This window comes from Pseudomonas sp. FG86 (genome assembly GCF_057808775.1).
The window spans coordinates 1-56,093 of record NZ_JBMDIS010000028.1 but is presented as its reverse complement, the minus strand read 5'-3'; the positions used below and the strand labels follow the sequence as shown (position 1 = coordinate 56,093).

General features: G+C 61.2%; 58 protein-coding genes (1 of these 58 running past the window's edge). 50 read left to right on the top strand and 8 right to left on the bottom strand.

All coding sequences use genetic code 11. The annotated features are described in order from the left end of the window. The 5 genes from ACODSV_RS18935 to ACODSV_RS18915 form a co-directional block, all read left to right on the top strand. Positions 1 to 782, top strand: the 3' portion of a protein-coding gene (locus ACODSV_RS18935) for a dicarboxylate/amino acid:cation symporter (protein ID WP_024076974.1). The gene continues 550 nt to the left of window position 1, outside the view; only the last 782 of its 1,332 coding nucleotides appear in the window; the start codon falls outside the window, past its left edge; its stop codon occupies positions 780 to 782. Positions 783 to 1,078: 296 nt separating this feature from the next. Continuing rightward, complete coding sequence (locus ACODSV_RS18930) at positions 1,079 to 1,549, top strand: (2Fe-2S)-binding protein (RefSeq protein ID WP_024076973.1); 471 nt, start codon at positions 1,079 to 1,081, stop codon at positions 1,547 to 1,549. After that, positions 1,546 to 3,867: a xanthine dehydrogenase family protein molybdopterin-binding subunit gene (locus ACODSV_RS18925; protein WP_069076851.1), complete on the top strand. Its 2,322-nt coding sequence runs from the start codon at positions 1,546 to 1,548 to the stop codon at positions 3,865 to 3,867. The genes ACODSV_RS18930 and ACODSV_RS18925 overlap by 4 nt, the downstream gene beginning before the upstream one ends. After that, entirely contained in the window at positions 3,867 to 4,853 is a 987-nt protein-coding gene (locus tag ACODSV_RS18920; RefSeq protein ID WP_024076971.1) for an XdhC family protein, read from the top strand. Before ACODSV_RS18925 ends, ACODSV_RS18920 begins: the two co-directional genes overlap by 1 nt. After that, on the top strand, positions 4,853 to 5,434 hold the full coding sequence (locus ACODSV_RS18915; RefSeq protein WP_411741566.1) for a nucleotidyltransferase family protein: 582 nt from the start codon (positions 4,853 to 4,855) through the stop codon (positions 5,432 to 5,434). The genes ACODSV_RS18920 and ACODSV_RS18915 overlap by 1 nt, the downstream gene beginning before the upstream one ends. Before the next feature lie 93 nt (positions 5,435 to 5,527). On the opposite strand, the gene rne is transcribed toward ACODSV_RS18915, so the two are convergent. Continuing rightward, positions 5,528 to 8,758 (bottom strand): ribonuclease E, encoded by a 3,231-nt coding sequence (rne, locus tag ACODSV_RS18910; RefSeq protein ID WP_489046034.1) that lies wholly within the window; start codon positions 8,756 to 8,758, stop codon positions 5,528 to 5,530. Positions 8,759 to 9,526: 768 nt separating this feature from the next. On the opposite strand from rne, the gene rluC reads away from it, so the two are divergent. The 3 genes from rluC to ACODSV_RS18895 are packed head-to-tail and all read left to right on the top strand — an operon-like array spanning position 9,527 to position 12,146. Then, on the top strand, positions 9,527 to 10,486 hold the full coding sequence (gene rluC, locus ACODSV_RS18905) for a 23S rRNA pseudouridine(955/2504/2580) synthase RluC (protein ID WP_024076968.1): 960 nt from the start codon (positions 9,527 to 9,529) through the stop codon (positions 10,484 to 10,486). Next, positions 10,473 to 11,135 (top strand): HAD-IA family hydrolase, encoded by a 663-nt coding sequence (locus ACODSV_RS18900; RefSeq protein ID WP_024076967.1) that lies wholly within the window; start codon positions 10,473 to 10,475, stop codon positions 11,133 to 11,135. Before rluC ends, ACODSV_RS18900 begins: the two co-directional genes overlap by 14 nt. 21 nt (positions 11,136 to 11,156) lie before the next feature. Continuing rightward, positions 11,157 to 12,146, top strand: a complete 990-nt coding sequence (locus ACODSV_RS18895; protein WP_150053784.1) for a S49 family peptidase — start codon at positions 11,157 to 11,159, stop codon at positions 12,144 to 12,146. 134 nt (positions 12,147 to 12,280) lie between these two features. On the opposite strand, the gene ACODSV_RS18890 is transcribed toward ACODSV_RS18895, so the two are convergent. Next, positions 12,281 to 12,859 (bottom strand): Maf family protein, encoded by a 579-nt coding sequence (locus tag ACODSV_RS18890; protein ID WP_150055896.1) that lies wholly within the window; start codon positions 12,857 to 12,859, stop codon positions 12,281 to 12,283. Positions 12,860 to 12,964: 105 nt separating this feature from the next. On the opposite strand from ACODSV_RS18890, the gene ACODSV_RS18885 reads away from it, so the two are divergent. The 20 genes from ACODSV_RS18885 to ACODSV_RS18790 all read left to right on the top strand — a co-directional run bounded on the left by ACODSV_RS18885 (position 12,965) and on the right by ACODSV_RS18790 (position 30,635). Beyond that, on the top strand, positions 12,965 to 13,495 hold the full coding sequence (locus ACODSV_RS18885) for a YceD family protein (RefSeq protein WP_010566563.1): 531 nt from the start codon (positions 12,965 to 12,967) through the stop codon (positions 13,493 to 13,495). 13 nt (positions 13,496 to 13,508) lie between these two features. Continuing rightward, on the top strand, positions 13,509 to 13,691 hold the full coding sequence (rpmF, locus tag ACODSV_RS18880; RefSeq protein WP_003179396.1) for a 50S ribosomal protein L32: 183 nt from the start codon (positions 13,509 to 13,511) through the stop codon (positions 13,689 to 13,691). Positions 13,692 to 13,695: 4 nt separating this feature from the next. Further along, positions 13,696 to 14,706: a phosphate acyltransferase PlsX gene (gene plsX, locus ACODSV_RS18875; RefSeq protein WP_150055895.1), complete on the top strand. Its 1,011-nt coding sequence runs from the start codon at positions 13,696 to 13,698 to the stop codon at positions 14,704 to 14,706. A gap of 140 nt (positions 14,707 to 14,846) precedes the next feature. Further along, the gene (fabD, locus tag ACODSV_RS18870) at positions 14,847 to 15,785 is read left to right on the top strand and encodes an ACP S-malonyltransferase (RefSeq protein WP_150055894.1); all 939 of its coding nucleotides are present in this window, start codon (positions 14,847 to 14,849) and stop codon (positions 15,783 to 15,785) included. A 31-nt stretch (positions 15,786 to 15,816) separates the two neighbouring features. Next, positions 15,817 to 16,560 carry a 3-oxoacyl-ACP reductase FabG gene (fabG, locus tag ACODSV_RS18865; protein ID WP_015885432.1) on the top strand — a complete coding sequence of 248 codons (744 nt, stop codon included), beginning with the start codon at positions 15,817 to 15,819 and terminating at the stop codon, positions 16,558 to 16,560. 191 nt (positions 16,561 to 16,751) lie between these two features. After that, entirely contained in the window at positions 16,752 to 16,988 is a 237-nt protein-coding gene (gene acpP / locus ACODSV_RS18860) for an acyl carrier protein (protein ID WP_024076962.1), read from the top strand. Between the two features lie 127 nt (positions 16,989 to 17,115). After that, complete coding sequence (fabF, locus tag ACODSV_RS18855) at positions 17,116 to 18,360, top strand: beta-ketoacyl-ACP synthase II (RefSeq protein WP_024076961.1); 1,245 nt, start codon at positions 17,116 to 17,118, stop codon at positions 18,358 to 18,360. After that, positions 18,360 to 19,175, top strand: a complete 816-nt coding sequence (pabC, locus tag ACODSV_RS18850; RefSeq protein ID WP_102624085.1) for an aminodeoxychorismate lyase — start codon at positions 18,360 to 18,362, stop codon at positions 19,173 to 19,175. The genes fabF and pabC overlap by 1 nt, the downstream gene beginning before the upstream one ends. Before the next feature lies 1 nt (position 19,176). Beyond that, entirely contained in the window at positions 19,177 to 20,310 is a 1,134-nt protein-coding gene (gene mltG / locus ACODSV_RS18845) for an endolytic transglycosylase MltG (protein WP_024076959.1), read from the top strand. Positions 20,311 to 20,329: 19 nt separating this feature from the next. Then, on the top strand, positions 20,330 to 20,962 hold the full coding sequence (gene tmk / locus ACODSV_RS18840) for a dTMP kinase (RefSeq protein WP_024076958.1): 633 nt from the start codon (positions 20,330 to 20,332) through the stop codon (positions 20,960 to 20,962). Then, positions 20,955 to 21,944, top strand: coding sequence for a DNA polymerase III subunit delta' (locus ACODSV_RS18835; RefSeq protein WP_024076957.1), 990 nt, complete (start codon positions 20,955 to 20,957; stop codon positions 21,942 to 21,944). Before tmk ends, ACODSV_RS18835 begins: the two co-directional genes overlap by 8 nt. A gap of 63 nt (positions 21,945 to 22,007) precedes the next feature. After that, complete coding sequence (locus ACODSV_RS18830) at positions 22,008 to 22,793, top strand: TatD family hydrolase (RefSeq protein ID WP_069076845.1); 786 nt, start codon at positions 22,008 to 22,010, stop codon at positions 22,791 to 22,793. Between the two features lie 451 nt (positions 22,794 to 23,244). After that, on the top strand, positions 23,245 to 23,904 hold the full coding sequence (locus tag ACODSV_RS18825) for a TetR/AcrR family transcriptional regulator (RefSeq protein WP_024076955.1): 660 nt from the start codon (positions 23,245 to 23,247) through the stop codon (positions 23,902 to 23,904). Positions 23,905 to 24,019: 115 nt separating this feature from the next. After that, a complete protein-coding gene (locus ACODSV_RS18820) occupies positions 24,020 to 24,988 on the top strand; it encodes a GTP 3',8-cyclase MoaA (RefSeq protein ID WP_024076954.1) in 969 nt (322 codons plus the stop codon). 118 nt (positions 24,989 to 25,106) lie between these two features. Beyond that, positions 25,107 to 25,712, top strand: a complete 606-nt coding sequence (locus tag ACODSV_RS18815) for a DUF4823 domain-containing protein (RefSeq protein WP_024076953.1) — start codon at positions 25,107 to 25,109, stop codon at positions 25,710 to 25,712. A 28-nt stretch (positions 25,713 to 25,740) separates the two neighbouring features. Continuing rightward, a complete protein-coding gene (locus ACODSV_RS18810; protein ID WP_024076952.1) occupies positions 25,741 to 26,301 on the top strand; it encodes a DUF1285 domain-containing protein in 561 nt (186 codons plus the stop codon). Between the two features lie 70 nt (positions 26,302 to 26,371). Further along, on the top strand, positions 26,372 to 27,085 hold the full coding sequence (locus ACODSV_RS18805) for a GntR family transcriptional regulator (protein ID WP_024076951.1): 714 nt from the start codon (positions 26,372 to 26,374) through the stop codon (positions 27,083 to 27,085). Then, complete coding sequence (locus ACODSV_RS18800) at positions 27,082 to 28,083, top strand: ADP-ribosylglycohydrolase family protein (protein ID WP_150055891.1); 1,002 nt, start codon at positions 27,082 to 27,084, stop codon at positions 28,081 to 28,083. The genes ACODSV_RS18805 and ACODSV_RS18800 overlap by 4 nt, the downstream gene beginning before the upstream one ends. Before the next feature lie 175 nt (positions 28,084 to 28,258). Continuing rightward, a complete protein-coding gene (locus ACODSV_RS18795) occupies positions 28,259 to 29,725 on the top strand; it encodes a purine-cytosine permease family protein (RefSeq protein WP_024076949.1) in 1,467 nt (488 codons plus the stop codon). Then, complete coding sequence (locus ACODSV_RS18790; RefSeq protein ID WP_150095376.1) at positions 29,718 to 30,635, top strand: PfkB family carbohydrate kinase; 918 nt, start codon at positions 29,718 to 29,720, stop codon at positions 30,633 to 30,635. Before ACODSV_RS18795 ends, ACODSV_RS18790 begins: the two co-directional genes overlap by 8 nt. Positions 30,636 to 30,959: 324 nt before the next feature. Here the strand turns inward: ACODSV_RS18790 and ACODSV_RS18785 are convergent, their stop codons facing one another. The 4 genes from ACODSV_RS18785 to ACODSV_RS18770 all read right to left on the bottom strand — a co-directional run bounded on the left by ACODSV_RS18785 (position 30,960) and on the right by ACODSV_RS18770 (position 33,660). Next, the gene (locus ACODSV_RS18785) at positions 30,960 to 31,226 is read right to left on the bottom strand and encodes a hypothetical protein (RefSeq protein WP_024076947.1); all 267 of its coding nucleotides are present in this window, start codon (positions 31,224 to 31,226) and stop codon (positions 30,960 to 30,962) included. Positions 31,227 to 31,277: 51 nt separating this feature from the next. After that, positions 31,278 to 31,622: a hypothetical protein gene (locus tag ACODSV_RS18780; protein WP_024076946.1), complete on the bottom strand. Its 345-nt coding sequence runs from the start codon at positions 31,620 to 31,622 to the stop codon at positions 31,278 to 31,280. An 85-nt stretch (positions 31,623 to 31,707) separates the two neighbouring features. Beyond that, entirely contained in the window at positions 31,708 to 32,904 is a 1,197-nt protein-coding gene (locus ACODSV_RS18775; protein ID WP_150055791.1) for an MFS transporter, read from the bottom strand. A 111-nt stretch (positions 32,905 to 33,015) separates the two neighbouring features. Next, a complete protein-coding gene (locus ACODSV_RS18770) occupies positions 33,016 to 33,660 on the bottom strand; it encodes an HD domain-containing protein (protein ID WP_069076841.1) in 645 nt (214 codons plus the stop codon). Between the two features lie 112 nt (positions 33,661 to 33,772). Between ACODSV_RS18770 and ACODSV_RS18765 the strand changes: the two genes are divergently transcribed. From ACODSV_RS18765 to ACODSV_RS18740, 6 genes are all read left to right on the top strand, one after another. Continuing rightward, positions 33,773 to 34,252, top strand: coding sequence for a GNAT family N-acetyltransferase (locus tag ACODSV_RS18765; RefSeq protein ID WP_041161286.1), 480 nt, complete (start codon positions 33,773 to 33,775; stop codon positions 34,250 to 34,252). A 148-nt stretch (positions 34,253 to 34,400) separates the two neighbouring features. Further along, positions 34,401 to 35,222, top strand: coding sequence for an SDR family oxidoreductase (locus ACODSV_RS18760; RefSeq protein ID WP_069076840.1), 822 nt, complete (start codon positions 34,401 to 34,403; stop codon positions 35,220 to 35,222). Positions 35,223 to 35,258: 36 nt separating this feature from the next. Next, on the top strand, positions 35,259 to 36,245 hold the full coding sequence (locus ACODSV_RS18755; RefSeq protein WP_024076941.1) for a substrate-binding domain-containing protein: 987 nt from the start codon (positions 35,259 to 35,261) through the stop codon (positions 36,243 to 36,245). Next, on the top strand, positions 36,242 to 37,741 hold the full coding sequence (gene araG, locus ACODSV_RS18750) for an L-arabinose ABC transporter ATP-binding protein AraG (protein WP_024076940.1): 1,500 nt from the start codon (positions 36,242 to 36,244) through the stop codon (positions 37,739 to 37,741). Before ACODSV_RS18755 ends, araG begins: the two co-directional genes overlap by 4 nt. A gap of 19 nt (positions 37,742 to 37,760) precedes the next feature. Next, on the top strand, positions 37,761 to 38,726 hold the full coding sequence (gene araH / locus ACODSV_RS18745; RefSeq protein WP_024076939.1) for an L-arabinose ABC transporter permease AraH: 966 nt from the start codon (positions 37,761 to 37,763) through the stop codon (positions 38,724 to 38,726). 289 nt (positions 38,727 to 39,015) lie between these two features. Then, entirely contained in the window at positions 39,016 to 39,819 is an 804-nt protein-coding gene (locus tag ACODSV_RS18740; protein ID WP_069076752.1) for an IclR family transcriptional regulator, read from the top strand. On the opposite strand, the gene ACODSV_RS18735 is transcribed toward ACODSV_RS18740, so the two are convergent. Next, positions 39,820 to 40,872 carry an NAD(P)-dependent alcohol dehydrogenase gene (locus tag ACODSV_RS18735; RefSeq protein ID WP_024076937.1) on the bottom strand — a complete coding sequence of 351 codons (1,053 nt, stop codon included), beginning with the start codon at positions 40,870 to 40,872 and terminating at the stop codon, positions 39,820 to 39,822. 182 nt (positions 40,873 to 41,054) lie between these two features. Between ACODSV_RS18735 and ACODSV_RS18730 the strand changes: the two genes are divergently transcribed. After that, a complete protein-coding gene (locus tag ACODSV_RS18730; protein ID WP_102625743.1) occupies positions 41,055 to 41,948 on the top strand; it encodes an AraC family transcriptional regulator in 894 nt (297 codons plus the stop codon). A 108-nt stretch (positions 41,949 to 42,056) separates the two neighbouring features. Here the strand turns inward: ACODSV_RS18730 and ACODSV_RS18725 are convergent, their stop codons facing one another. Beyond that, complete coding sequence (locus ACODSV_RS18725; protein ID WP_024076935.1) at positions 42,057 to 43,721, bottom strand: electron transfer flavoprotein-ubiquinone oxidoreductase; 1,665 nt, start codon at positions 43,719 to 43,721, stop codon at positions 42,057 to 42,059. A 533-nt stretch (positions 43,722 to 44,254) separates the two neighbouring features. On the opposite strand from ACODSV_RS18725, the gene ACODSV_RS18720 reads away from it, so the two are divergent. The 15 genes from ACODSV_RS18720 to ACODSV_RS18650 all read left to right on the top strand — a co-directional run bounded on the left by ACODSV_RS18720 (position 44,255) and on the right by ACODSV_RS18650 (position 55,983). Beyond that, entirely contained in the window at positions 44,255 to 45,004 is a 750-nt protein-coding gene (locus ACODSV_RS18720) for an electron transfer flavoprotein subunit beta/FixA family protein (protein WP_024076934.1), read from the top strand. Between the two features lie 2 nt (positions 45,005 to 45,006). After that, positions 45,007 to 45,936 carry an electron transfer flavoprotein subunit alpha/FixB family protein gene (locus tag ACODSV_RS18715; protein ID WP_024076933.1) on the top strand — a complete coding sequence of 310 codons (930 nt, stop codon included), beginning with the start codon at positions 45,007 to 45,009 and terminating at the stop codon, positions 45,934 to 45,936. 191 nt (positions 45,937 to 46,127) lie between these two features. Continuing rightward, the gene (locus ACODSV_RS18710; RefSeq protein ID WP_150056339.1) at positions 46,128 to 46,943 is read left to right on the top strand and encodes a substrate-binding periplasmic protein; all 816 of its coding nucleotides are present in this window, start codon (positions 46,128 to 46,130) and stop codon (positions 46,941 to 46,943) included. 9 nt (positions 46,944 to 46,952) lie between these two features. Further along, complete coding sequence (locus tag ACODSV_RS18705; protein ID WP_150056338.1) at positions 46,953 to 47,315, top strand: DUF4398 domain-containing protein; 363 nt, start codon at positions 46,953 to 46,955, stop codon at positions 47,313 to 47,315. Next, positions 47,312 to 48,127 (top strand): OmpA family protein, encoded by an 816-nt coding sequence (locus tag ACODSV_RS18700; protein ID WP_150056337.1) that lies wholly within the window; start codon positions 47,312 to 47,314, stop codon positions 48,125 to 48,127. Before ACODSV_RS18705 ends, ACODSV_RS18700 begins: the two co-directional genes overlap by 4 nt. 252 nt (positions 48,128 to 48,379) lie before the next feature. Continuing rightward, complete coding sequence (locus ACODSV_RS18695; protein ID WP_024076929.1) at positions 48,380 to 49,819, top strand: aminotransferase-like domain-containing protein; 1,440 nt, start codon at positions 48,380 to 48,382, stop codon at positions 49,817 to 49,819. Positions 49,820 to 49,922: 103 nt separating this feature from the next. After that, on the top strand, positions 49,923 to 50,414 hold the full coding sequence (locus ACODSV_RS18690) for a translation initiation factor 2 (protein ID WP_150056490.1): 492 nt from the start codon (positions 49,923 to 49,925) through the stop codon (positions 50,412 to 50,414). A 161-nt stretch (positions 50,415 to 50,575) separates the two neighbouring features. Continuing rightward, positions 50,576 to 50,830, top strand: a complete 255-nt coding sequence (locus ACODSV_RS18685; protein WP_024076927.1) for a YkgJ family cysteine cluster protein — start codon at positions 50,576 to 50,578, stop codon at positions 50,828 to 50,830. 40 nt (positions 50,831 to 50,870) lie between these two features. Continuing rightward, entirely contained in the window at positions 50,871 to 51,476 is a 606-nt protein-coding gene (locus tag ACODSV_RS18680) for an START domain-containing protein (protein ID WP_024076926.1), read from the top strand. Between the two features lie 103 nt (positions 51,477 to 51,579). Further along, the gene (locus tag ACODSV_RS18675) at positions 51,580 to 51,816 is read left to right on the top strand and encodes a hypothetical protein (protein WP_041161285.1); all 237 of its coding nucleotides are present in this window, start codon (positions 51,580 to 51,582) and stop codon (positions 51,814 to 51,816) included. Positions 51,817 to 52,046: 230 nt separating this feature from the next. After that, a complete protein-coding gene (locus ACODSV_RS18670; protein ID WP_015885395.1) occupies positions 52,047 to 52,388 on the top strand; it encodes a ribonuclease E inhibitor RraB in 342 nt (113 codons plus the stop codon). Positions 52,389 to 52,412: 24 nt separating this feature from the next. Then, complete coding sequence (locus ACODSV_RS18665) at positions 52,413 to 52,748, top strand: hypothetical protein (RefSeq protein WP_150056489.1); 336 nt, start codon at positions 52,413 to 52,415, stop codon at positions 52,746 to 52,748. Positions 52,749 to 52,818: 70 nt separating this feature from the next. Further along, the gene (locus ACODSV_RS18660) at positions 52,819 to 54,228 is read left to right on the top strand and encodes a circularly permuted type 2 ATP-grasp protein (protein ID WP_024076924.1); all 1,410 of its coding nucleotides are present in this window, start codon (positions 52,819 to 52,821) and stop codon (positions 54,226 to 54,228) included. A gap of 4 nt (positions 54,229 to 54,232) precedes the next feature. After that, positions 54,233 to 55,183, top strand: a complete 951-nt coding sequence (locus ACODSV_RS18655; protein ID WP_010563770.1) for an alpha-E domain-containing protein — start codon at positions 54,233 to 54,235, stop codon at positions 55,181 to 55,183. Then, positions 55,180 to 55,983 (top strand): transglutaminase family protein, encoded by an 804-nt coding sequence (locus ACODSV_RS18650; RefSeq protein WP_024076923.1) that lies wholly within the window; start codon positions 55,180 to 55,182, stop codon positions 55,981 to 55,983. The genes ACODSV_RS18655 and ACODSV_RS18650 overlap by 4 nt, the downstream gene beginning before the upstream one ends. Positions 55,984 to 56,093 lie beyond the last annotated feature (110 nt).

The following is a 56,093-nucleotide window of genomic DNA, read 5'->3' as shown; positions in this document are numbered from 1 at the left end:
CCCACGTGATGTTCAACATCATCAACATGATCATGAAGCTCGCGCCAATCGGTGCCCTGGGCGCCATGGCGTTCACCATCGGTGCTTACGGTGTCGGTTCGCTGGTGCAACTGGGCCAGCTGATGATCTGCTTCTACATCACCTGCGTCCTGTTCGTGGTCGTGGTGCTTGGCGCCATCTGCCGCGCCCACGGTTTCAGCGTGCTGAAACTGATCCGCTACATCCGTGAAGAACTGCTGATTGTCCTGGGTACTTCGTCCTCCGAGTCCGCACTGCCACGCATGCTGATCAAGATGGAACGCCTGGGCGCGAAGAAATCCGTGGTTGGCCTGGTGATCCCGACCGGTTACTCGTTCAACCTCGACGGTACTTCGATCTACCTGACCATGGCTGCCGTGTTCATCGCCCAGGCGACTGACACCCACATGGACATCACCCACCAGATCACCCTGTTGCTGGTGCTGCTGCTGTCCTCCAAAGGCGCTGCGGGCGTGACCGGTAGCGGCTTCATCGTACTGGCAGCGACCCTGTCTGCCGTGGGCCACCTGCCGGTTGCCGGCCTGGCGCTGATCCTGGGTATCGACCGCTTCATGTCCGAAGCCCGTGCCCTGACCAACCTGGTCGGTAACGCCGTTGCCACCCTGGTCGTGGCCAAGTGGGTCAAGGAGTTGGACGAAGACAAGCTGCAAGTCGAACTGGCTTCCGGTGGTCGCGGTATCTCCGACACCCGTGAAGAAGACGACCTGGGCGTGGCTGAAGGCCCTGCTCCCGTTATCAAGTAAGCGGACACGCGGTATGAAAAACCCATCTTCGGATGGGTTTTTTTGTGCCTGGCGATCAGGCCCAAGGCGTGGTGCTCATCAATGCTCAGCCGGGCTTTTTTGTTAATGGTGAGTTAACTTAGCACCCTAAGGATGTTTTTTTATCCGTTCATAAACCTCGTTTATCAAAGGCCCGGTGAGGATTTATCTTCACAAGAGAGCCCGATTAGCCTGAGCCATCTGCGTCAACCGACTCCGCTTTCTTCAAGTGGGCAGATTGCTCGACCCCATAACCCAGTCACTATGCGGGCGTGCCCATGATTACCCTCAAACTCAACGGTCAAGACCATTCATTGGACGTCACCGAGGATATGCCGCTGTTGTGGGCTATCCGCGACGTTGCCGGCTATAACGGCACCAAGTTCGGCTGCGGCATGGGCCTGTGCGGCGCGTGCACCATTCATATCGACGGCGCGCCGGCCCGCAGTTGTATTACCCCGATCGGCGCGGTCAAGGGCCAGGCCATCAGCACCATCGACAACCTGCACACCGACCCCATCGGCCAGGTGGTCCAGCAAGCCTGGCTCGACACGGCCGTGGCCCAGTGCGGTTACTGCCAGGGCGGCCAGATCATGTCGGCCACTGCATTGCTGAAAACCAATCCCAACCCCAGCGATGCGCAAATTGAAGAAGCGATGGTCGGCAATATCTGCCGTTGCGGCACCTACAACCGTATCAAGACCGCGATCCGCCAGGCGGCCACCCACCTGCAGGAGGCCAAGGCATGAGCGCATTACCGGCTGATTTCGTTCTCAATAACCTCAGTCGTCGCGGCTTCCTCAAAGGGGTCGGCGCTACCGGTGCGCTGGTGGTGGCGGCCAGTTGGGGCCTGCCCGATGCCTTCGCCGCCGACGCGGTGAAGAAGTACGGCGGCGACGCCATGCCCCATGGGCTGATCGACGATCCCAAGGTCTACGTCAGTATCGCCACCGACGGCACGGTGACCGTGATCTGCAACCGTTCGGAAATGGGCCAGGGCGTGCGCACCAGCCTGAGCCTGGTGGTTGCCGATGAGCTGGACGCCGATTGGGCCCATGTGAAGGTCCAGCAGGCGCCTGGTGATGAGGTGCGTTACGGCAACCAAGACACCGATGGCTCGCGCAGCATGCGCCATTGGTATGAGCCGATGCGCCGTTGTGGCGCCAGTGTCCGGGCCATGCTGGAGCAGGCTGCTGCCGAGCAGTGGAACGTTCCGGTGGGCGAGTGCCGGGCACAACTGCACAAAGTCATTCACCAGCCGAGCGCTCGCGAATTGGGTTATGGCGAGCTGGCCACCGCTGCCGGTGCATTGGCGGTGCCGGCGCGAGACAGCCTGCGCCTCAAGCAACCGTCGGAATTTCGCTACATCGGCAAGGAGGGCGTCAAGGCCATCGATGGTGCCGATATCGTCAATGGCCGTGCGGTCTACGGCGCTGACGTGCATTTCGACGGCATGCTCTACGCCACCGTTGCACGGCCGAAGGTGTACGGCGGCAAGGTCAAGTCCTTCGATGCCAGTGCGGCGTTGAAGGTGCCGGGCGTGGTCAAGGTCCTGGAAATCGAAAGCCGGCCCCTGCCCTCGGAGTTCCAGCCCCTTGGTGGGATCGCCGTTATCGCCAGCAACACCTGGGCGGCGATCAAGGGTCGTGAAGCGTTGACCATTGTCTGGGACGATGGCGTCAACGCCGGCTACAACTCTGTCGACTACCGTAAGACGCTGGAGGCCGCCGCGCAGAAGCCGGGCAAAGTGGTGCGCAATACTGGCAATCTCGATCAGGCCCTTGGCGAGTCGGACAGTACCCTGGAGGCCGCTTATTACCTGCCCCATCTGGCCCAATCGCCGATGGAGCCGATGGTCGCCATCGCTCGTTTCGACAACGGCCAGTGCGAAGCCTGGGCGCCCAGCCAGGCGCCCCAGGTGACCCGTGAACGAATCGCCGAGCGCCTGGGGCTGCCATTCGATAACGTCACCGTCAATGTCACATTGCTTGGCGGTGGCTTTGGCCGCAAGTCCAAGCCGGACTTCGTCGTCGAGGCGGCCATCCTGGCCAAGGCATTCCCCGGCAAGGCCGTGCGTGTGCAATGGACCCGTGAAGATGACATCCATAACGCTTATTTCCACACCGTGTCCGTTGAATACCTCAAGGCTGGCCTGAACAAGGATGGCCTGCCGTCCGCTTGGCTGCATCGCACCGTGGCCCCGAGTATCACCGCGCTGTTTGCGCCGGGCATGAACCATGAGGCGGCGTTCGAGCTGGGCATGGGCTTTACCAACATGGCCTACGCGATCCCCAACGTACGCCTGGAAAACCCAGAGGCGGCGGCCCATACCCGGGTTGGCTGGTACCGTTCGGTGTCGAACATCCCCCATGGTTTTGCGATTCAATGCTTTGTCGATGAACTCGCGCACAAGGCCGGCCAGGACCCGTTGCAATACCAACTCAAGTTGCTCGGCCCGGACCGTCAGATCGATCCGAAGACCCTGAGTGACGAGTGGAACTACGGCGAATCCCCGGAGCGCTACCCGATTGACACTGCCCGCCTGCGTGGTGTGCTGGAAACCGCAGCCAAGGCGGCGGGCTGGGGGCGCACCTTGCCCAAGGGCCGAGGTCTGGGGCTGGCGGTGCACTACAGCTTCGTCACCTATGTGGCCGCGGTGATCGAGGTAGAGGTCCAGGGTGATGGCACCCTGATCGTGCACAAGGCCGATATTGCCGTGGACTGTGGCCCGCAGATCAACCCGGAGCGCATCCGCTCGCAGTTCGAAGGTGCCTGTGTGATGGGCCTGGGGAATGCCGTGCTGGGTGAAATCAGCTTCAAGGATGGTAAGGTCCAGCAGGACAATTTCCATATGTATGAAGTGGCGCGCATGTCCCTGGCGCCCAGGCAAGTTGCCGTGCACCTGGTCACGCCAAAGGGCGAGGTGCCATTAGGTGGGGTCGGTGAGCCCGGCGTGCCGCCGATTGCGCCGGCGCTGTGCAATGCGATCTTTGCCGCGACGGGTAAGCGTATCCGCGAACTGCCGGTGCGTTACCAACTGCAAGGCTGGCAGGAGGTGAAGGCCTGATGGACAGTGTGGATCTGAACGTCCTGCGGAGCGTGCTCGAATGGCGTCGCGCCGGGCAACGGGTGGTGTTGTATAGCGTGGTCCAGACCTGGGGCAGCGCGCCGCGCCCGCCGGGGGCCATGCTGGCTTTGCGCGGCGATGGCGTGGTGATTGGCTCGGTATCTGGCGGGTGCATCGAAGATGACCTGATTGCGCGCTTGCAGGATGGGCGGTTGGCCGAAGACGGGCCGCCGGTGCAACTGGTGACTTACGGTGTGACCCGGGATGAGGCAGCGCGCTTTGGCTTGCCATGTGGCGGCACCCTGCGCCTGACCGAGGAGCGGGTCATTGAGTGGGAGTGGGTTGCCCAATTGCTGGCGCGCTGCGAGGCCCATGAAATTGTCGCCCGCGAACTGGAGCTGGCCACGGGGGCTGTGAGCCTGAGTGCTGCGAACAAGACCGACGTGGTGAGCTTTGATGGCCAGCGTTTGCGCGCCATCTACGGCCCGCGCTGGCGCCTGCTGTTGATCGGTGCCGGGCAACTGTCGCGTTATGTGGCGGAAATGGCGCGGTTGCTGGATTTCGAAGTGCTGATCTGTGACCCGCGGGATGAATTTGTGTATGGCTGGGAAGAGCAGCACGGCCGCTTTGTGCCGGGTATGCCCGATGAAGCGGTGCTGAACATCCAGACCGACGAACGCACGGCCATCGTCTGCCTGACCCATGACCCGCGCCTGGATGACATGGCGCTGCTGACGGCGCTGAACTCCAGTGCGTTTTATATCGGCGCGCTGGGGTCGCGGGTCAATAGCCAGAAACGCCGTGAGAACCTGGCGGCACTTGGTTTGTCGGCCGATGCGATTGCGCGTCTGCACGGGCCGATCGGTTTGCATATCGGCAGCCACACGCCGGCGGAGATCGCGTTGTCATTGATGGCAGAGATTGTCGCGATCAAGAACGGTGTGGAGGCCGTGCAAAAAAAGCCGCTGTCGACGGTGGTTGAGTGATGGTGACTGCCGTTGTGCTGGCGGCGGGGCAGGGCAGTCGTTTTCGCGCTGCGGCCGGCGCTGATCAGGACAAGTTGCTGGCGCAGTGCGTTGGCCGGGACGGCGTGACGCGGCCGGTATTCGAGCAGGTGTTGGTGAATGTGCCTGATAGCGTTGCAAAACGCTGTGTGGTGACCTCGCCGGATCGGCTTGAAGTCATCCGTTTGGCACAGCGCTACGGCTGCGAAGTGGTGCTGCTGCGCTCGGCGGGCATGGGCGACAGCCTTGCGGCGGCGGTGGCGGCCAGCCGTTCAAGCGACGGTTGGTTGGTGGTGCTGGGGGATATGCCGTTTATCCTGCCGAGCAGTATTGAGCAGGTGGTGGCGCACACGGAGGGTATCAGTGTGCCGGTGCATGCTGGACAGTATGGGCATCCGGTCATGTTCGGGCGTTCGCTCGGGCCAGCGTTGATGGCGCTGACGGGGGACCGGGGGGCTCGACCGCTGTTTGCGCATGCCAGCGTGCGGGAAGTGCCCGTGGACGACCCCGGCGTGCTATGGGATGTAGATGTGCCACCGTCATTACGTTTCGTGCCTGCCTGACCTTCTGGCAGCCGGCTCGCTGGACACAACCCGATCGCATAAAAAAAAGCCCCGCCTGAGTGATCAGGCGGGGCTTTTTATTGGCTTATGGAATCAGACGAAGGGTTTAGGCTCGTGTTCTTCTTCCAAGGCCTTTGGGTGATGCTCTACCACTTCGTCAGCAGAACCTGGGTTCTCGTCGACGATAGGGGCAGTGTGCTCCACCACAGTTTCAGCGACCGGGGCTGGCGCCTCGACCACTTCGGCTACAGCCGGTACGGCAGCGGCTGCGGCAGCAGCGGCGGCTTCAGCTTCCTTGCGGCGACGACGCACTTCACGTGGGTCGTTCGGCGCACGGCCGTTTTCGGTCAGTGCGCTGACCACTGGGGCAGCTTCAACCACCGGCGCGGCGACTTCGGCAACCACTGGCGTCTCAACCACTGGCGCAGGCTCGGCAACCACAACCGGGGCGGCTTCAACCACTTCGGCGACCGGGGCCGGCGCTTCTTCTACCACAGGGGCAGGGGTTGGCACTTCAACTGGAGCGGCAGGCTCGGCAGTCCACTGGAACGCGGTCTGTTCTTCGCGAACTTCACGCACAGCCGGGGCCGTTGCTTCGACAACCGGGGCTTCAACCACTGGCTGAGGCTCAGCAACCGCTTCAGGCTCGGTAGTGGTAACTTCGGCTTCCGGCTGGGCTTCACGAACCGGTGCAACCTCCACTTCCGGAACCACGGGGGCTTCGATCGGGGTGGTGGCTTCGACAACCGGTGCTTCAACGACTGGGGTTTCAGCGACAGGCGCTTCTACCGCATGCGTTTCTTCGACGGCGGCAGTGGCGCGTTCAGCCTGTTCGTGAGCCTGGGCTTCAGCAGGTGCGCTGATGACCGAGCTGGCAACAGCAGCGGTTACGGCCAGGCCGGCAGCCAGTTCGGTGCCAGTGGGTTCGCTGGTGGCGGCTTCTGCGTTCTCGCCGGTCTCTTCCGAGCCTTCGATCACATTGCCGTTGGCATCACGTTGACGCTCGCGACGGTTGCTGCGACGACGCTGGCCACGGGAGCGGCGGCGTGGACGATCGCCTTCGGCGTTGTCCTGGCCGTCTTCCTGCAGTTGCTCTTCGCCGGTCAGGACTTCTTCTTCGCTGGCGGCAGGGGCTTGCTCGGCACGAGGTTGACGTTCTTCACGCGGAGCACGTGGCTGACGTTCTTCACGTGGCGCACGTTCTTCACGCGGTTGGCGAGCCGGGCGTTCTTCAGTCGAGGCAGCAACTGCAACAGCAGCACCGGCAACGGCTGGCGCAGCGTCCAGTGGCTCGCGTAGTTCGCGCACACGTTCTTCACGTTCGCCACGTGGCTTGCGATCTTCACGCGGAGCACGTGGGGTACGCGGTGCGCGCTCTTCGCGCGGTGCACGTTCTTCACGGGCTACGGCCGGAGTGTCTTCACGGGCTTCGCGAGGCGCACGCTCTTCACGTGGTGCGCGCTCTTCACGCGGAGCACGTTCTTCGCGCGGCTTGCGCTCTTCGTCACGACGACCATTGCGGTTGCGGCTTTGCTGGCGACCGTTGCGACGCTCTTCGTTGCGAGCCGGGCGTTCGGTGGCTGGTTTTTCAACCACTACCGGTGCAGCAGGCTCTTCCTTGGTGGCGAACAGGCTGACCAGCGACTTCACCAGGCCCTTGAACAGGCTTGGTTCAGGCAGGGCGGCTGGCGCGGCAACCGGTGCGGCGGCTTCAACCGGAACCGGTGCATTGGCACGGGCTGGCGCGGTCTTCACGGCGGCTTCCTGGCGAACCAGGGTGCGGGTCGCGGCGGCAGGCTGCACTTCTTCCACTTCGGCAGCGGCAGCCGCGATTTCGTAGCTGGACTGGCCGCTGTGGGCTTCCGGGCTGTCATCACGCAGGCGCTGCACTTCGAAGTGCGGCGTCTCGAGGTGATCGTTCGGCAGGATCACGATACGGGCACGGGTGCGCAGTTCGATCTTGGTGATCGAGTTGCGTTTTTCGTTGAGCAGGAACGCGGCCACCGGGATCGGCACTTGCGCGCGGACTTCGGCGGTGCGGTCTTTCAGCGCTTCTTCTTCGATCAGGCGCAGGATCGCCAGGGACAGCGATTCAACGTCACGGATGATGCCGGTGCCGTTGCAACGCGGGCAGACGATGCCGCTGCTCTCGCCCAGGGATGGACGCAGGCGCTGACGGGACATTTCCAGCAGGCCGAAGCGCGAGATGCGGCCGACTTGCACGCGGGCACGGTCAGCTTCCAGGCATTCGCGGACTTTCTCTTCCACGGCGCGCTGGTTCTTGGCTGGGGTCATGTCGATGAAGTCGATCACGATCAGGCCGCCGATATCACGCAGGCGCAGTTGGCGGGCGATTTCTTCAGCCGCTTCCAGGTTGGTCTGCAGGGCGGTTTCTTCGATGTCGCTACCTTTCGTGGCACGCGCCGAGTTGATGTCGATGGACACCAGGGCTTCGGTCGGGTCGATCACGATGGAGCCACCGGAAGGCAGTTCGACCACGCGCTGGAAGGCGGTCTCGATCTGGCTTTCGATCTGGAAACGGTTGAACAGCGGAACGCTGTCTTCGTACAGCTTGATCTTGCTGGCGTACTGCGGCATCACCTGGCGGATGAAAGTCAGGGCTTCATCCTGGGCTTCAACGCTGTCGATCAGCACTTCGCCGATGTCCTGGCGCAGGTAGTCGCGGATAGCGCGGATGATGACGTTGCTTTCCTGGTAGATCAGGAACGGCGCGGAACGATCCAGGGACGCTTCTTTGATAGCGGTCCACAGTTGCAGCAGGTAGTCGAGGTCCCACTGCATTTCCTCGCTGCTGCGGCCCAGGCCGGCAGTGCGAACGATCAGGCCCATGTCGGCCGGTGCAACCAGGCCGTTCAGCGCTTCGCGCAGTTCGTTGCGCTCTTCGCCTTCGATGCGACGGGAAATGCCGCCGGCACGTGGGTTGTTCGGCATCAGTACCAGGTAGCGGCCGGCCAGGCTGATGAAGGTGGTCAGGGCGGCGCCCTTGTTGCCACGTTCTTCTTTTTCGACCTGGACGATGACTTCCTGGCCTTCGCTCAGGACGTCCTTGATGTTCACGCGGCCTTCAGGGGATTTCTTGAAGTATTCGCGGGAAATTTCTTTGAGGGGCAGGAAGCCGTGGCGCTCGGAGCCGAAATCGACAAAGGCAGCCTCAAGGCTCGGTTCGATGCGAGTAATACGGCCTTTATAGATATTGGCCTTCTTTTGCTCGCGTGCACCGGATTCGATGTCCAGGTCGTAGAGGCGTTGGCCATCTACCAGTGCAACACGCAACTCTTCGGGTTGAGTTGCGTTAATCAGCATTCTTTTCATGTTGTACCGTCGGTTTCCGGGCTGCCGGAAACGGCGTTCGGCACACACGACTTCTCACGGTCGGTGTCAGGTGCGTCAAGAGTGGTTGGCCACTCCAGTGTCCAGCAATAACCGGCCAATTGGGCTGGTATCGCGACGGACGCGTCCTGCTTGTTAGCGGTGGTGACAAAGGCACCACTTCAACAAAAGCTAAGGTCAGGAGGAGGAATCAACCGGCGACTGTGGACGAGATGAAGCGTCTATATATAAGCCTAGTGCTACACGGTCCGACGGTTGTGCATCTCCACCCTACACGTATCCCTGATAATTCGGGTGCTGCCGCGCGCAGAATCCGCAGCGGGTTGGCATTTACCGTGTTCTCCAATGGGGAGTCCACGCTCATGGCTAAACAAGACTAGGTGTGGGCGACTGCGCTCTCACTCAGCTCTTAACAGGCGTTGTTTCCGAAGCATTCGCCATGGTGTGTCCCAAGACTGACTGCACTTTGTGAACTGGCCGTAAATATCGGCGCAGAAGACGAGTATTCACTCTGCTTTCTGCACTCGCTTCAGGCCTCATGTCACCTGCGCTTGTTACAATCTCGGGCCTTCCAAGGTGGTGAAAGCCCCGTAGGACGGCCTCGCGTCCTGATGAATTGCGATGGTCAGGGCCGGCAGTTTGCCGCTAGTCCTCTGTCCAGGCCGCTTTTGGCGGCGTTCGCGACTATAGCAGCAATGATTAAGTGCTTCAATTCCATAAAAAATTGTTATCATCGCCGCCATGACGACTACCGCCCCCCAGACCCCCAGCGTCCAGCTGCTCGAGGTCTCGCCGGAATATGCCGGCCAACGCATCGACAATTTTCTCCTGGCCAGGCTCAAAGGCGTGCCCAAGACCTTGATTTACCGCATCTTGCGTAAAGGCGAAGTGCGTGTGAACAAGGGCCGCATCAAGCCCGAGTACAAGCTGCAGGCGGGCGATATCGTTCGTGTGCCGCCGGTGCGCGTGCCTGAGCGCGACGAGCCCGTGCCATTGGCCCAGGGCCTGTTGCAGCGCCTCGAGGCCTCGATTGTCTTCGAAGACAGCAAGCTGATTGTGATCAACAAGCCGTGCGGCATTGCGGTTCACGGGGGCAGCGGCCTGAACTTCGGCGTGATCGAAGCCTTTCGTCAGCTGCGTCCGGATGCCAAGGAGCTGGAGCTGGTCCACCGCCTGGACCGTGACACCTCCGGCCTGCTCATGATCGCCAAGAAGCGCAGCATGTTGCGCCATCTGCACACAGCCCTGCGTGGCGATGGCGTGGACAAGCGCTACATGGCGCTGGTGCGTGGCAACTGGGCCAGTTCGATCAAGAGCGTCCGCGCGCCGTTGCAGAAGAGCAACCTGCGCTCCGGCGAGCGCATGGTTGAAGTGGACGAGGAGGGCAAAGAGGCCCTGACCCTGTTCAAGGTGCTGCGCCGCTTCGGTGACTTCGCCACTCTGGTCGAAGCCAAGCCCGTCACCGGTCGTACCCACCAGATTCGCGTGCACACCCTGCATGCGGGCCACTGCATTGCGGGCGATACCAAATATGGCGACGAGGATTTCTCCAAGGAAATCCGGGAGCTGGGCGGCAAGCGCCTGTTCCTGCACGCCTATATGCTCACCGTGCCGCTGCCCGATGGCGGTGAATTGAAACTGCAGGCGCCGGTCGATGACATGTGGGCCAAGACCGTGGAGCGTTTGAGTGTCGCACCTTGATTACAAGCTGCTGATTTTCGATTGGGACGGCACCCTGGCCAACTCCATTGGCCGGATCGTCGAATCCATTCACATTGCCTCCAACCGCTCGGGCTTCGAGCCGTGCACTGACCTCGCGGTCAAGGGCATTATCGGCCTCGGCCTGCCGGAGGCGATTCGTACCTTGTACCCGCACATCGCTGACGCTGAGTTGGTCGCTTTCCGTGGGCACTACGTCGATCACTACATGGCCCTGGAGGCCGAGCCGTCGCCGCTGTTTGATGGGGTGGTGCAGTCCCTGGACGCTTTTCGCGCCGAGGGCTATCACCTGGCCGTCGCCACCGGTAAGTCCCGTCGCGGGTTGGACCGGGTGCTCGAGGCGTATGGTTGGGAAGATTATTTCGACATCACCCGCGCCGCTGACGAAACCGCCAGCAAGCCCCATCCCCTGATGCTTGAGCAGATCCTGGCCCATTGCGGCGTGTCGCCGCGCCAGGCGCTGATGGTGGGCGACGCTTCCTTCGACCTGATGATGGCGCGCAACGCTGGCATGGACAGTGTGGCGGTCAGTTATGGCGCCCAGGCTGCCGAGGCGTTGCAGCCATATGAGCCCAGGCTGACGATCGATCATTTTTCTGAATTGCAGGCCTGGCTCGGCCGGGCCCAATAAGTCTTTGCTGGGGTAGTTGGCATGAGTGATGAGTGGAAAGCACCGGAAAAGGCCAGTGACGACAAGGCCGATGACAAAAGCTGGAAGCTGTTGGAGAAGACTCTCCTGGCCAGCGTGCAGGAGCAGCGTCGTTCGCGGCGTTGGGGGATTTTCTTCAAGCTGCTGACCTTTGTTTACCTGCTGGGCATGCTGGCGCTGTTCAGTCCGCTGATGGACATGGAAAAAAGCGCCACCCGTGGCAGCCACTACACGGCCCTGATCGAGGTGCGTGGGGTGATCGCCGACAAGGAGTCCGCCAGCGCCGACAATATTGTCAGCAGCCTGCGCGCGGCCTTTGAAGACCCCAAGGTCAAGGGCGTGATCCTGCGCATCAACAGCCCCGGTGGCAGCCCGGTACAGTCGGGCTATGTGTATGACGAGATTCGTCGCCTGCGCGGGCTGCATCCGGAGATCAAGCTGTATGCGGTCATTTCCGATCTCGGCGCTTCGGGTGCCTATTACATTGCAAGCGCCGCTGACCAGATTTATGCCGACAAGGCCAGCCTGGTCGGCTCCATTGGTGTGACGGCGGCCGGTTATGGCTTTGTCGGCACCATGGAGAAGCTGGGGGTGGAGCGTCGGACCTACACCTCGGGCGAGCATAAGGCGTTCCTTGACCCGTTCCAGCCGCAAAAGGCGGATGAAACCCAGTTCTGGCAAGGCGTGCTCGACACCACTCATCGCCAGTTCATCGCCAGCGTCAAGCAGGGGCGTGGGGATCGTCTGAAGGATAAAGAGCATCCGGAGTTGTTCTCCGGTCTGGTGTGGTCGGGCGAGCAAGCATTGCCACTGGGTCTGATCGATGGCTTGGGCAGTGCCAGTTCGGTGGCGCGGGATGTGATTGGCGAGAAGGACCTGGTGGATTTCACCGTTGAAGAATCGCCGTTTGATCGTTTCTCCAAGAAGCTCGGTGCCAGCGTGGCTGAGAAGCTGGCGCTGTACATGGGCTTCCAGGGCCCAACCCTGCGCTGAGATTTCGATAGAAGTGGGAGGGAGCTTGCCCCCGATAGCGGTGGGTCAGCTACAGATAAGCTGACTGAATTACCGCTGTCGGGAGCAAGTCGAATCGTCGCGTCGCCCATCCCGCATTGGGTCTTGCAGCGTTCTTAAGGGATTTGCACGCCTTCGCTGAGTAGCATATCCACCAGCCGAATCAGGGGTAAGCCGACAAGACTGGTCGCGTCCGGCCCTTCGGTGCTCTGGAACAGGCTCACGCCCAGCCCTTCAGCCTTGAAGCTGCCCGCGCAGTCATACGGCTGCTCGATCCGCAGGTAGCGCTCGATGCGCGCTGCATCCAGCTCGCGCATGTGCACGGTAAAGGGTATGCAGTCCACCTGGCAGTGCCCCGTCTCGCTGTTAAGCAGGGCCAGGCCGGTGAGGAAGCTGACACGTTTGCCACTGGCAGCCAATAATTGCTCGCGCGCGTTTTCGAACGTGTGAGGCTTGCCGATGATGCGGCCTTCCAGCGCGGCGACCTGGTCGGAGCCGATGATCAAATGTCCAGGATGGCTGGCGGCGAGGGCACGGGCTTTCTGTTCGGCCAGGCGTTTGACCAGATCCGTGGCCGGCTCATTTGCAGCGTGGCTTTCGTCGATATCCGGCGAGCTGCAGGTGAACGGCAGGTGCAGGCGGCTCAGCAATTCCCGGCGATAAACCGAGCTGGAAGCGAGTAATAAAGGCAGCATGGACGTCTCCTCAAGGCAGCCGCCGATTCTAGCGGGGCGACCGGCCGACGCACAGGGCTGAATTTCCTTTGACATGGCTGGGGGCATCCCTATAATGCTGCGCCTATGTTGAATGACCCGATTCCACCTCACGTTGACCCGCGCAAATTGGCTGATCGTGGCACTTCCCTTCAAGGTGAGTTGCTGCTGGCCGATTTGGAGAGACTCTGCGACCCGCTTTCCGACACTGTCGGTACGGTGCAGGCCAAATTCGTTTTTGAACGAGATGAACGTAAATCTGTGGTAATCCACAGCTTTATCGACACCGAGGTCAAAATGGTTTGCCAGCGTTGTCTTGAGCTGGTCACCCTGCCGATCCACAGCGAGTGCAGTTATGCTGTGGTGAAGGAGGGTGCGAATACCCAGTCGTTGCCGAAAGGTTATGACGTGCTGGAACTGGGCGAAGATCCTTTGGATCTGCATGCACTGATCGAGGAGGAGCTTCTGCTCGCCTTGCCCATTGTGCCTGCTCATCATCCGGAAGAATGCCAGCAGCCGGCGGGCCTCGATGACGAGCCCGAACCGAGCGAGGACGAGGTAACGCGGTCCAACCCGTTCAGTGTATTGGCGCAGTTAAAGCGTGACCCAAACGTTTAGGAGTTAATCAATTATGGCTGTTCAGCAGAACAAAAAATCCCGCTCTGCCCGTGACATGCGTCGTTCGCACGACGCTCTCGAGGCTAGCACCCTGTCCGTAGAAAAGACCACCGGTGAAGTTCACCTGCGTCACCACGTATCGCCAGAAGGCGTATACCGTGGCCGTAAAGTGATCGACAAGGGCGCTGACGAGTAATCACTTGTCTGCTCAAGTCATCGCGATTGACGCAATGGGCGGGGACTTCGGTCCCCGCAGCATTGTTCAGGCCTGCATTGCCAGCCTGGCTGCCACACCCTCGCTGCACCTGACCCTTGTCGGTCAACCCTCCCTCCTTGAAGAACTGATTGCCAGCCATCCGGCGGTGGATCGCGCGCGCCTGACGATTACGCCAGCCAGCGAAACCATCAGCATGGATGACAAGCCGGCGGCGGCCCTGCGTGGCAAGCCCGATTCTTCGATGCGGGTAGCCCTTGAGTTGTTGCACGACGGCAAGGTGCAAGCCTGCGTCAGCGCCGGCAATACCGGTGCATTGATGGCATTGTCGCGGCATGTGCTCAAGACCCTGCCGGGGATTGACCGGCCGGCGATGGTGGCGGCGATTCCGACGCAGAAAGGCTATTGCCAACTGCTGGACCTGGGCGCGAATGTCGATTGCAGTGCCGAGCACCTGTTTCAGTTCGCCGTGATGGGCTCGGTGGCCGCCGAAGCGCTGGGTGTGGTCCGGCCGCGAGTGGCCTTGCTGAACATCGGTACCGAGGACATCAAGGGCAACCTGCAGGTGAAGCTCGCCGCTACCCTGTTGCAGGGCGCGCGGGGCTTGAACTACATCGGCTTTGTCGAAGGCGACGGTTTGTACCGTGGCGAAGCGGATGTGGTGGTGTGCGACGGTTTTGTCGGCAATATCCTGCTCAAGTCCAGCGAAGGCCTGGCCACCATGATCGCGATGCGCATCGAAGCGTTGTTCAAGCAGAGCCTGGCGTCACGCATGGTGGGCGCCCTGGCGCTGCCGTTGATGCGCCGCCTGCAGGCAGACCTGGCGCCAGCGCGGCATAACGGCGCAAGTTTTCTTGGCTTGCAGGGCATTGTGGTCAAAAGCCACGGCTCGGCGGGCGTGCAGGGCTTCCAAAGCGCTATTGCGCGTGCGCTTATCGAGATCCAGGAAAACCTGCCTCAACGTTTGCACGGCCGTCTAGAGGATCTGTTGCCTTAGGCGAATCGGCTCGGGAATGCTTAAATGTGACCGACCAGTTCAATTGACCATCCAATCTGTCAGTTTCGTGCGCTCCCACCATTCATTTTAAGATCGGGAGCGACCATTTCCGACGACCTGATCATTTAGGGGCTTGTTACATGTCTACATCCCTCGCATTCGTCTTTCCAGGGCAGGGTTCGCAGTCCCTCGGCATGTTGGCCGAGCTGGGCGCGCAATATCCGCTGATCCTGGAAACCTTCAAGGAAGCTTCCGATGCCCTGGGTTACGACCTGTGGGCGTTGACCCAGCAGGGGCCGGAAGAACAACTCAATCAAACCGATAAAACCCAACCGGCGATCCTGACCGCTTCGATTGCTCTGTGGCGCCTGTGGCTGGCTGAAGGCGGCGCACGCCCGGCATTCGTGGCCGGTCACAGCCTGGGCGAATACAGCGCCCTGGTGGCGGCGGGCAGCCTGACCCTGGGCGAGGCGGTCAAGCTGGTCGAGCGTCGTGGCCAACTGATGCAGGAAGCCGTTCCGGCCGGGCAGGGCGGCATGGCCGCTATCCTCGGCCTGGACGATGCGGTCGTGATCGAGGCCTGCGCCGAAGCCGCTCAGGGCGAAGTGGTCAGCGCAGTGAACTTCAACTCCCCTGGCCAGGTGGTGATCGCCGGTGCCAAGGCGGCGGTCGAGCGTGCCATCGAAGGCTGCAAGGCCCGTGGCGCCAAGCGTGCGCTGCCGTTGCCGGTGAGCGTGCCGTCCCATTGCGAGTTGATGCGTCCGGCAGCCGAGCGGTTTGCCGAGTCCATCGCCGCCGTCAACTGGCAGGCGCCGCAGATTCCGCTGGTGCAGAACGTCAGCGCGGCGGTTGCGCCTGATCTCGAGACCCTCAAGCGCGACCTGTTGGAGCAGCTCTACAAGCCGGTACGCTGGGTTGAGTCGGTACAGACCCTGGCCGCCAATGGCGCCACCGAGCTGGTTGAATGCGGCCCGGGCAAGGTCCTGGCGGGCCTGAACAAGCGTTGCGCCGACGGTGTGTCGACCGCCAATCTCAATACCCCGGATGCCTTCGCTGCCGCTCTCGCGGCACTGGCCTGACCCCTGATCCCCGAACTTAGGAGAAGCCTGCATGAGTCTGCAAGGTAAAGTTGCACTGGTTACCGGCGCCAGCCGTGGCATTGGCCAGGCCATCGCCCTGGAACTGGGCCGTCAGGGCGCCGTTGTCATTGGCACCGCCACTTCCGCTTCGGGCGCCGAGCGTATCGCCGCGACCTTGAAGGAAAACGGTGTCCAAGGCACTGGCCTTGAGCTGAATGTGACCAGCGATGAGTCCGTGGCTGCGGTACTGGCCGAGATCACCGCACAGTTCGGTGCGCCGGCAATTCTGGTGAATAACGCCGGTATCACCCGCGATAACCTGATGATGCGCATGAAAGACGACGAGTGGTACGACGTGGTCGACACCAACTTGAACAGTCTGTTTCGCCTGTCCAAGGGCGTTTTGCGCGGCATGACCAAGGCGCGCTGGGGCCGAATTATCAATATTGGCTCTGTAGTGGGTGCCATGGGCAACGCAGGCCAAGTAAACTACGCAGCCGCCAAGGCCGGTCTGGAAGGTTTCAGCCGTGCATTGGCGCGTGAAGTCGGCTCGCGGTCGATTACGGTCAACTCGGTGGCCCCAGGGTTCATCGATACCGATATGACCCGCGAACTGCCGGAAGCACAGCGTGAAGCCTTGCTGACGCAGATTCCGCTGGGCCGTCTGGGCCAGGCTCAAGAGATCGCGAATGTGGTCACTTTCCTGGCATCCGACGGTGCGGCATACGTGACTGGGGCTACAATCCCGGTGAACGGCGGGATGTACATGAGTTAAATTGTGACGGATCGCTTCAAAAAAATGTCATACGAGCTGTCTAAAATCCGTTATAAAGCTGCAACTTAATTTATAGGCAGGTGGCCTACGGGGTACAGGGTGAAGCTTTCAGTTGAAAAGCTGAAATGGCTTTCTATACACTTACCCACTGGCCAGCTGCCTGAATTTGTCCATTAGGAGTTAAACAAGGTATGAGCACCATCGAAGAGCGCGTCAAGAAAATCGTTGCCGAGCAACTGGGCGTCAAAGAAGAAGAAGTGATCAACACTGCTTCCTTCGTAGAAGACCTGGGTGCCGATTCCCTTGACACCGTTGAGCTGGTGATGGCTCTGGAAGAGGAATTCGAGACCGAAATCCCGGACGAAGAAGCTGAAAAAATCACTACTGTTCAAGCTGCTATCGACTACGTTACTAGCCACCAGGCGTAATAGTTTGTAGTCGTCGCTTGCTGTCAGGGAAAAACCGCACTGCTGTAACGGCGTGCGGTTTTTTCTTTAGCTCTGATGAAAAGTGGCTCTGAAGCAAAGTGTCGTCATCAAGAAAAAGGAGAGTGCTGTGTCGCGTAGACGCGTCGTAGTCACCGGTATGGGTATGTTGTCGCCACTGGGTACGGATGTGCCGAGCAGTTGGCAGGGCATTCTGGCTGGCCGCAGTGGTATTGGTCTGATCGAACACACGGACCTTTCTGCCTATTCCACCCGTTTTGGCGGCTCGGTAAAGGGTTTCAATGTCGAGGAATATCTCTCGGTCAAAGAGTCCCGCAAACTCGACCTGTTCATTCAATACGGCCTGGCAGCCGGTTTTCAGGCAGTGCGTAACGCCGGCCTGGAAGTGACCGACGCCAACCGTGAGCGTATCGGCGTCGCCATGGGATCGGGTATTGGCGGTCTGACCAATATCGAAGAAACCAGTCGCACGCTGCATGATTCCGGCCCCCGTCGAATTTCACCGTTCTTCGTTCCGGGCTCGATCATCAATATGATTTCCGGTTTCCTGTCCATCCACTTGGGTGCCCAGGGACCTAACTACGCCATTGCCACGGCGTGCACCACGGGCACTCACTGCATCGGCATGGCGGCGCGCAATATCGCCTATGACGAGGCGGATGTGATGATCGCCGGTGGCGCCGAAATGGCCGCCTGTGGCCTGGGCATGGGCGGCTTCGGCGCATCCCGTGCGCTGTCGACGCGCAATGACGAACCGACCCGTGCCAGCCGTCCATGGGACAAGGGCCGTGACGGTTTCGTACTGTCCGACGGTGCCGGTGCCCTGGTGCTCGAAGAGCTGGAACACGCCAAGGCGCGGGGTGCCACCATCTACGCCGAGCTGATCGGTTTCGGCATGAGCGGCGACGCCTACCACATGACCTCGCCACCGGCCGATGGTGCTGGCGCTGCGCGTTGCATTACCAACGCCCTGCGCGATGCTAAGGTCAACCCGGACCAGGTGCAGTACATCAACGCCCACGGCACCTCGACCCCGACTGGCGACCTGGCGGAAGCCGAAGCCATCAGGTCGGTGTTCGGCGACCATGCCTACAAGCTGGCGGTCAGCTCTACCAAGTCCATGACCGGCCATCTGTTGGGTGCGGCGGGCGCGGTCGAGGCGATCTTCAGTGTGATGGCCATCAAGGATCAGGTCGCTCCGCCGACCATCAACCTCGATGAGCCGGACGAAGGTTGCGACCTGAACTTCGTGCCTCACGAAGCACAGCCGATGCCGATCGACGTGGTGATCTCCAACTCGTTCGGTTTCGGTGGCACCAACGGTTCCCTGGTGTTCCGCCGGTTCGCCGAGTGATGCACAGCTGGGTCGACGGTCAGCCAGCGGACAGCGTGCCCCTGAAGGATCGTGGCCTGGCTTATGGCGACGGCTTGTTTGAGACGATTGCCGTCAAGGCCGGGCAGCCCGTGCTGCTCGACCGCCACCTGCACCGCCTTGACGAGGGCTGCAGGCGGTTGGCACTGGTTGCGGATCCGGCGCTGATCCGCAGCGAAGTGCTGGCTTATGCCGCCGCCCTCGGCGACGGTGTTCTCAAGTTGATGCTCACCCGCGGCGACAGCCTGCGCGGTTATGGCATCAACCCCGGCGCTCCCGTGCGTCGGATCTTGCTGGGCAGTCCGCCCGCCACTTATCCCCCGGCCTATGGAACCGACGGTATCCGCCTGTTTCCGTGTGCCACCCGCTTGTCCGAACAACCGCTATTGGCGGGTCTCAAGCACCTCAACCGCCTGGAGCAAGTGCTTGCCCGCGCCGAATGGCAAGACGCCGAGCATGCCGAGGGCTTGATGCTGGATAGGTCCGGACGCGTCATCGAGGGCGTGTTCAGCAACTTGTTCCTGGTTTGCAACGGCTTGTTACTAACCGCCGATCTGGCGCGTTGCGGGGTTGCCGGTGTCATGCGCGCCGAGGTCCTGGCCCAGGCACAAGCGCTGGGCATCCCGGTGGCCGTGGCTGATATCAGCCTTGAGCAGTTGCAACAGGCTGATGAAGTCTTCGTGTGCAACAGCGTTTATGGCATTTGGCCGGTGCGCGACTGCGCTGCGATGAGCTGGTCGGTTGGCCCGCTCACCCGTAAACTGCAGGGCATTGTTCGCGCACTATTGGATATTTGAGTTGATACGAAAACTGGTTGTACTGCTGCTGATCGGTGTGTTCTCGGCGGCGTTGCTGTTGGGGTTTTCCGCCTGGAAACTCGATTCCTCCCTGAAGCAGCCGCTGAACCTGACGCAGGAGCAGTTGCTTGATGTGCCGGCAGGGGCCACCCCCACGGGTACCTTCAATCGCCTGGAGGCCGAGGGTGTGCTCGAAGGTGCCTTCTGGCTGCGCCTGTACTGGCGTTTCAACCTCGATGGACAGCCGCTGCACAGCGGCGAATACCGCATGACGCCTGGGATGACCGCCCAGGGCCTGATTGGCCTGTGGCAACGTGGCGAAGTGGTGCAATACAGCCTGACCCTGGTGGAGGGCTGGAATTTTCGCCAGGTTCGTTCGGCCCTGGCCAAGCATGAAAAAATCGTACAGACCCTCTCGGGCCTGAGTGACAGCGAGGTGATGGACAAGCTTGGCCATCCCGGCGTGTTCCCTGAAGGTCGGTTCTTTCCTGATACCTACCGTTTCGTACGCGGCATGACCGATGTTGAATTCCTGAAAAAAGCCTACAACCGCCTGGACGATGTACTCGCCCAGGAATGGAGCAAGCGCGCCGCTGATGTGCCATACACCGACCCTTACCAAGCGCTGATCATGGCCTCCCTGGTGGAGAAAGAGACCGGTGTGCCGGAAGAACGTGGGCAGATCGCCGGGGTGTTCGTGCGCCGCATGAAGATCGGCATGCTCCTGCAGACCGATCCGACGGTGATCTACGGCCTGGGGGAGCGCTACAACGGCAAGTTGACCCGCGCCCACCTCAAGGAAGCCAACCCCTACAACACCTACATGGTGGCCGGTCTGCCGCCGACGCCGATCGCCATGGTCGGCCGCGAGGCGATTCATGCTGCGCTGAACCCGGTGCCGGGCAGCAGCCTGTATTTCGTCGCCCGTGGCGATGGCAGCCATATTTTCTCCGATAACCTGGATGCGCATAATGCCGCCGTGCGTGAGTTCCAGCTCAAGCGTCGCGCCGATTATCGCTCCAGCCCGGCGCCGGTGGTAAAACCGCCGGAAGACCCGACGCCCCCCGCCGATACTCCAGCTCAAGCGCCGGCGGAGCCTGCACCGGACACCGTCGCGCCGCAAAGCCCGCAATGACTCTGACTAAGGACTGCCTGTGACTGGCTTGTTTATTACCCTGGAAGGCCCGGAAGGCGCCGGCAAAAGCACCAACCGCGATTACCTGGCCGAGTGCTTGCGCGCCGAGGGTATCGAAGTGGTGTTGACCCGTGAACCGGGCGGCACGCCGCTGGCCGAGCGTATCCGCGAGGTGCTGCTGACCCCAGGTGACGAACAGATGAACCCGGACACCGAGCTGTTGCTGGTGTTTGCCGCACGTGCCCAGCACCTGGCCGAGGTGATTCGCCCGGCCCTGGCCCGTGGTGCGGTGGTGATTTGTGATCGCTTCACCGATTCCACCTATGCCTACCAGGGCGGTGGCCGGGGCTTGTCGCTGGAGCGCATTGCCACCCTGGAAACCTTTGTGCAGGGCGATTTGCGCCCTGACCTGACCCTGGTGTTCGACCTCCCGGTAGAAGTCGGCCTGGCGCGTGCCAGTGCCCGTGGTCGCCTCGATCGCTTCGAGCTGGAAGGCCAGGCGTTTTTCGAGGCGGTGCGCAGCGCATTCCTTGCGCGCGCCAAGGCTGAACCGGCGCGTTATTACCTGCTGGACGCCGCGCAGCCGCTGGCCCGGGTGCAACAGGCCATTGACGCTTTGTTGCCGACACTGTTGGAGCGCGCCCGTGGCTGAAGCCTACCCCTGGCAGGATAGCCTCTGGCAGCAGTTGGCCGGCCGTGCCCAGCACGCCCACGCCTATTTGCTGCACGGGCCGGCGGGGATCGGCAAGCGCGCCCTCGCCGAACGCCTGATGGCCAGCCTGTTGTGCCAGCGTCCGGTCAACCTGGAAGCCTGCGGCGAGTGCAAATCCTGCCTGTTGCTCAAGGCCGGTAGCCACCCGGACAACTATCTGCTGGAGCCCGAGGAAGCCGACAAGGCGATCAAGGTCGACCAGGTCCGCGACCTTGTCGGTTTCGTGGTGCAAACCGCACAGATGGGCGGGCGCAAGGTGGTGTTGATCGAGCCGGTGGAAGCAATGAACATCAATGCCGCCAACGCTTTGCTCAAAAGCCTGGAAGAACCTTCCGGCGATACGGTGCTGTTGTTGGTCAGTCACCAGTCCAGCCGCTTGTTGCCGACCATTCGCAGCCGGTGCGTGCAGCAGGCGTGCCCGTTGCCGAGCGAGGCCATGAGCTTGCAGTGGCTGGCACAGGCGCTGCCGGAGTGCGCCGAAGACGAACGGGTCGAGTTACTGACCCTGGCCGCCGGTTCACCCCTGGCAGCGGTGAAGCTGCACGCCCAGGGCGTGCGCGAGCAACGGGCGCTGGTGGTGGATGGCGTGAAAAAACTGCTCAAGCAGGAGCTGTCCGCTACTCAGTTGGCCGAAGCCGCCTGGAAAGACATCCCCTTGCTGCTGCTGTTCGACTGGTTCTGCGACTGGTCGAGCCTGATCCTGCGCTACCAGTTGACCCAGGATGAACAGGGCCTGGGCCTGCCGGACATGCGCAAGGTGGTGCAGTACCTGGCGCAGAAAAGTGCCCAGGACAAGGTGCTCAATATCCAGGACTGGATCCTTGCCCAGCGCCAGAAGGTGCTCGGCAAGGCCAACCTCAACCGCGTGCTGTTGCTCGAAGCGCTGCTGGTGCAGTGGGTCGGCTTGCTCGGCCGCCGTTAATTTCCGTGGCCGACGGGTGTATCGTTGGCCAGGCCCTTTCCGTGACTTAAGTCGTAATTTCCTATGCTCGTAGATTCCCATTGCCACCTTGATCGCCTTGACCTTGCCCAGCATGGCGGTTCCCTTGATGCCGCCCTCGAAGCCGCCCGCCAGCGCGGGGTAGGGCACTTCCTGTGCATCGGCGTCAGTGCCGACAACGCCGCTGACGTCAAAGCCCTCGCCGATCGCTATGCCGATGTGGATTGCTCGGTGGGTGTCCACCCGTTGGACCTCAAGCCCGGTGAGGCCCCGGCCCTCGACTGGCTGTTGGGGGAGCTGAACCACCCGCGCGTGGTCGCCATTGGCGAGACCGGCCTGGATTACCACTACGAACCCGAAGCCGCCGAGTTGCAGCAGGCATCGTTTCGCCTGCACCTGCAAGCCGCCCGGCAGACCGGCAAACCAGTGATTGTCCACACCCGCGGTGCTCGCGCCGATACCCTGGCCCTGCTGCGCGAAGCCGCGCTCCCCCAGGCAGGCGTGCTGCATTGTTTCACCGAAGACTGGGACATGGCCAAGGCCGCCCTGGACCTGGGGTTCTATATCTCCCTGTCGGGCATCGTGACTTTCCGCAATGCCGATGCCTTGCGGGATGTGGCGCGCCAAGTACCGGTCGACCGTCTGCTGGTGGAAACCGACTCGCCGTACCTGGCGCCCATACCCCATCGCGGCAAGCCAAACCTGCCGGAGTATGTGCGGGATGTGGCGGATTACCTGGCGATGCTGCGCGGTGAGTCATATGAGCGCTTTGCCGAACAGACCACTGCGAACTTCAAGCGCCTGTTCCCGCAGGCCCATGTGGCCGGGTAACGGGGCCGGACAAATCGCAGGCAAAAAAAACCCGGGTTCTGGGGGGGCGAATCCGGGCTAAGACCATTAGGAGTAAAACAAGGGCACGCGGTCCGTTGGTACCCAGGTCGACGCTTCACTTGGGGGAGATGTCGCGCCGACAGTTGAAGTATTGATCAGTATCCGATTCAGTCCAGTCGCGGCTGGTCGTTTCTTAAACAGATTTGGAATACGTGCGCTTCGCTTGAGTTCTCATTGAGCCGGTGCCCAGCTGTAGTTGTTGCGTATTATTTCTGACTGATAAGCATGAAATCGTTGGCGGACTGAAAGTAAAGTGCGCAACGGGTTCACATAGACGTTGCCCAACGACCGTTCAGTCGGGATAATCCCTCGCATCGGGTAAATCGTATCGCCACGTATCCGTGGCCCTGCGCAACCCTCCCTAATACCGACCTCTGCAGACCTCTTCCTCATGCACAAAGAACCCCGTAAGGTCCGTGAGTTTCGCCGCCGTGAGCAGGAAATTCTCGACACTGCACTCAAGTTGTTCCTCGAACAAGGTGAAGACAGCGTCACCGTCGAGATGATTGCGGATGCCGTGGGTATCGGCAAAGGCACGATCTACAAGCATTTCAAATCCAAGGCCGAAATCTACCTGCGCCTGATGCTCGACTACGAGCGCGACTTGAACGAGTTGCTGCACTCGGCCGATGTCGACAAGGACAAGGAGGCCCTGTCCCGGGCCTATTTCGAATTCCGCATGCGTGACCCGCAGCGCTATCGCCTGTTCGACCGCCTGGAAGAAAAAGTGGTCAAGGGCCACCAGGTGCCGGAAATGGTCGAGGAACTGCACAAGATCCGCGCCTCGAACTTCGAACGCCTGACCCTGCTGATCAAGGGTCGCATCAGTGAAGGCAAGCTTGAAGATGTGCCGCCGTACTTCCACTACTGTGCCGCCTGGGCCTTGGTGCATGGCGCCGTGGCGCTGTACCACTCGCCGTTCTGGAGCAATGTGCTGGAAGATCAGGAAGGTTTCTTCCAGTTCCTGATGGACATCGGTGTGCGCATGGGCAACAAGCGCAAGCACAGCACCGAGCAGCCACACGCCCCCGCTGAAACGCCTGCCACGTAATGATTTGCTGCCAGGTGCAGTAACCCAGGAATATACTCAGGCAAGGATCTTGCTAAAAGCTGATTTATCAGTCAGTTTTTAGCGCGCCCCGAATCATCCTCTGCCGGAGTGATCCATGATCGTTGATCGTCAAGGCAGGCGTTTTCGCAATTTGCGGATTAGCCTGACCTCAGCCTGCAATTACGCGTGTACCTACTGCGTGCCAAACGGCAAGCGGCTGGTGGCTGCCCAGGACGAACTCTCGGCCGAGGCCATGGCCCGGGGCGTGGCCTATCTGATTGAAGCGGCGGGTATCGAGCGCCTGCGTATCACCGGCGGCGAGCCGCTGGTCAGCCCCAAACTCGAAGCCTTCATGGGCGCCGTGGGCGGGATGGGCCTCAGTGATATCAGCCTGACCACCAATGGCCAGTTACTTGCGCGCAAACTGCCGCTGCTGGTGGACGCCGGTATCCGGCGTATCAACGTTTCCCTCGACACCCTGGACGCCGACGCCTTCCGCAGCATCGCCCGTGGCGGTGACCTGGCCACCGTGCTCGATGGCATGGACCAGGCCCGCGCGGCCGGGATCAAGATCAAGGTCAATATGGTGCCGTTGCGCGGGCAGAACCTCGACCAGGTGATGCCCCTGCTCGACTATTGCCTGGAGCGTGGCTATGAATTGCGCTTTATCGAGTTGATGCGCATGGGCCACCTGGCCAAGGACTCCAATGCGTTTCTGCAGCAATTCGTCAGCTTGCAGCAACTGCTTGGCCTGATCGGCGAACACCATGAATACCTGCAAGCCAACGCACCGGTAGACGCCACGGCCGTTCGCTACGAAGTGCCGGGTAAAGGCTTTTTTGGCGTGATCGCCAACGAAAGCGTGCCGTTCTGCCGTACCTGCTCGCGGCTGCGGCTGTCGTCGACCGGTTGGCTGCATGGCTGCCTGTCGTCGAGCAACCGGCACTACGTCGGCGACCTGCTGGACAAGCCGCGTCACCAGGCGCTGCCGGCCTTGCAGGGCCTGTTGGTCAAGGCGCTGGGCGATAAACAGGAAGTCGCGTTCTCCGGCGGCGCGACGGTCATGAAGATCATCGGCGGCTAACGCTATCCCGAAGATGACACATCACCCACATTTGATTTGAGCTGCCCTCAAGCTGGCGCAGAACCTGCATCTTGAGCCCATTCGCCGGTTTTCCGTCACCGGCTTCTGGAGGATTAGGATGCGTAGTCTGGTTTTGTTGCTGGCGTCGTTGACGTTGAGTGGTTGCATGACCGTCAGCGATATGGCCGAAGGCACCCGCTATCAGATGAGCGATGCCGGGTTGCTCGACCATAGCGATACTCGCCGTACCGCCTCGGTTCGCATCCAGCCGGACTCCTTTGTGTTTATCGCCCAAGGCGCTTTCGTGCCACCGGGCAGTGCCTATCCGCGTCCGAACGTGGTAGCCGAGGAAGCCTTCAACGGCTTCGTCGAATACTTCCCCATGGTGCGCCGCGCCCGTCAGCCCGAAGGGCTTGAGCAGGCCATGGCCGAAGCCCGTGCGGCCGGCGCCCATTACTTGTTGTATTGCCGTTTTGCCGCGGCGGATGACCGTATCGGCAACGCCGATGAGTGGACCGACCAGCAGGCCCTCGACCGCCTCGGCCTGGACAGCGGTGTGATCCAGATCATGTTGATCGAGACCAGCACCCAGTATTTGATTGATACTGCACGTATTCGCAATCGTGGCGGTTTACTGACGTTCCACGACAACAAGCCCGAAGATCTGATTGCCCGGCCCCTGGCGCAGTACGCCCGAGGCCTGCTGGGCATGGGGGACCAGTAAGGCCAGCACGTAAAAGAGGGATAACACCATGACCGATTCCGCCAAGGCCAATGACCTGTTGGCCCAACTGCCCAAGGGCAAGGGGCCGGCGCCGGTGCATCTGTGGAACCCGGACTTCTGCGGCCATATCGACATGCGTATCGCCCGTGATGGCACCTGGTTCTACCAGGGCACGCCCATCGGGCGTAAGCCGATGGTCAAGTTGTTCTCCAACATCCTTCGCCGCGATGGCGACGATTACTTCCTGGTCACCCCTGTGGAAAAGGTGGGCATCAGCGTCGATGATGCGCCCTTTGTCGCGGTAACCCTGGATGTCGAAGGGCAGGGCGAAAGCCAGGTGTTGCGCTTTACCACCAACGTCGATGATCAAATCGAGGCTGGCCTCGAACACCCGCTGCGGGTAGTGATCGACCCCGACACTCAAGAACCGTCCCCCTATCTGCGTGTGCGCACCAACCTCGAAGCGCTGATTCACCGCAATGTGTTCTACCAATTGGTGGAGCTGGCCGTGAGCCGTCCGATCAACGGTCAGAACTGGCTCGGTGTGTGGAGTGGCGGGGAGTTTTTCCGTATCGGGCGGGAGCCCTGAGGGCGGTTTTTTCATTCCTTTGAAATAATTCGCTTGCTGTGATCGGGCGCTTTCGGTTATCAATTTGTACATGATTAGACATGTTCGATTTGATAAGAAAAAACGCGTCGTCGACGAGCTCATCCGCCGTATCGAGGGTGGGGTGATGGCCGACGGTTTCCTGCTACCGGGCGAGCACCAGTTGGCCGAAGAGTTTGCGGTCAGTCGTGGCACCTTGCGTGAGGCCCTGGCCGAGCTCAAGCGCCGTAATTACATCGCCACCCAGAGTGGCGTGGGTTCCATCGTCACCTTTGACGGCATGGTGCTTGACCAGCGCAGCGGTTGGGCCCAGGCCCTGGCCGACACGGGCGCGCTGGTGACCACCGATATCCTGCGCTTCGAAGCCGTGACCCGCGCGGACCTGCTCAGCCGTTTCGGCAACGATCAATTTATTGCCCTCGACCGCCGTCGGCGCACCACCGATGGCACCGCCGTGTCCCTGGAACGCTCGCTGATGCCGGCGACCGGTGGCCTGGAAAGCCTGCCCCGTGTGGGCCTGATCGACAACTCCCTGACCATCACCCTGGCCGCCTACGGTTATGTCGGCGCCGAGGGCGACCAGTGGATCGGTGCCGAGCCGCTGAGCGAGGAAGACGCCGAATTGCTCGGTCGCCCGGCAGGCACGGTATTTCTCAAGGCTTCGCGTACCACCTACGACCGTCGCGAGCGCTTCATGGAGCACGTCGAAAGCTTGCTCGACCCTCTGCACTTTCGCCTGCACCTGCAGTTTGGAACGTCGAAATGACCCCGATGCTTCGCGCTCTTGGCGCTTTCTATGGCCTGGCCCTGGGCGATGCCTTGGGCATGCCCACCCAATCCTTGAGCCGTGAACAGGTCAAGGCGCGCTTCGGTGCGATCACTGCGCTGGAAGATGCTGACGCCAACCAGCCCATCGCGCCGAACATGCCCGCTGGCTCCATCACCGATGACACCGAACAGGCGATTCTGGTCGGCGAGTTGCTGGTGGAAGGCCACGGCAAGATCGACCCCACTGTGCTCGCCCAGCGCCTGATCGACTGGGAAGCGGTGATGCGTGCCAAGGGCTCCCAGGATTTGCTCGGGCCTTCGACCAAGCGCGCCATCGACATGATCCTCGCCGGGCACACCCCGGAAGAAGCCGGACGCTACGGCACCACCAATGGCGCGGCGATGCGCATCACGCCGGTGGGCATCGCCGCCGATGTGCGCGACCCGGCGCAGTTTCTCCAGGCGGTGATCCAGGCGTGCCAGGTTACCCACAACACCACCCTGGGCATCTCCAGTGCGGCGGCGGTGGCCTCCGTGGTATCGGCGGGCATCAACGGTGTGGACCTGGGCGAAGCGTTGAACATCGGCACCCAGCTCGCCCAGCAAGCCGAAAGCCATGGACACTGGATTGCGGGCGGGCGTATTTCCACGCGCATCAGTTGGGCGCGGACCTTGAGCGTCGGCAGTGGCGACAAGGCGCTGTTCGCCGACCTGCTCTATGAATTGATCGGCACCTCCGTCGCGTCCCAGGAGTCGGTGGTGGTGTCGTTCGCCCTCGCGCAGCAAGTGGCGTCGGGCGAAATGAACGCATTTGAAGCCCTGTGCCTGGCCGCCAGCCTGGGGGGCGATACCGACACCATCGCCGCGATGCTCGGGGCCATGTTGGGGGCGTGCCTGGGCATGCAGTGCTGGCCTGAAGCGATGATCGAACAGGTCAAGCGGGTCAATGGCCTGGATCTACAGGCGCTGGTGCAGGGGCTGCTGACCATTCGGTAAGCGCCGCAAACAAACAGGTGGGAGCGGGCCTGCTCGCGTCAGCGGTGTATCCGCCCCGATGCTTTGACAGAAAGCGCGCTCCCACTGTGAGCTCATCGAGTCAGGAAGACCGAGAGTCGATCGACCTTAAGCATCTGCCACAACCACAACAATACAGGCACCAGGAGCACCCCTCATGAGCAGCATCTCTTCCAGCCAAAGCGCTGGGCAATTGGAAACACGCGGCATCGAACCGGTCCCTGAAGGCGAGTGCAACGGTCATCCGCTGCAACTGTTCTGGGTGTGGTTCGCCGCCAATATCAGCATTCTCGGCTTGCCGCTGGGCGCGACCCTGGTGGCGTTTCGTGGGCTGGCTATCTGGCAGGCGATCATCGTTGCGATCCTTGGCGCAGCCGGTTCCTTCGCGGTGGTGGGCATTATTTCCATCGCTGGCCGCCGTGGGCGTGCGCCCAGCCTGACCCTGTCCCGCGCGATCTTCGGCGTACGCGGCAATATCGGCCCGACCCTGGTCTCGCTGATGTCACGCCTGGGCTGGGAAACGGTCAACACCACCACCGCCGCCTTCGTGCTGCTCTCGTTGTGTTCGATCCTGTTCGGCTCCCCGGTGGAGGCGAAAAGTGCGCCACTGCTGACCCTGATCTTCATCGCCATTTTCGTGTTGCTGACCCTGTCGGTTTCCGGCCTGGGCCACGCTACCTTGCTGGTGATCCAGAAGTGGGCCACCTATGTATTCGGTGCCTTGAACATCCTGGTCGGCGGTTTCCTCTGCGCCACCATCGACTGGAGCGCGGTGTTCAACGCTACCCCGGCACCGATGAGCGCGATGATGATCGGCATCGGCACCATGGCTGCCGGTACCGGTATCGGCTGGGCCAACGCCGGTGCCGATATGTCGCGCTACCAGCACCGCAGCGTCAAGGCCGTGCGCCTGGTGGCGTCCGCAGCGTTTGGTGCCGGCATTCCGCTGGTGCTGCTGATCACCCTCGGCGGCCTGCTGTCGGTGGGCAACCATGACCTGGCCTCGGCCACCGACCCGATCATCGCGATCCGCGACATGCTGCCGACCTGGATGGCCGTGCCGTACCTGATCACCGCGTTTGGCGGGTTGCTGCTGTCGAATAACCTGTCGGTGTATTCGGCCGGCCTCACCACCTTGACCCTCGGTCTGAAGGTCAAGCGCGTGCATGCGGTGATCGTCGACATCGTGGCGATCTTCGCCGGCTCCATCTACTTCATGCTGATCGCCGACAGCTTCTACGGCCCGTTCATCACCTTCATCTCGTTGCTGGCGGTGCCGATCACCGCCTGGGTCGGGATCTTTGTGGTCGACCTGATCCATCGCCACTACTACAGCCCCAAGGATTTGCTGGACGTGAGCCCAAGCAGCGCCTACTGGTATCGCGGTGGCGTGGAATGGCGAGCGTTCGGCGCCTGGGCCGTGGCGATCGTGCTGGGTTTCAGCTTCACCACGATCGGTACCACTGCGCAAAACATCTGGTTCGCCGGGCCATTGTCCGACTCCTGGCTGGGCCACAACGGCCTGGGCTGGATCGTCACCTTCCTGGTGGCCGGCGGCATTTACGCGGTACTCGGCGGCGCGGCTGACCGTCGTCCGGCTTTAGTTGAGAGCCCCAATGTCTAGATTGCTGCACACTGGCCAGGTCATCGTCGACCTGGTCATGTCCCTGGAAAAACTGCCGGCCACCGGTGGCGACGTGCTCGCGCACTCGGCCAGCTTCGAGGCTGGCGGCGGGTTCAATGTGATGGCGGCGGCGCGACGCAATGGCTTGCCGGTGGTGTACCTGGGGCGTCATGGCAACGGCCGCTTCGGCGACCTGGCCCGTGCCGCCATGCAGGCCGAAGGTATTGAAATGGCCTTGGCCGCCAGCGGTGGCAAAGACACCGGGTTGTGCGTGTCTCTCACGGAAGCCACCACCGAACGCACCTTCATCTCCCATATCGGCGCTGAGGGCGAGTTGAGTGCCGAGGACTTGGCCGCCGTAACGCCGCAGGCGGACGACTATGTGTATGTCAGTGGCTACAGCCTGCTCCTTGAGGGCAAGGCACAGCCGCTGATCGACTGGCTGCTGGCACTGCCACGCGCAATCGTGGTGGTGTTCGACCCGGGCCCTCTGGTCAAGGCGCCGGGCTCGGCCTTGATGAGCGCATTGTTGCCGCGTATCGATATCTGGACCAGCAATGGCCCCGAAGCGCTCGCGTTTACCGGTGCGGCGGATATCACCGCCGCGTTGCCCGCGTTCAGTCAGCACCTGCCCGCCGAAACGTTGCTGGTCGTGCGTGACGGGCCGAATGGCTGCTGGGTCGGGCGCGCGGGTGAGGTTGAGCACGTGCCGGGCTTCAAGGTGCGGGCGGTGGACAGCAATGGCGCTGGGGATGCGCACGCGGGCGTGTTCATGGCCGGTCTGGCCATGGGCCTGGCGCCCGTCGTGGCGGCACGCCGCGCGAACGCGGCGGCGGCACTGGCGGTTACCCGCTGGGGACCTGCGACGTCTCCAGGCACTGCCGAGGTTGACGCGCTACTCGCTGAATGACCATGCACTCAAAGATGGGCAAGCACCCTCTGATCAATAATCAAGTAAATTATTGATTTTTAAGAATTAGTCTTTCCCTTGAACGCCCGGATTTTTGTGGCGAACGAGCTTGTTGTAGTGAGCGGGCTTGTTGTGGCGAACGAGCTTGTTGTGGCGAGCGGGCTTGCCCCGCGTTGGGGCGCGAAGCGGCCCCTAAACCCATCGACCGAGATCCCGCGGGTAGGATCGCGGTGGATTTGCTAGGGCTGCTGCGCAGCCCAACGCGGGGCAAGCCCGCTCGCCACAGTTTGGCCCTTGGATCAGGGCCAGGCCAGATAAAAGCCATTACTGCCGGGTTTGGCTTTCCAGCTTTCGCGCTTCTTCCACGCCCGACGCGGTCAGCTTGATCGGCAGGTTCAACGCATAGTCACCGGCAGCATCGGTGGTCACATGCCCATCCTTGATAAAGCCGCGGTCTTGCAGGAGCGCCAAGACACTGGCGACCACTTTTTCACCGCGGTAATTATCCAGCACCTCCTTGCCCAACCCGTTCGGGTGGGCGTGCAGCAGGCGGGTGAGGACTTCTTGTTCAAGGTTTTTATCGACGTTCATGCATACCTCTTCACTGGGAAATGATCGGGTGTTGGTCTTGCTACCAATGCGTCAAGGCGCAGGCTGTTTCGGGGCGCCTGGGATGTTGGAGTCGTCGCCTTTGTTGATCGTCGGCTGATTGACCGATGGGCCCATTTTGCCGTTACCGACGGCGGCCGGGGCCTGGCGCTGGGTGTCGTTGCCTTTGGTGCGCGGGTCGGCGCCGTTGTCGATGATTGCACCCCCGTTGGTGTCGAGGCCGGTGCCCATCGAGTCCTGGGATTCCTGGGTGGCAGGGCTGGGCGGGCTGCCCACAGGATCGGTCTTGCCGGTGGACGAGGTGGCGGCCAATGCACTCAGCGAAGCGGCGGACAGCAGGCCGGTGAGGGCGAGGGCGGCAAACGTGGAATTCTTCATGAGGGTGTCTCCATATGATTGATGTCCTTACCCTTGATTGGTCCGCCCAGTTTGTGGGTTCGTGCCTCGGTGGCGACGAACGGTATCAGCTCACCTGTAAGATTTTATGTGCCGAGAGACGGCGCTCGACCAAGCGTGCAACGGTGATCAGCCAGTTCAGCGCGGCGATGATCAGTACGCCCAGCATCAGTGTGGGCAGCCCGAATTCGACGATGATCTTGCCCGCCAGCCAGGGAAAGCCAAACACGCCGACAAAGTAGGCCAGGCTGAACAGCAGTAATGCCTGAGACGTTGTACCGGGCGGCGCTTCGTGGGCGACCAGCCCGTTGATGACGGAATACGTCAGGCCGTACCCCACTCCCAGCGTGGCCGCCGCCAGCAGATAGCTGAGGTTGCCGCTCACGCCAAAGGCGAACAGCGCGATCGAACCGAGCATGATCCCGGATAACACACAGGCAGCCCGATAGGCATCCAGCTTGACCACGAAGCCGGCGATCAACAGGCGGCTGGTGATCGCTGCACTCAGGAACCCCGCGAAGAACAGCGAGTAGTCCAACCCGTGCGCGGCGGCATAGCTGGTCTGGAACGATGAGAGCCCGCCAAACACGCAGCCACCCAGGCCGACCATGAGGATCGCGAACGCCGCCTTGGAAGACAGCACCCGGCGGCTGGCGGCCAGGGAAATCCGCGAAGCCGGGGCATTTTCCCGATGCTTGAGCGCGGCGCCCAATCGCCAGAAAACAAGAACCCCGGCGAGGCTGGCCAACCCGGCAATATAGAACGCGGTCGTCAGGGGCAGGTCCAGTGCCGCGGTGGCGCGTCCGAGCAAAGGGCCGGAGCCGATGCCACTCAACATGCTGCCCGACAGCAGCGCAAAGTACTTGGCGCGTTGGCTGGGTTCTACCAGCAAGGTCACGATGATCGGGCCCAGCGTATAGAAGACGCCCCAGCCCAATCCGAGGGCCAGCCCGAACAGCATCAAGCCTTGGCCAAACCCTGGCGTCAGGGCAAAACCCAGGCAGGCAAGTACCAGCAACACGCCCATCCCCGCGATGGCCCGTGCCGCTCCCCACGCATCGGCCAAGTGCCCGGAGAGCACCACCGCCACGAACGTGCTGAGCATCGCCGTGGAAATCACACTGCCCGCGTCATGCTCGTTCCCACCGCGCGAATGAATCAGCAACGACAGCAGAAAGGTTGAACCGTAGGACAGCGACAATAGGAAGCTGGCAAGGCAAAACAGGGCGAACAATTTTCCGCCCACCGGTGAGGTGGAGTGCATGGGCAAGCCTTGGGGTCGTTGGAGTTATGGCCGATTTTTACCACGCACGCCCAGGCGGATTGTTCTGTGGTTGGTGGTGCTTGCGTTAGCTGGCGACGGAGTAAGGCCGGTTTACAGTGCACCGATCTCCTCGATAAACGTCTCCATGAACCCCTTGAGCCGATGGTGGCGGGCTTGTGCCAGGCGCTGGCCGGTCGGCGTTTGAAATCCGTCGGCCAACGACAATAATTTGGTCTGGAAATGATCCAGGCAAAAACGTTTGTCGTCGTACTCGCGGTGGCGTGCCGTGGGGTCGGCCGGGTCATACAAACCGCTGCCCATGCGCCCGGCGGTGTAGAACGTGCGGGCTACGCCGATCATGCCCAGGGAGTCGAGGCGATCGGCGTCCTGCGTGATCTTGGCCTCCAGGGTCCGAGGCTCCAAGCCAGCGGAAAAACTATGGGTGGCGATGGCGTGGGTCACGGCGTCGACTCTGGAGGCAGGCCAGCCGAGCAACTGCAACGTCTGCGCCGCCTTGTCGGCGGCCAACTGCGAGGCTTTCGAGCGCAACGGTGAGTTTTTCTCGACGGCCACGCAGTCGTGCAGCAATACCGCCGCCAGCAACACCTCGAGATCACCGCCTTCCTGCGCCTGGATCAAGCGTGCGTTGTGCCATACGCGCTGCAGGTGCGACAGATCGTGGGCGCCATCTTCCGAAGGCCCGAGGGCATGGGGCAGTAAGGTGGCGGCGAGGTCGGGCAGGGGCGCGAAGGGCATGGGGCTTCTCATCAGGCGGTGGGCCAACAGGGTAGTCGCGATTGAAATTGCACTGCAATCGGTCATGAAACCGTCTTAGTATGTGGCCTTTGAATTTGCCCAAGGTTCGCCCATGACCATTGAGATTCGCCCCGCCGTGCCCAGCGATGCTGCACAGATCCTGACGTTTATCACCGAGCTTGCCGAGTATGAAAAGGCCCGGCATGAAGTGATTGCCAGTGTGGTGGATATCGAGCGCAGCCTGTTCAGCGAAGGCGCCACTGCCCATGGCCTGATCTGCTCGCGGGACGGCTTGCCAATCGGATTCGCGGTGTTCTTTTTCAGCTATTCCACCTGGTTGGGCAGCAATTGCCTGTACCTCGAAGACCTCTACATCAACCCGGAGCAGCGCGGCGGCGGGGCGGGCAAGAAGCTGCTGCGCCACCTGGCGAAGATCGCCTGCGACAACGGGTGCGGGCGCTTTGAGTGGAGCGTGCTGGATTGGAACGAGCCGGCGATTGCCTTCTACAAGTCCATCGGGGCCCAGCCGCAGGAGGAGTGGGTGCGCTATCGGATGGAAGGTGATGCCCTGAGGGATTTCGCCCAGGGCTGATACCCCTCGTAAACCGGCCAGCAAGGCCGGTTTTTTTATATCTATGCTCACTATGTGGGATGCAAATTTATATATTGAGATATTTCGGCTTTCGGGTTTATAGTCGGCGGCATCAGCACTCACTACCAAAAATAAAACAGGTGAAGCGATGCAGGCACAACCGTTGTCACTCCCCGCCGTACCCGAGCCGACTTACGGCGATCGGCTGAAAAACAAGGTGGTGATCGTCACTGGCGCCGCCCAAGGCATTGGCGAGGCGATCGTTGCCTGTTTCCAGGCCCAGCAGGCGCGCCTGGTGATCGCGGATATCCAGGGCGCAAAGGTCGAGGCTGTCGCTGCCCATTGGCGTGAACGCGGCGCCGAAATCCATGCACAGCCCGTCGACATCACGTCCAAGGAGCAGTGGCAGGCGTTGGTCAATGTGGCCATCGAGCGCTTTGGCCGCGTGGATGTGCTGGTCAATTGTGCCGGGGTCAATGTGTTCCGCGACCCTCTGGAAATGACCGACGAAGACTGGCGCCGTTGCTTTGCCATCGACCTCGACGGCGCGTGGTACGGCTGCCGCGCAGTGTTGCCGCACATGATCGAGCAGGGCATCGGCAACATCATCAACATCGCTTCCACCCATTCCAGCCACATCATTCCCGGCTGCTTTCCCTATCCCGTCGCCAAGCACGGCCTGCTCGGCCTGACCCGCGCCCTCGGTATCGAGTATGCGCCCAAGGGCATCCGCGTGAATGCCATCGCGCCGGGCTATATCGAGACCCAGCTCAACGTCGACTACTGGAACGGCTTCCCCGACCCGCATGCCGAGCGCCAGCGCGCGTTCGACCTGCACCCGCCCAAGCGTATCGGCCAGCCCATCGAGGTGGCCATGAGCGCGCTGTTCCTGGCCACTGACGAGGCGCCTTTTATCAACGCCACCTGCCTGATGATCGATGGCGGGCGCTCCGTGATGTACCACGACTAGACGTCGCCGCCCCAATAACAACAAGAGGTGCCATTCATGAAAAAAGGAATACGCGTTCTCGCCGCCGCTATTGCGTTAAGCGGCTTCAGCGCATTGGCCTGTGCCGAAGAAGTGAAGATCGGCTTCCTGGTCAAGCAGGCGGAGGAACCCTGGTTCCAGACCGAATGGGCCTTTGCCGAAAAGGCCGGCAAGGACCAGGGCTTTACCGTGATCAAGATCGCCGTGCCGGACGGTGAGAAAACCCTCTCGGCCATCGACACCCTGGCCGCCAATGGCGCCAAGGGCTTTGTCATCTGCCCGCCGGATGTGTCCCTGGGCCCGGCAATCATGGCCAAGGCCAAGCTCAATAACCTGAAAGTGCTGGCGGTGGACGACCGCTTTGTCGACGCCAAGGGCAAGCCCATGGAAGACGTGCCCTACGTCGGCCTGGACGCCTACAAGATCGGCCAGAAACAGGGCGAAGCCATGGCTGCGCAAGCCAAGCAGCGCAACTGGGACTGGAAGGACACTTACGCGGTCATCAACACCTTTGACGAGTTGGAAACCGGCAAGAAACGCACCGACGGTTCGGTGGAGGGCCTCAAGGCCGCCGGGTTGCCGGCCGACCATATCCTGTTCAGCGCACAGAAAACCCTCGACGTCCCCGGTAGCATGGATTCCACCAACTCCGCCTTGGTCAAACTGCCCCGTGGCGCGAAAAACCTGATCATCGGCGGTATGAACGACAGCACCGTGCTCGGTGGCGTGCGCGCCACCGAAAGCGCCGGCTTCAAGGCGGCGAACGTGATCGGCGTGGGCATCAACGGCACCGACGCCATCGAAGAACTGAAAAAATCCGACACCGGCTTCTACGGCTCGATGCTGTTGAGCCCGGATGCCTCCGGCTATAAAACGGCCACGGCGATGTTCGAGTGGGTAACCAAAGGGACTGAGCCGGCCAAGTTTACCGCCCTGGATAACGTGACGCTGATCACCCGCGCCAACTTCAAGGCTGAACTGAGCAAAATAGGGTTGTGGAAATGAACGGGGCGGCTCTGCGGTTCGACGGTATCGGCAAGGAATTTCCCGGGGTCAAGGCGCTGGCGCAGATCAGCTTTGAAGCGCGTCCGCACCAGGTGCATGCGCTGATGGGGGAGAACGGTGCCGGTAAGTCGACCCTGTTGAAAATCCTCGGGGGTGCCTATATCCCCAGCAGCGGCACGGTGCATATCGGCGAGCAGGCCATGGATTTCAAATGCGCCGCCGACAGCATCGCCAGCGGTGTCGCGGTGATTCACCAGGAACTGCACCTGGTACCGGAAATGACTGTCGCGGAAAACCTGTTCCTCGGGCATTTGCCGTCGCGCTTCGGCGTGGTCAATCGTAGCCTGCTGCGCAAGCAGGCCCTGGCCTGCCTCAAGGGCCTGGCCGATGAAATCGACCCCGAGGAGAAGCTCGGTCGCTTGTCCCTGGGCCAGCGCCAACTGGTGGAGATCGCCAAGGCCCTGTCCCGCGGCGCTCATGTGATTGCGTTCGACGAGCCCACCAGCAGCTTGTCCGCCCGGGAAATCGACCGCTTGATGACCATCATCGGACGCCTGCGGGACGAGGGCAAAGTGGTGCTCTATGTGTCCCACCGCATGGAAGAGGTATTCCGCATCTGCAACGCGGTGACGGTGTTCAAGGACGGCCGCTACGTGCGCACCTTCGACGACATGAGTGCGCTGACCCACGACCAACTGGTGACGTGCATGGTCGGTCGCGATATCCAGGACATCTACGACTATCGCCCGCGTGAGCGCGGTGATGTGGCGCTGAAGGTCGACGGCCTGCTCGGGCCTGGCTTGCGCGAACCGGTGAGTTTTGCGGCGCACAAGGGCGAGATCCTCGGCCTGTTCGGGCTGGTCGGCGCCGGGCGTACCGAGCTGTTGCGCCTGCTCAGCGGGCTGGAACGCAGCAGCGCCGGGCAGTTGCAATTGTGCGGTGAACCGCTGCAACTGCGTTCACCGCGCGATGCCATCGCCGGTGGCGTGTTGCTGTGCCCTGAAGACCGTAAGAAGGAAGGCATTATTCCGCTGTCCAGCGTCGCGGAGAACATCAACATCAGCGCCCGTGGTGCCCACGCATCGTTCGGCTGGTTGTTGCGTGACGAGTGGGAAACCGGCAACGCCGACCACCAGATCAAGGCGATGAAGGTCAAGACGCCGAACGCGGAGCAGAAAATCATGTTCCTCTCGGGCGGCAATCAGCAAAAGGCCATTCTGGGTCGCTGGCTGTCGATGCCGATGAAGGTCCTGCTGCTGGACGAACCGACGCGAGGCATCGATATCGGCGCCAAGTCGGAGATCTACCAGATCATCCATAACCTGGCGGCCAGCGGTATTGCGGTGATCGTGGTGTCCAGCGACCTGATGGAAGTGATGGGCATCTCCGACCGCATCCTGGTGATGAGCGAAGGCGCCCTCACTGGCGAATTGACCCGCGATCAAGCGGATGAAGCACGGCTGCTGCAACTGGCTCTCCCGCGTTCGCGGGCTTGAAGAATAAGAGGGTTTGGGTATGTCTCAGGTAAAAACTGCAAAGGGCTTCTGGCCGGGTTTCAACCAGCGCAAGTTTCTCGATGATTGGGTCATGCTGTTGGCAGCCCTGAGCATCTTTGTGCTCAGCGCACTGTTCATCGACAACTTCCTTTCGCCGCTGAATATGCGCGGTCTGGGCCTGGCGATTTCCACCGTGGGTATTGCGGCGTGCACCATGCTGTTCTGCCTGGCCTCGGGCCACTTCGACTTATCGGTGGGCTCGGTGATCGCTTGCGCCGGCGTGGTGGCGGGGATCGTGATCCGCGACACCGACAGCGTGGTGCTCGGCGTGTCCGCGGCGTTGGCCATGGGCCTGGTGGTGGGGCTGATCAACGGCATCGTGATCGCCAAGCTGCGCATCAATGCATTGATCGCGACCTTGGCGACCATGCAGATCGTGCGCGGCCTGGCCTATATCTTCTCGAACGGCAAGGCCGTGGGGGTGATGGACGAGCGCTTCTTCGTGTTCGGCAACGGGCAATTGCTGGGCGTGCCGGTGCCGATCATTATCACCGTGCTGTGCTTTGTGTTCTTCGGCTGGCTGCTCAACTACACCACCTATGGGCGCAACACCATGGCCATTGGCGGTAACCAGGAAGCGGCGTTGCTCGCCGGGGTCAACGTCGACCGCACCAAGATCATCATCTTTGCCGTTCACGGCTTGATCGGCGCGTTGGCTGGGGTGATCCTCGCCTCGCGCATGACCTCGGGCCAGCCGATGATCGGCCAGGGCTTCGAGCTGACGGTGATTTCGGCGTGTGTGCTGGGTGGGGTGTCGTTGAGTGGTGGCATCGGCATGATTCGCCACGTGATTGCCGGGGTGTTGATCCTGGCGATCATCGAGAATGCGATGAACCTGAAGAATATCGATACCTTCTACCAGTATGTGATCCGCGGTTCGATCCTGTTGCTGGCGGTCATCATCGACCGCATGAAGCAGCGCTAGACCGAACACCTCAGGCCCCCTGTGGGAGGGGGCTTGCCCTAATGCCGTTCAGTTAAGCGTACATCGCCTTCTGTAGGAGCGAGCTTGCTCGCGAAAAACGTCAACGATAACGCGTGTTTCCTGAGTGAACGCGGCGCCTGTGAGTTCTTCGCGAGCAAGCTCGCTCCTACAAAAAAGCCTTAACTGAACGGCATTCGGGCAAGTCCCCTCCCACACTTGGATCGACGCTGTGTTCGCGTTCAGCATTTGCCATAATGGCGCCGTTTTCGTACTTCCCAATAGGCCCGATATGCAGGAAACCGCCCACACCCCCGTCAAAGACGCCGCCCCCACCGGCACCCAGACCCTGCTGCGTGGCCTGGGCGTCGTGCAAGCGGTGGCCGCGGGTGCACGGGATCTCAAGGAGATCGCCAAGCGCATCGGCACCACCCGCAGCACCACGCACCGCCTGGCCAGTTGCCTGGTGGACGAGCGTTACCTGCGCGTGGTGCCGCAAGTGGGTTACCTGCTGGGGCCGAAGCTGATCGAGCTGGGGTTCCAGGCGCGCGAAGAGTTGCCGTTGGTCAGCCTGGCCGTGCCTTACCTGGACGAACTGTCGGCCCTCACCGGTGACACCATTCACTTGGCCATCCGTGAAGACGACGACGTGCTCTACCTGCACAAGAACCCTGGCCGCTACGGCCCGGAAATGCGCTCGCGGGTGGGTCATCGCATGCCGTTGGCGCGGACCGGGGTCGGCAAGGCGATGTTGCTGGATGACACCGCCGAGGAGTGGCAGCGCCTGTACCAGGCCAGTTTTCCCCAGGGCGGCAAGAGCCAGCAGTGGCCGCAGCACCCGGAGCAATCCTGGGCGCAGTTCGAGCAGCGCATGCGTGAATACGTGGCGGGAGGGTATGCGTTCGATCTGGAAGACAACGAACCGTCGATCCGTTGCGTGGCGGCACCGGTGCGCGATGCCAGCCGGCGTATCGTCGCCGGCATCAGCATCGCCAGTACCGTGCCCTACATGCCACTGGAGAAAATGGCCGAGCTGATCCCTGTGATCAAACAGGTCGCAGCCCGGCTGTCTGCGGAGTTGGGCGCGAAAGCCTGATCAGGCTTTCAGGGTCGCCATGTCGATGACAAAGCGGTACTTCACGTCACCGGCGATCATGCGGGTGTAGGCCTCGTTGATCTGGCGGATATCGAGCATTTCGATGTCGCAGGTAATGCCATGCTCGGCGCAGAAATCCAGGACTTCCTGGGTTTCGGCAATGCCACCGATCAGCGAGCCGGCCAGGACTTTACGACCCAGCACCAGCTTGGCGGCGTTGACGGGCGGATCTACCGGCTCGATCAAGCCGACCAGGATGTGCACGCCGTCAAAGCGCAGTACATCCAGGTAGGGGTTGAGGTCGTGTTGCACCGGAATGGTGTCCAGCAGGAAGTCGAAGTGCCCGGCGGCGGCTTTCATCTGTGCGGCGTCGGTGGACACGATCACATGGTCGGCGCCCTGGCGACGGCCTTCTTCGGCCTTGCTCGCGGAGCGGGTGAACAGGGTCACCTCCGCGCCCATGGCCTTGGCGAACTTGATGCCCATGTGGCCCAACCCCCCCATGCCGAGGATGCCGACTTTATCGCCGGCCTTCACGCCGTAGTGTTTGAGCGGTGAATAGGTGGTGATACCGGCACAGAGAATCGGCGCGGCGCTGGCCAGGTCGAGCTTGGCCGGGATCTTCACCACGAAATGCTCGCTGACCACGATGCTGTCGGAGTAGCCACCCATGGTGTTGCTGCCATCGACCCGATCCGGGGTGGCATAGGTCATGGTTGGGCCTTCGAGGCAGTATTGCTCCAGGTCCGCCTGGCACGCGTCGCAGTGGCGGCACGAATCGACCATGCAACCGACGCCGACCAGGTCGCCGACTTTATGCGCGGTGACGCTGGTGCCGACGGCGGTGACTTTGCCGACGATCTCATGGCCCGGCATCAGTGGGTAGACGGCGATGCCCCATTCGTTGCGAGCCTGGTGGATGTCGGAATGGCATACGCCACAGTAGAGAATCTCGATTGCCACGTCATCGGCGCGCGGGCTGCGGCGTTCAAATGACATGGGGGCGAGGGGAGTGGTGGCCGATTGGGCGGCATAACCGATGGCGGTATACATGGAGAAAACCTCGCAGAAGCAGTGACAGATGAGGCGGGCCATTCTCCGCGCCACCCCCAGGTGCGGCCATGGCGATTGCTCCGAGTCTCATGCCTATTCCTCCGGGAGTGCCCCAGGTTTGGATCTATGTGTCGCCAGACCTGCGATGATGTTCCCATCCCTTTTTCGCGAAGTTTTTTGCCATGTTGTTGACCCGCCATCTCGACGCCAATGCCACGCTGGTTTCCTTGATTGAGGGGCTGACGTCCTGCGACGGTTTTTCCCCGACCCACCTGCCTGGTGTGCAAGTGCTGCGCGCCAGTTGCGATGTGGCACGTGGCCCGCAGATCTATGAGCCGAGCCTGATGTTCGTGGCCCAAGGCAGCAAGGTCGCCTACCTGGGCCCGCGCACCCTGGAGTACGGCGCCGGGCATTACCTGATCCAGGCGATGCCGGTGCCGTTCGAGTGCGAGACCTTCGCCCTGGCGCCCGGTGCGCCGTTGCTGGGTGTGACGGTGGGGATTGACCGGGTGGTGCTGGGGGAGTTGGTGATGGCCATGGGCATGCAGGCCGGTCCGCCGCCGACGGCGCAGACCTTGGAGTCGATGAGTTCGGTGGTGCTCGACGATGCGATGCGCGGCTGCGTCGAACGGCTGTTGCTGTGCCTGCATGATCCGCTGGAGAGCCGGATCATGGGGCCGGCGCGGGTGCGGGAATTATTGTTCACCGCACTGCGCGGGCCACAGGCCGATGTGCTGCGCGCATTGGTGGAACAGCAGGGGCAATTTTCGCGAATCGCCACCTCGTTGAATCACCTGCATGCCCATTTCGCCGAGCCACTGAATATCGAGACGCTGGCGGGGTATGCGCACATGAGCGCGTCGACGTTTCATGAGCATTTCAAACGTTGCACGCTGTTGTCGCCGGTGCAGTACCTCAAGCGCTTGCGCTTGCTCAAGGCCCAGCAATTATTGCTGGTGGAAGGCATGGGGGTGGCGCAGGCGGCGCATAGCGTGGGGTATCAAAGTACGTCGCAGTTCAGCCGCGAGTACAAACGTTACTTCGAGCGCAACCCCGGCGAAGAGCGGGCTGCATAGTCATGTCAGGCAACAGCACAATCCAACTGTGGGAAGGGGGCAACCCCTCCTACAGTTGATCGAGTTTGATTCCATAAAAAAGGCTCCCGTTTGGGAGCCTCGTTTGGCTTACATATTCGGGTAAGTCGGCCCGCCCGAGCCTTCCGGCGTGACCCAGGTGATGTTCTGCGAAGGATCCTTGATGTCACAGGTCTTGCAGTGCACGCAGTTCTGGGCGTTGATCTGGAAGCGCTTCTCGCCATCTTCCTTGGTCACGACTTCATACACGCCAGCCGGGCAGTAGCGTTGCGCCGGTTCATCGTAGAGCGGCAGGTTGGTGCCGAGCGGGATGCTGGGGTCTTTGAGCTTCAAGTGGCACGGCTGTTCTTCTTCGTGGTTGGTACCGGAGATGAACACCGAGCTCAGCTTGTCGAAGCTCAGCTTGCCGTCGGGCTTGGGGTAGTCGATCTTCTGGCAGTCCTTGGCCAGCTTGAGGCACGCATAGTCGGGCTTGGTGTCGTGCAGGGTGAACGGCATCTTGCCACCCAGGATGTTCTGGTCGAACCAGTTGAAGCCGGCGCCGATGATCGGGCCGAACTTGTGCATCGCCGGGCCGAAGTTGCGGCTGGCGAACAGTTCTTCGTAGAGCCAGCTGGCCTTGAAGCTGTCGACGTAGTTGGTCAGTTCGTCGCCGCCTTCGGATTCGGCAAACAGGCGTTCGGCCACGGCGTCGGCAGCGAGCATGCCGGACTTCATCGCGGTGTGGCTGCCCTTGATCTTGGCCACGTTCATGGTACCCAGGTCGCAACCGATGAGAGCGCCGCCCTTGAACACCATTTTTGGCAACGAGTTGATGCCGCCTTTGGCCAGGGCGCGGGCGCCGTAGCTGATGCGCTTGCCGCCTTCGAGGTACTGGGCCAGCACCGGGTGGTGCTTGAGGCGCTGGAACTCATCGAACGGCGACAGGAAGGTGTTGCTATAGGACAGATCGACGATCAGGCCCACAACGACCTGGTTGTTTTCCAGGTGATAGAGGAACGAGCCACCGGTGTTCTCGTTGCTCATGATGTCCAGCGGCCAACCGGCGGTGTGCACCACCAGGCCAGGCTGATGTTTGGCCGGGTCGATTTCCCAGATTTCCTTGAGGCCGATGCCGTAGTGCTGGGCGTCGGCGTCGCTGTCCAGCTTGAAGCGCTGGATCAGTTGCTTGCCGATATGGCCGCGGCAGCCTTCGGCGAACAGCGTGTATTTGCCGCGCAGTTCCATGCCTGGGGTGTAGACGCCTTCTTTGGGATGGCCTTCGCGGTCGACGCCGAGGTCGCCGGTGATGATGCCGCGCACCACGCCGTTTTCGTCGAACAGCGCTTCCTGGGCGGCGAAGCCTGGGTAGACTTCCACGCCAAGGTTCTCGGCCTGCTGGGCCAGCCAACGGCACAGGTTGCCCAGGGAGATAATATAGTTGCCTTCGTTGTGCATGGTCTTGGGCACAAAGAAGTCAGGCACCTTGGTCGAGGTGTCGGCGCTGCGCAGTACATAGATGTCATCGCGCACCACCGGGGTGTTGAGCGGGGCGCCGAGTGCTTTCCAGTCCGGGAACAGTTCGTTCAGGGCGCGGGGTTCGAACACGGCGCCGGAGAGGATATGAGCGCCGACTTCGGAGCCTTTTTCGACCACGCAGACGCTGATTTCCTTACCGGCTTCGGCGGCCTTCTGCTTCAGTCGGCAGGCGGCGGACAGGCCCGCCGGGCCAGCGCCGACGATGACCACGTCGAATTCCATGTATTCGCGTTCCACAGGCTATCTCCTACTCAAGGCTCAACAGGCTTTTTTTCTAATGGGTGGAGGTTAGGTGTCATAACCGTCATCGCTGCTTTAAACAGCAGGGTATGACCCACCTTTCTCTCTAGGTGGCGCATTATATCTACACCACTCCCAGCGTCCAATACAAACGTTTGTTTGAATTGCTTGGAGGCTAGGTAAATCAAAGCAACGCGGCTTATGACTGACCATTTTGCCGTATTGACCAGAATAGGTGTTCCGGTCAATATACGGTCGGTTTTGCGCTTAGCGTAGGCAGACTGTAGGTTTCAAGAGCACGTCCAAAAGCAGGGCGAAGGCAAAACGGGTGACGCGCGTGCAAAAGATGGCGCGCAGTTTACACGCCGCGAGAAAGAATGACCTCCCAGTCACCACTGACGAACGGTCATCACTGGCCTGTCGCGGTGTCATTCGCCGACGTTTTTGGAGGTGCCCTTGTGTGCCGATGAGCATCAACCGCCAGGTTCGCCTAGGCGACTTTCTTTTCACCGGAGAGTAACGAGGAATCCATGAAGGTTCTTGTAGCTGTCAAACGCGTTGTCGATTACAACGTGAAAGTTCGCGTCAAGGCGGACAATTCCGGCGTCGACCTCGCTAACGTCAAGATGTCGATGAACCCTTTCTGCGAAATCGCTGTGGAAGAAGCTGTACGCCTGAAAGAGAAAGGCGTTGCGACTGAAATCGTCGTGGTTTCCATCGGCCCGACCACTGCTCAAGAGCAGCTGCGTACCGCCCTGGCACTGGGTGCCGACCGCGCCATCCTGGTTGAGTCCGCTGAAGAGCTGACCTCCCTGGCCGTGGCCAAGTTGCTCAAGGCCGTTGTCGATAAGGAACAGCCTCAACTGGTGATCCTTGGCAAACAGGCCATCGACAGCGACAACAACCAGACTGGCCAGATGCTGGCTGCGCTGACCGGTTACGGCCAGGGCACCTTCGCCTCCAAAGTCGAAGTGAGCGGCGACAGCGTGGCTGTCACCCGCGAAATCGACGGCGGCGCGCAAACAGTTTCGTTGAAACTGCCGGCCATCGTCACCACCGACCTGCGTTTGAACGAGCCGCGCTACGCGTCCCTGCCGAACATCATGAAAGCCAAGAAGAAGCCTCTCGAAGTGCTGACTCCGGACGCTTTGGGCGTTTCCACTGCCTCCACCAACAAGACCGTCAAGGTCGAAGCGCCGGCTGCACGCAGCGCGGGTATCAAGGTCAAGTCGGTGGCTGAACTGGTCGAGAAACTGAAAAACGAAGCGAAGGTAATCTAACAATGACTATCTTGGTAATCGCTGAACACGACAACAAGGTGCTGGCTCCGGCCACCCTGAACACCGTGGCTGCTGCCGCAAAAATCGGTGGCGACATTCACGTGCTGGTTGCAGGCCTTGGCGCTGGCGCCGTGGCTGAAGCCGCTGCGAAAATCGCTGGCGTGAGCAAAGTCTTGCTGGCTGACAACGCCGCCTACGCGCACCAGTTGCCTGAAAACGTTGCCCCTCTGGTCGCAGAGCTGGGTGCCGGCTACAGCCACATCCTGGCCGCCGCCACCTCCAACGGCAAAAACATCCTGCCGCGCGTTGCTGCGCAGTTGGACGTTGACCAGATCTCCGAGATCATCTCGGTTGAAAGCGCCGACACCTTCAAGCGCCCGATCTACGCCGGTAACGCCATCGCAACCGTACAGTCCAACGCTTCGGTCAAGGTCATCACCGTGCGCGCCACCGGCTTCGACCCAGTGGCTGCCGAAGGTGGTTCGGCTGCCGTTGAAGCCGTCGCCGCTGCCCACGACGCTGGCACTTCCAGCTTTGTTGGCGAAGAGCTGGCCAAGTCGGATCGCCCTGAGCTGACCGCTGCCAAGATCGTCGTATCGGGCGGGCGTGGCATGCAGAACGGTGACAACTTCAAGCACCTGTACGCCCTGGCCGACAAGCTGGGCGCGGCGGTCGGCGCTTCCCGCGCAGCCGTCGACGCAGGTTTCGTACCCAACGACATGCAGGTCGGCCAGACCGGCAAGATCGTTGCGCCACAGCTGTACATCGCCGTCGGTATCTCCGGCGCGATCCAGCACTTGGCCGGTATGAAAGACTCCAAAGTGATCGTTGCGATCAACAAGGACGAAGAAGCACCGATCTTCCAAGTGGCCGATTACGGCCTGGTGGCGGACTTGTTCGAAGCCGTACCTGAGTTGGAGAAGCTGGTCTAATCCAGCCGCTTCACTTATAAAGAGCCCGGTCTTTGGACCGGGCTTTTTTTTTGAATACCCCAAAACACTGTAGGAGCGAGCTTGCTCGCGAAAAACTCACAAGCACCGCGTTCATCCAGGATATGGGCGCCATCGTTAACGTTTTTCGCAAGCACGCTCGCTCCCACAATAATCTTACGGAGAACCTCGCCATGGAACTGCGCCCCTGGGCCGTACTGCTGGGCTTCATGCTGCTGCCAGGCCTGGCGCTTGCCGCCGGTAAATGCGAGCGCCTGGTGATCACCGGCAGCCCGGATGCGCCGCCTTTGCTCTGGCGCGACCCCCAGGACCCCACGCACCTGATCGGCGCCACCGCCGATGTGCTGCAACAGGTGGCCAAGGATCTCGGGCTGAAAATCGACCTGCTCTACGGCGGCAAGCGCTCCATGGCCCTGGATGAAGTGCGCAGCGGGCGCATGGACCTCCTTGCCGACGCACCGTTGAACCTGGGTGAGCTGGAGAACCTCGATTACATCCACCCGGCGCTGGTGCAGACCGATTACCTGGTCTGGACCCGCAAAGACTCAACGCTGGCCTATACCACCGCGGCCGACCTGCACGGTCACCGGGGTGCAGTGTCGGAACGGGCACGATTGAGCCGCGACTTTGAAACCTTCGCCAGCCAGCAACTGAGCCTGCAACGCATGCCCACGTTGACCCCGGCGTTCCAGAAACTGCTGTTAGGGGAGGTGGACTATGTATTGGCCGGACGCTACTCGGGCACGGCCATGGCCCAGACCTTGGGCATGAGCAATGACCTGGTCGCTCGCGACGTTCCCGTCGACCAGCCCGGTCTGTACCTGGCGATTTCCCACAACTCGGCCTGCAATGATCCGTGGCTGCGCGGACAGCTGGCTAAAAAGATGACAGAATTGTCCGGGTCTGGTGTGACGCAAGCTGCGCTACAGCGCAACCTCGAGCGCTGGAAAGCGCAATTGCAACAACCCGTCGGCACCCCAACACAGTAGGGATTTCCAGTGATTTTTCGACCTCTTTTAGCGGCCCTCGCCGTCGTTGCTCTGGCGGGATGTGCAGCCGATCCTGCGCCGAATGAACAAATACGCCTCACCCAGCAAGCGTTGGAACAAGCCAACGCCGTGGGGGCCAACACCGATGAATCGCCCGAACTGAAACTGGCCGAAGACAAATTCGCCCAGGCCAGGGCCGATATGGCCGACCAATCCTACAAGGACGCGCGCATGCAGGCCGAACAGGCCGAGTTGGATGCGCGCCTCGCCGAAGCACACGTGCTGACCCGCAAGAGCCAGGAACAACTCAACGTGCTCAATACCCGCATCACCCGCCTGCGCAAGCAATTGCAGTTGGGAGAAGCCCAATGAGGCCGATGATCCGTGGTTTGAGCTGTGTATTGCTGCTGGGCAGCGCGGCGCTGGGCGGCTGTGCCAGCCACCCGAATGGCGAACTGGCCCTGCAACAGGCGGGCAGCGATTTCCAGAAGGTCAAGGAAGACGCGAATGTGCTGCGCTTTGCGCCCAAAGACGTGATCCGCGCCGGTGAATCCCTCGCCCGTGCCGATCGCCTGTCCAGCTATTGGGGCAGCGGTGCCGACGTGGTGCATTACGCCTATCTTAGCCAGCGCTACAGCGCGATCGCCCGCGAACACACCGAGCAGGCACTCAACCAGGAGCGCGGCGCCAAGCTTGAACTGGAGCGCCAGCGCTTGCAGCTGGCCCTGCGTGAAAGCAAGTTGATCAGCGTGCAGCAACAGGGCAAATGGCTCGAAGAACAGATCGCCAGCCTGGCCACTACCCAGACCGATCGGGGCCTGGTAATGACCCTGGGGGATGTGTTGTTCGACACCGGTGAAGCAGAGCTGAAAAACTCGGCCAACCGCACGGTGTTGAAGATCGTGCAGTTCCTGCAACTGAACCCCAAGCGCGTGGTGCGCATCGAGGGTTACACCGACAGCACGGGCGGCGAGCAGGAAAACCTCAAACTGTCCCGCGACCGGGCGCAATCGGTGGCGGACGTGCTGGTCGACCTGGGCATCGACGAAAAACGCATCCAGGTCGAAGGCTACGGCGATCAGTACCCGGTGGAAGCCAACGCTTCCGAGCGAGGCCGCGCGCAGAACCGTCGGGTGGAAATCGTGTTCTCCGACGCCAAAGGCCAGTTGGGCGCCGCTCGCTGAAGCGTTGCGCCGTTCAAAAATGTGGGAGGGGGCTTGCCCCCGATGACGGCGTGTCAGTCAGCGAAAATGTTGACTGAACCACCGCCATCGGGGGCAAGCCCCCTCCCACATTTGTTTGGTGTACACCTTCACAGTTTTTGCTGTCACTGCGCTCCGTGCTCGACTATTGTGGCAACTGTCCCCGTACACTTCTAAACTGTGCCGGTATGTTTCACACAAAAATAAAATACCCGTGAAATCGAGTGCTGCGTCATGACCAATCTGTTGCTTTACCAACGTATCGCCCAGCAACTGGCTGAGGATATCCGGCGCGGTGTCTATCAGCCGGGCGAGCGCGTGCCTTCGGTGCGCAAGATGAGCTCCCAGTTGAATGTCAGCCACGCCACGGTGTTGCAGGCCTACGCCAACCTGGAAGACCAGGGGTTGATCCGCGCGCGCCCGCAGTCCGGGTATTACGTGCACCAGACGCCCGCGCTCACGGCGCCGACGCCGGATATCGCGCGGGTCGAGCGCCCGGGGCTGGTCACCCGCAGCAGCATCATCCAGCAGGTGTTGGTGGAGTCACGTCGCGAAGGCGTCTTCCCGCTGGGCGCCGCCGTGCCGAGTGTCGATTACCTGCCAGTGCGCGCGCTGCACCAGCAGTTGGCCAAGGTCACGCGCTTCCAGAGCCCACGCGCGTTCAGCTATATGTTCAGCCCTGGTTTCGAACCGTTGCGTCGCCAGGTGGCGATCCGCATGCGCGATGCCGGCGTGGTGGTCGACCCGTCCGAAGTGGTGATCACCCACGGTTGCGTCGACGCGTTGCAGATGTCGTTGCGCGTGTTGACCCGTCCAGGCGACCTGATCGCCGCCGAATCGCCGACCTATTACGGCTTGTTGCAACTGGCCGACCTGCTCGGCCTCAAGGTTATCGAGATCCCCAGCGACCCGGCCACAGGCATGAGCCTGGAAGCCCTGCAACTGGCAGCCAACCAATGGTCGATCAAGGCCCTGGTGCTGACCACGCGCCTGAGCAACCCCCTGGGCGGCACCATGCCTGAGGAGCGACAGAAACAGTTGCTGCGCCTGGCCTCGGATTTCGATATCCAGATCGTCGAGGACGATATCTACGGCGAGCTGATGTTCGAACTGGGGCGCACCAAGGCCCTGAAAGCCTATGACCGTCTGGATCGGGTGATCTACTGCTCGAGTTTTTCCAAGACCTTGTCCCCCGGTGTGCGCATCGGTTGGATGATCGCCGGCAAATACCAGCAGGAAATCCAGCGCCTGCAGATGTTCAGCACCCATTCGGCATGCAGTGTCACCCAGATGGGCGTCGCCGCGTACCTGGAGAACGGTGGCTACGACCGGCACCTTCGCTACATCCGTCAGGAATACCGCAAGAACCTCAGCGCTTTCCAGCTGGCGGTCCAGCAGTATTTCCCCGAAGGCACGCAGATGACCCGGCCTAACGGCGGTTTTATCCTGTGGGTCAGTTTGCCCGGGCGGGTCAATACCCAGGAACTGCATGTACGTGCCCTGCAACAGGGCATCAGCATCGCACCGGGGCTGATCTTCAGTAACACCGAACAGTTCAACCACTGTATTCGCTTGAATTGCGGCACGCCGTGGAACCGTGAGGCAGAGCGCGCACTGATGACCCTGGGGATGTTGGCCAGCCAGTTGTGCCAGGAAACCGCAGCCGGTTTTTAGGCGCCCAAATGGGGCGGTACCGATCGCCGGCTGATCACCGCGCTTGTCATGCCGCGCACAACAAGCGAGCATATGGCCCTCTGCCGTTAATGCTGTTGGCGATATGACCTCTATTTTTCGTGCCGTTTTGGTGATTAGCCTCTTAAGCCTTGGCAACGTCGGCACTGTACTGGCGGCGCCCCCTGTGCCGGGAGCCGCACCCGCAGTCAGCGCCGAGCAGAAGACCCCTGCGAAAAAGCCGGCACCTGCGAAAAAAACCGCGCAGACCAAGAAGAAAGCGGCCACGACGAAAAAACGTGCGCCGGTCTCGAGCAAGTCCAAGTCGGCTCGCGAAGTGGCTCAGACCCAATTGCCACCGGCACAGTTGGACTTGTCCTTACCCTCGGACATGGTCAGGCACTTGCAGCCCATTGGCACCATGGCCCAGCCGAGGAACGTGCCTCTGCTGCCGCCGATGTTTGGCGAAAAGCCATCCGATAACAGTGCGTTCCAGATCAACGGCCGCTTGCTCAGCAATGAGATGAGGCTGCAACTGCGCAACGAAGAGCGCCGCGAAGTCGAAGGCGCCGCGCTGGATTTCGAGTTCAAGCAGTAGACTTTCCGTCAAAGGTGACTTCGTCACTCGACCATCTGTCGCAGACTGGTCAGTCACTTTTGTTTTCTGCGAAAAACCCCTGTTAGACCATTTTAAAACGGCTGTTTAAGGGCGTAATCTAGCCCGGCCATCCCTATTGAGTCGTCGAGGACCTGCTGGTCATGAAATGCCGTGAAGGCTGTGGCGCCTGTTGCATCGCCCCCTCCATCAGTTCACCGCTGCCAGGAATGCCCCACGGCAAACCCGCGGGCGAACGCTGCCTGCACCTGTCGGTCGAACAGCTATGCCTGCTGTTCGGCCGACCGGAGCGGCCGGCGGTGTGCAGTGATTTCAAGGCGGATATCGAGGTCTGCGGCACCGACCAGGCCGATGCGATCCGGTTGATCGGCTGGTGGGAGCAGATGACGGCGGCTTGATGGGCTTTACTATCGGAACTTCAACAATAAGGAATACACAATGGGTTCGCTGAAACGAATGGCTGTGTTGTGCGGTTTTACGGTGTTGTTTGCTGCTACTGCTCAAGCTGAGGATTGGCAGGTCGCCAAGGACGAAGACGGCATCAAGGTGTCGCTGAGCGAAATTGCCGGCTCCAAGTACAAGGCGTATCGCGGTGTGACCGTAGTCAAGGCGCCGGTGGCCAAGATCGTGGCATTGCAGGAAGACGTGGCTGGCGCCTGCAAATGGATTCATGAGTGCAAATCGCAAAAACTGCTCAAGAAGGAAGGCGACAAGAGCTGGACCTATACCCAGTTCAAGGCACCGTTCCCAGTGACCGACCGCGATTCCATCCTGGAAATCACCACCTCCACGGCCGCCGACGGTAGCGTGACCCGCAAGCTGCTGGAAGTGCCGACCTACCAGCCGGAAGTGAAGGGCTACGTACGCGTCGCCCAGGTGGAGGGTTACTGGAAGCTGGTGCCCAAAAACGCCAATGAAACCGAAGTCACCTACCAGGTGCACACCGAGCCAGGCGGCAGCGTGCCTTCGTGGCTGGCCAACAAGTTCGTGGTCGACGCCCCGTTCAACACCTTGAAAGCCCTCAAGGAACGCGCTGAGCAGTAAGCGCAGTTGGTCCGGTGCCTCCGACCTTGAGTGGAACGTTTGCCAGGCCCTCAAGGTCCAGATAGAGGTAAGCCCACACATGGGTTTTATCGAGGAGGCACCGATGCAAAAGTGGCAGATTACTTTCGTTGATGATCACGGCGTGCAGTCCGTGGAGCAGTTCACCTGCGAACAGAAGCCCAGCCTCGAAGACGCTGCGCACATGATTCGTAACAAGCTGGTGCCAGTGGCTGCCGAATTGAACCTCAATGACCTGGAAGGTCGTAAACCCGAGCCCACGGTCAAGATCCTCAAAGACCAGAACAGTATCCAGATCCTCGACATCTCTCCTGCTGTCTGAACATTTCCTGTATGCCTTTCAAGCGCCTCTGGTGGAGGTGATAGCTTCGCGCTACTCTGCAAGCGAGATCAGCGAATGAATCGCTAAGGTCTGGTCTTGTCAGCTACATGCTTGTTTTCCAGCGGTGATGTCATTGCCCCAGGTGATGTGATTGCCGTAGCCCCGCGCCAGTAGGGCGCGGGCTTGGGGAAGCACGGAAAGTCTATCCATCGGTCTGAGGAGGACGTTTCATGAGCACAGCCTATCAAGAAGACATCAGCACCAACGTTCTGCGCCGTATGAAAGAAGGCGGGTTCGATTTTTCACGGTTCCACCCCATCGAGTTCTACGCCATTTTCCCGGATGAGGAGAGGGCGCGCAGGGCTGCGGGTGAATTTCGTGGCGAATCGCTGAATGCCCAGGTCAGCGCGCGCGACGATGGTGCCTGGTACTTGGAACTGAGCAAGATCATGTTTGCAACCTACGACGGCATAGGAGACTTCGAGCAGGACTTTGAGGCGGTGGTCGAGCCCTTGGGCGGGATCATCGAGGGATGGGGGGTCAAGCAGGAGGTGCGTGGCTTACCCATGTAAATTTCCATCATGTAGTCAGGTTTTATGAGCAGCGAAGTGTATCGGCTGACCTTTTGGGTCGGCCGATTTTGTTTGGGCGCCAATAAAACTATTCGGAACTTGCGCGTGTTTTTTGGGCACCAAAAAAAAGCCACCCGAGCAGGGTGGCCTAAAGGGAAGAGCGGTTCGCTGACGTGGCAGGACGCATCCTGTTCAGCCGATGGGGACGATTATCCGCAGGCTTGGCCGGGCAGTGAAATCAACTCTGGCTATGCTGTTGATAGTCAAAGCCCGCCTTGTGATGAAGCAATGGGCATGACGCCGGGCGTTCTGCGCACCAGGAAGGTGCGACATGGCGCTTCTATTAATTCAACGGCTTGATTTATAAGTGTTTATGCCGCTGGCACGGGCCTTGCGATGGTTCTTGCGTCCGGGTGACAAGGAGTTCGGCATGATCCGCACTTATTACGACGAAATGTACGATGGGGCAGGGCAGGTCCGCCCTCACTACCGCGAGTTCGCCCGTTGGTTGGCTGAAACCCCTGCTGAACTGCTGGCGCAGCGCCGGCGCGAAGCCGATTTGCTGTTTCACCGCGCCGGGATCACGTTCACCCTCTATGGGGACGAGCAGGGGACCGAGCGCCTGATCCCCTTCGACACCATTCCCCGCAGTATTCCCGCCAGTGAATGGCGGATTGTCGAACGTGGATGTATTCAACGGGTCAAGGCGCTGAACATGTTTCTCGCCGACCTGTATCACGATCAACGCATCATCAAGGCCGGGATCATTCCCGCCGAACAAGTGCTGGCCAACGAGCAATACCAATTGGCCATGCAGGGCCTGGACCTGCATCGCGATCTGTATTCCCACATCTCTGGGGTCGACCTCGTACGCGATGGTGACGGCACCTACTACGTGCTTGAAGACAACCTGCGTACACCGAGCGGTGTCAGCTACATGCTCGAAGACCGCAAGATGATGATGCGCCTGTTCCCTGAACTGTTCGCCGCCCAGCGCATTGCGCCAATCGATCACTACCCCAACCTGCTGCTCGACACCCTGAAAAGCTCCAGCCCCCTGGATAACCCCAGTGTGGTGGTACTGACGCCGGGGCGCTTCAACAGCGCATTCTTTGAACATGCTTTCTTAGCCCGGGAAATGGGGGTGGAACTGGTGGAGGGCGCCGACCTGTTCGTGCGCGATGACCGCGTGTTCATGCGCACCACCGACGGGCCCAAGGCGGTAGACGTGATCTATCGACGCCTCGATGATGCATTTCTCGACCCGCTGGCTTTCAACCCGGACTCCATGCTCGGCGTGCCCGGCCTGCTGGCGGCCTATCGCTCCGGCAATGTGGTGCTGGCGAATGCTATCGGCACCGGGGTAGCGGATGACAAGTCGGTGTACCCCTTCGTCACCGAGATGATCCGTTTTTACCTGGATGAAGAACCGATCCTGAAGAACGTTCCGACCTTTCAATGCCGCAAGCCCGACGAACTGTCCCACGTGCTGGCCAACCTGCCGGACCTGGTGGTCAAGGAAACCCAAGGCTCCGGCGGTTACGGCATGCTTGTCGGCCCGGCGTCCACGGCGGCGGAAATCGAAGCCTTCCGCGCGCGTATCAAGGCCAAGCCCCACGCCTATATCGCGCAACCGACCCTGTGTTTATCCACCTGCCCGACGTTTGTCGAAAACGGCATTGCGCCGCGCCATATCGACCTGCGCCCCTTCGTGCTCTCCGGCAAGGAGACCCGCGTAGTGCCCGGTGGCCTGACCCGCGTGGCCCTGCGCGAAGGGTCGCTGGTGGTCAATTCGTCCCAGGGCGGCGGCACCAAAGACACCTGGGTGGTTGAGGACTGATGCCATGTTGAGTAGAACTGCCTCGGATTTGTACTGGATGTCGCGCTACCTGGAGCGCGCGGAAAACCTCGCGCGCATGCTCGATGTCAGCTATTCGTTGTCGCTGATGCCCCAGGACGGGCGCGGCGACGGCTTGCATGAGTTGGCCATGCCGTTGTTGATCACCGGCACCTTGGACGATTACCACGAACGCCACGGCGAATTGCACGCCGAACGCCTGTTGCACTTCTTTGCCCTGGACGCCGCCAACCCGGCGAGCATCTACAGCTGCCTGGGCGCCGCGCGAGCCAGTGCCCATGCGGTGCGTGGGCGTATTACCGCCGACATGTGGGAAAACATCAACGCCACCTGGCTGGATATTCGCGATATCGCCCAGCAGGGCTTGAGCCGCTACGGCATGAGCCGGTTTTGTGAATGGGTCAAGGAGCGTTCCCATCTGTTCCGGGGCGCGACCTACGGCACCATCATGCGCAACGACGCTTTTCGCTTTATCCGGTTGGGCACCTTTATCGAACGCGCCGACAACACCCTGCGCCTGCTGGATGCGCGCTATGAAATGGCCGGCGACCAGGCCGAAGCGGTCACCGATGGCACGGCCCACGCGTACTACCAGTGGAGTGCCTTGCTGCGCGCATTGTCGTCGTTCGAGGCCTATACCGAGATCTACCGGGACGCCCCCGGCGCGCGCCAAGTGGCGGAGTTGTTGCTGCTGCGCGCCGATGTGCCGCGTTCACTGCGGGCCTGCAGCGAAGAGATCGACCAGATCCTCGCCAGCCTGCCCGGCCTCAATGGTCGCCCGGCCCAGCGGTTGGCCGCGGAGATGGACGCGCGCCTGCGCTTTACCGCCATCGATGAAATCCTCGAGGAAGGCCTGCACGCCTGGCTGACCGACTTTATCCCCTTGGTTCGCCAGTTGGGCGACGCCATCTACAGTTCTTACCTGGAGGCGGCATGAGACTCTCCATCAGTCACGAAACCACTTACCACTATGACGACCAGGTTCGCGCGAGCATCCAGTACCTGCGCCTTACGCCCCACGATAGCGAGCGCCAGCACGTACTCAGCTGGCAATTGGAATTGCCACGCCCGGTGCGTGCCCAGGTCGACCCGTTCGGCAATATCCTGCATGTGCTGACCCTGGACGAACCCCACGATGCCATCATCATTGGCGCCCGTGGCCAGGTGGATATCGACGAACTGCGCGAGGCCGAGCACGAAAGCCAATCGGCCTTTCCGTTCCTGCGCAGTACCCGCCTGACCGAACCCGACGACGCCCTGCGCCGCTTTGCCGAACAGCACTGCCACCAGCGTCGCGACCGTACGGCGCTGATCGACCTGATGCATGCGCTCAACCAGTCGATGGTCTATACGCCGGGCGCCACCGAAGTCGACACCAGCGCCGCCCAGGCCTTCGCGGGCCGGGCGGGCGTGTGCCAGGACCACACCCACGCGTTCCTGGCCTGCGCACGCAGCCTGGGGATTCCGGCGCGGTATGTGTCGGGGTATCTGTACACCGAAGACAGCACCCACCTGGCCAGCCACGCCTGGGCCGAAGCCTGGCTGGATGACGCCTGGTACAGCTTTGACGTGACCAACCAATTGGCCCGCCCCGAACGGCATTTGAAACTGGCCGTGGGCCTGGACTACCTCGACGCCTGCCCAGTGCGCGGCATGCGCCGTGGCGGTGGGCATGAGCAGATGCATGCCAAGGTGAGCGTGGCGCCGACGCCGGTGATCTCAGTCCAGCAGCAATAATCCGCTGCCACCGATCTACCTCCTCTGGCGAGCGGGCTTGTTGTGGCGAGCAGGCTTGTTGTGGCGAGCGGGCTTGCCCCGCGTTGGGCTGCGCAGCAGCCCTAAAACCA

Coding starts and splice junctions, on each gene's coding strand:
- ACODSV_RS18930 (WP_024076973.1), top strand. CDS start 1,079: ATGATTACCCTCAAACTCAACGGTCAAGACCATTCATTGGACGTCACC.
- ACODSV_RS18925 (WP_069076851.1), top strand. CDS start 1,546: ATGAGCGCATTACCGGCTGATTTCGTTCTCAATAACCTCAGTCGTCGC.
- ACODSV_RS18920 (WP_024076971.1), top strand. CDS start 3,867: ATGGACAGTGTGGATCTGAACGTCCTGCGGAGCGTGCTCGAATGGCGT.
- ACODSV_RS18915 (WP_411741566.1), top strand. CDS start 4,853: ATGGTGACTGCCGTTGTGCTGGCGGCGGGGCAGGGCAGTCGTTTTCGC.
- rne (WP_489046034.1), bottom strand. CDS start 8,758: ATGCTGATTAACGCAACTCAACCCGAAGAGTTGCGTGTTGCACTGGTA.
- rluC (WP_024076968.1), top strand. CDS start 9,527: ATGACGACTACCGCCCCCCAGACCCCCAGCGTCCAGCTGCTCGAGGTC.
- ACODSV_RS18895 (WP_150053784.1), top strand. CDS start 11,157: ATGAGTGATGAGTGGAAAGCACCGGAAAAGGCCAGTGACGACAAGGCC.
- ACODSV_RS18890 (WP_150055896.1), bottom strand. CDS start 12,859: ATGCTGCCTTTATTACTCGCTTCCAGCTCGGTTTATCGCCGGGAATTG.
- ACODSV_RS18885 (WP_010566563.1), top strand. CDS start 12,965: ATGTTGAATGACCCGATTCCACCTCACGTTGACCCGCGCAAATTGGCT.
- rpmF (WP_003179396.1), top strand. CDS start 13,509: ATGGCTGTTCAGCAGAACAAAAAATCCCGCTCTGCCCGTGACATGCGT.
- fabD (WP_150055894.1), top strand. CDS start 14,847: ATGTCTACATCCCTCGCATTCGTCTTTCCAGGGCAGGGTTCGCAGTCC.
- fabG (WP_015885432.1), top strand. CDS start 15,817: ATGAGTCTGCAAGGTAAAGTTGCACTGGTTACCGGCGCCAGCCGTGGC.
- acpP (WP_024076962.1), top strand. CDS start 16,752: ATGAGCACCATCGAAGAGCGCGTCAAGAAAATCGTTGCCGAGCAACTG.
- pabC (WP_102624085.1), top strand. CDS start 18,360: ATGCACAGCTGGGTCGACGGTCAGCCAGCGGACAGCGTGCCCCTGAAG.
- ACODSV_RS18830 (WP_069076845.1), top strand. CDS start 22,008: ATGCTCGTAGATTCCCATTGCCACCTTGATCGCCTTGACCTTGCCCAG.
- ACODSV_RS18825 (WP_024076955.1), top strand. CDS start 23,245: ATGCACAAAGAACCCCGTAAGGTCCGTGAGTTTCGCCGCCGTGAGCAG.
- ACODSV_RS18820 (WP_024076954.1), top strand. CDS start 24,020: ATGATCGTTGATCGTCAAGGCAGGCGTTTTCGCAATTTGCGGATTAGC.
- ACODSV_RS18815 (WP_024076953.1), top strand. CDS start 25,107: ATGCGTAGTCTGGTTTTGTTGCTGGCGTCGTTGACGTTGAGTGGTTGC.
- ACODSV_RS18810 (WP_024076952.1), top strand. CDS start 25,741: ATGACCGATTCCGCCAAGGCCAATGACCTGTTGGCCCAACTGCCCAAG.
- ACODSV_RS18805 (WP_024076951.1), top strand. CDS start 26,372: ATGATTAGACATGTTCGATTTGATAAGAAAAAACGCGTCGTCGACGAG.
- ACODSV_RS18800 (WP_150055891.1), top strand. CDS start 27,082: ATGACCCCGATGCTTCGCGCTCTTGGCGCTTTCTATGGCCTGGCCCTG.
- ACODSV_RS18795 (WP_024076949.1), top strand. CDS start 28,259: ATGAGCAGCATCTCTTCCAGCCAAAGCGCTGGGCAATTGGAAACACGC.
- ACODSV_RS18790 (WP_150095376.1), top strand. CDS start 29,718: ATGTCTAGATTGCTGCACACTGGCCAGGTCATCGTCGACCTGGTCATG.
- ACODSV_RS18785 (WP_024076947.1), bottom strand. CDS start 31,226: ATGAACGTCGATAAAAACCTTGAACAAGAAGTCCTCACCCGCCTGCTG.
- ACODSV_RS18780 (WP_024076946.1), bottom strand. CDS start 31,622: ATGAAGAATTCCACGTTTGCCGCCCTCGCCCTCACCGGCCTGCTGTCC.
- ACODSV_RS18775 (WP_150055791.1), bottom strand. CDS start 32,904: ATGCACTCCACCTCACCGGTGGGCGGAAAATTGTTCGCCCTGTTTTGC.
- ACODSV_RS18770 (WP_069076841.1), bottom strand. CDS start 33,660: ATGCCCTTCGCGCCCCTGCCCGACCTCGCCGCCACCTTACTGCCCCAT.
- ACODSV_RS18765 (WP_041161286.1), top strand. CDS start 33,773: ATGACCATTGAGATTCGCCCCGCCGTGCCCAGCGATGCTGCACAGATC.
- ACODSV_RS18760 (WP_069076840.1), top strand. CDS start 34,401: ATGCAGGCACAACCGTTGTCACTCCCCGCCGTACCCGAGCCGACTTAC.
- ACODSV_RS18755 (WP_024076941.1), top strand. CDS start 35,259: ATGAAAAAAGGAATACGCGTTCTCGCCGCCGCTATTGCGTTAAGCGGC.
- araG (WP_024076940.1), top strand. CDS start 36,242: ATGAACGGGGCGGCTCTGCGGTTCGACGGTATCGGCAAGGAATTTCCC.
- araH (WP_024076939.1), top strand. CDS start 37,761: ATGTCTCAGGTAAAAACTGCAAAGGGCTTCTGGCCGGGTTTCAACCAG.
- ACODSV_RS18740 (WP_069076752.1), top strand. CDS start 39,016: ATGCAGGAAACCGCCCACACCCCCGTCAAAGACGCCGCCCCCACCGGC.
- ACODSV_RS18735 (WP_024076937.1), bottom strand. CDS start 40,872: ATGTATACCGCCATCGGTTATGCCGCCCAATCGGCCACCACTCCCCTC.
- ACODSV_RS18730 (WP_102625743.1), top strand. CDS start 41,055: ATGTTGTTGACCCGCCATCTCGACGCCAATGCCACGCTGGTTTCCTTG.
- ACODSV_RS18720 (WP_024076934.1), top strand. CDS start 44,255: ATGAAGGTTCTTGTAGCTGTCAAACGCGTTGTCGATTACAACGTGAAA.
- ACODSV_RS18715 (WP_024076933.1), top strand. CDS start 45,007: ATGACTATCTTGGTAATCGCTGAACACGACAACAAGGTGCTGGCTCCG.
- ACODSV_RS18710 (WP_150056339.1), top strand. CDS start 46,128: ATGGAACTGCGCCCCTGGGCCGTACTGCTGGGCTTCATGCTGCTGCCA.
- ACODSV_RS18700 (WP_150056337.1), top strand. CDS start 47,312: ATGAGGCCGATGATCCGTGGTTTGAGCTGTGTATTGCTGCTGGGCAGC.
- ACODSV_RS18695 (WP_024076929.1), top strand. CDS start 48,380: ATGACCAATCTGTTGCTTTACCAACGTATCGCCCAGCAACTGGCTGAG.
- ACODSV_RS18690 (WP_150056490.1), top strand. CDS start 49,923: ATGACCTCTATTTTTCGTGCCGTTTTGGTGATTAGCCTCTTAAGCCTT.
- ACODSV_RS18685 (WP_024076927.1), top strand. CDS start 50,576: ATGAAATGCCGTGAAGGCTGTGGCGCCTGTTGCATCGCCCCCTCCATC.
- ACODSV_RS18680 (WP_024076926.1), top strand. CDS start 50,871: ATGGGTTCGCTGAAACGAATGGCTGTGTTGTGCGGTTTTACGGTGTTG.
- ACODSV_RS18675 (WP_041161285.1), top strand. CDS start 51,580: ATGCAAAAGTGGCAGATTACTTTCGTTGATGATCACGGCGTGCAGTCC.
- ACODSV_RS18670 (WP_015885395.1), top strand. CDS start 52,047: ATGAGCACAGCCTATCAAGAAGACATCAGCACCAACGTTCTGCGCCGT.
- ACODSV_RS18665 (WP_150056489.1), top strand. CDS start 52,413: ATGAGCAGCGAAGTGTATCGGCTGACCTTTTGGGTCGGCCGATTTTGT.
- ACODSV_RS18660 (WP_024076924.1), top strand. CDS start 52,819: ATGATCCGCACTTATTACGACGAAATGTACGATGGGGCAGGGCAGGTC.
- ACODSV_RS18655 (WP_010563770.1), top strand. CDS start 54,233: ATGTTGAGTAGAACTGCCTCGGATTTGTACTGGATGTCGCGCTACCTG.
- ACODSV_RS18650 (WP_024076923.1), top strand. CDS start 55,180: ATGAGACTCTCCATCAGTCACGAAACCACTTACCACTATGACGACCAG.